Here is a 57,671-nt window from a genome sequence, read left to right on the forward strand (position 1 = left end):
ATTTTAGTCCCGCAGCATTAAATGAAAAATTACCAATCACAATTGGGGCAATCATTTTTATTCTGTTTGGTGAAGTAATTATTTACGTGAAAAAAATTAAGAAGGGAACGAAAGAAAATGGCTAAACGAATTGTAGGAAGTACCCCTAAACAAGATGGCTTTAGAATGCCAGGAGAATTTGAACCACAAGAGAAAGTTTGGATGATTTGGCCAGAAAGACCGGATAATTGGCGTGATGGTGGTAAACCTGTCCAAGAAGCGTTTACTAATGTGGCCAAAGCAATTAGTCAGTTTACACCGATGAATGTGGTGGTTTCTCAACAACAATTTCAAAATTGCCGTCGCCAATTGCCGCCAGAAATTACGGTTTACGAAATGTCAAACAATGATGCCTGGGTCCGTGATTGTGGACCATCATTTGTCATTAACGACCATGGAGAAATCCGTGGTGTGGATTGGACATTCAATGCTTGGGGGGGATTAGTAGATGGTTTATATTTCCCTTGGGACCAAGACGATTTGGTTGCACAAAAAATTTGTGAAATTGAGCATGTAGATTCTTATCGTACAGATGATTTTGTTTTAGAAGGCGGTTCATTCCACGTAGATGGACAAGGAACAGTCTTGACTACAGAAATGTGCTTATTAAGTGAAGGTCGAAATCCACAACTTTCAAAAGAAGCAATCGAACAAAAATTATGCGACTATTTAAATGTTGAAAAAGTTCTTTGGCTAGGTGATGGAATTGACCCAGAAGAAACTAATGGTCACGTGGATGATGTAGCTTGTTTTATTGCACCTGGTGAAGTGGCTTGTATTTACACCGAAGATCAAAATAGCCCATTTTATGAAGCGGCACAAGATGCGTATCAACGTTTGCTTAAAATGACTGATGCTAAAGGACGCCAATTAAAAGTCCACAAATTATGCTGTCCTGTCAAAAATGTAACCATTCAAGGCTCCTTCAAAATTGATTTCGTGGAAGGAACCATGCCACGAGAAGATGGCGATATTTGTATCGCATCCTATATGAACTTTTTAATTACAAATGATGGCGTGATTGTGCCACAGTATGGTGATGAAAATGATCGTTTGGCTTTAGAGCAAGTTCAAACGATGTTCCCAGATAAAAAAATTGTCGGCGTTAATACGGTAGAAGTTGTTTATGGGGGCGGCAATATTCACTGTATCACACAACAAGAACCAAAGCGCTAGGAGGGAAACAGATGTCAAAAATAGTGATTGCATTAGGTGGAAATGCGTTAGGAAATTCTTCGAAAGAACAATTGGCAAAAGCACAAACCGCTGCAAAATCCATTGTTGATTTAATTGAACAAGGCCATCAAGTGGTGATTGCTCATGGCAACGGGCCACAAGTTGGCAAAATTCGCTTAGCTTTTGAGGAAACGAGTCAATCTCCAGAAGATGTCGTGCCGTTTCCTGAATGCACAGCAATGAGCCAAGGCTATATTGGCTATCATTTACAACAAGCAATTGATGAAGAACTAGTAGCCAGAAATTTAGGGGAACAACCAGTTGTTACGTTAATTACACAAGTCGTGGTGGATCCAAAAGACCCAGCGTTTACAAAACCAACAAAACCAATTGGTGGTTATTATGACGAAGAAACAGCCAAACAATTGATGGCGGAAACTGGGAACGTCTATCAAGAAGATGCGGGTCGAGGCTGGCGACGGGTAGTTCCTTCGCCAAAACCAGTTGATATTTACGAAAAGGTTAGCTTGCGAACACTTGTTGATGCAGGACAGATCGTAATTGCTTGTGGTGGTGGCGGGGTTCCTATTGCCTATGATGGTCCAGTCTATCATGGTGTAGATGCAGTCATTGATAAAGACTTTGCGGCAGCTAAAATGGCTGAACTCATTGAAGCAGATGTTTTTGTGGTATTAACTGCAGTAGAACATGTTTTTGTTAACTTTGGTCAAGCAAATCAACAAGCTTTGACCGATGTTACGGTTACGGCAATGCAACAATATATAGAAGAAGATCAATTTGCGCCAGGTAGTATGTTACCTAAGGTGGAAGCGGCCATCAGTTTTGCAGAAAGTAAACCAAACCGCCAGGCGATTATCGGGCTTTTAGAATTAGCTTTGGAAGCAATCAAAGGAGAAAGTGGTACACGAATTACACAATAAATTCTCAGTATTTAACTTTCACAAAAGACTAAAACATACGCATTTAGCGGACTAACTTAATCGTTAGAGAGTAGGACATCGGTCGTTTTGACGGATGTCCTACTCTCTATTTTGTCTTTTTAACGAACAAAACTGTTAGTTGTCATGCAAAAATAAACATAGTAAGATAATCTTTAAATGGTATAGGAGGATAAAAATGTCTAAATTTTTAAAAGTAATCGGAATAATTGCTGTTTTGTTAGTCATAATAGGCGCTGCAGCGTATTGGTTTATACTCAAAAAGTTCACTCCTGAGGCAGAAACCCCAGCAATGTACAATCAAGAGAGAATCGTTAAAACGATTGAAGACCAATTAAAAGAAACAGATGTACAAAAAGCTCGTACCAAAGCACCGTTGATTATTGAAAAAAATATCACTGAATTACAGCAAGCGATTGCCAACGGAACATTGACCTATGAAGAACTTACGGCGTTTTATTTGGACCGTATTTTACAGTTCGATCAAATAGATAATGGTATGAACAGCATCTCTGAAATCAATCCGCAAGCAATTAAGGAAGCAAAGGCATTTGACCAGCAAGCCTCTCAAACACCGAAGAAGCCTTTGTATGGTATTCCTGTGACTTTGAAAGAAAATATAAATACGACCAACATGATTTCGAGTGCAGGAGCTTATGCCTTACGCACGTTCAAGCCTAAGGAAGATGCGGAAGTAGTTAAGAAGTTAACAGAGGCGCAAGCTTTGATTTTAGGAAAAGTAAACTTATCTGAACTAGCGAATTATATGTCAATGAAAGCACCAAGTGGCTATAGTTCCAAACATGGACAAACACTTAATCCTTATGGGCCACTCAAAATAACACCTTCAGGTTCAAGTTCTGGGAGTGCGGCTAGTGTGACGATGAATATCGGCGCCTTCTCTTTAGGCACTGAGACGATGGGATCGATTGTTTCCCCCGCTTCTCATCAATCAGTGGTTGGTTTTAAACCGACCCACAGTTCAGTAAGTGGCGAAGGTGTTTTGCCATTGGCACCGTCATTAGATACAGTTGGCCCGATTGCCCGAAGTGTCGTTGATGCTGCGCAAGGCTATAATTCGTTTAAGAAAGACACGGTTCCGAGCATTGATTCAACGAAATTTACTAAAAATAACTTACAAGGTCAACGCATTGGGTTGCTAGAAATGCCAAGTGCTGAAGAAGAATTTGCGACTGCTAAAAAGGCCCTCCAAAAAGCTGGAGCAGAAGTGATTCCGGTAACACCAGATATGGAAGGGATTGATGGCGGGAAAGTTATTTCCAATGAATTTAAGTTTGCATTGGAAGAATTTGCGAAACGTTATGATTTACCATTTAAAACACTGGAGGAACTAATTGCGTATAATCAACAAGATAAAAAGGTTCGTGCCAAGTATGGGCAAGATTTATTAGAAGCAGATGTTAAAAAGAAACAACCAGATAAAGAAGTCATTCAAGCAACCATTAAAAAAGCACAGCAAACGTTTGATGCGTTGCTAAAAAAACAACAATTAGACGGATATGCTTTTATTGATTCTGAAGGTACGGGTTTAAGTGCCGTGGCAGGATATCCTGAATTGACTGTTCCTTTGGCGAAAAACAGTGAAGGACAACCTTATGGGCTGACTTTTACACAAACTGCCAATAAAGAGCAAACGTTATTTGAGCAAGCTTACAGCTTTGAACAAAGTACCAAAGGACGGATAGTGCTTTCAGACAACGAGCTATTGGCAAACAGTAAAAAAATAAGTAGAGATGAGCAGTAAAGGGAAACTAGGAATGGCGAAACATCCGTATCAAACCTAATAAAGATAATCGACCTACAAATGAAAGAAAATTATTTGTAGGTCGATTATTTAGGTGAGTCGTTTTTTTTTGCTTTTTTAGGCGAATGTTTTCATGTAATAAGTTAATAAGTGGCCAGATTCGAGAAATAAGGCCGTCAATTTTTAAGCATTTCAATAAAAAGAGTGAACGATGGCTGTGTTTGAAGCATAAATATGTGCGGTTGCTTCCGCTTTCGCAACATTAATTTGGAGCGCTACCGTCGTAAAGGGTTCTGCAGCAGGAATTATTAGATGGAAACAAATCCATGACTACATAGAAGATTAAAACAAGATGAAGAAAATATTGTGGCAATAAAGGATATCAGAAAGCTTACGAAATAACTATATGTAGTGTCTTTTTTATTTTTTTAATCAATATATAGTATTAAAATCTTCTTTTTATTCCGAAATCTGATTGACTTGTTTTTTAAAACGGAGTACTCTTATTGAGACGTCAACAGAGAAAAGTTTGGTTTTAGGAAGGTCGGAAATTTGTCGTGAATAAGAATTTTTTGGTGAATGATTTTAAAGGTTGGGAAACGAGAAGTTACTTGTTTTTAGCTTTGATGGCGGGGGTACAGTTGATTGCATTTGCTATCAATCCGTCGAATTGGATTACGTTAGTAGGTGGTTTAGCCGGCATCATTTGTGTGAATTTAATTGCCCAAGGAAAAGTCAGCAATTACATTTTTGGGTTAATCAGTGCAGTGATTATTGGCTATTTTGGGTTAGTGACACGGGTATATGCCGAAGTTCTTTTACAAAGCTTCTATATTATTATGGACATTACAGGGCTTTATGCTTGGCTTCGGGCTAGCGAAGATGGCTCGGGTCAAGTAACCGAAGTAAAAGTTTTAAAAGGTATTCAGTGGTTGTATGCCTTTTTCACGTGGCTGCTCATTGGCGTAGCTGCATATATTTTGTTAGGCTTTGTAAATGATGCGCAACAAACATTAGATGCAATCACGTTCAGTGTTTCAGCGACAGGGATGTTATTGATGATTAAACGTTATCAATCGCAATTCGTGTTTTGGTTACTAGGAAATATTTTTTCAATTTTGTTATGGTTCCGAGCAGGGACGCACGCTGGTGGTGATTATGCGATATTTGTTATGTATTGTATGTATACTTTTAACTCAATTTTTGGTATGTTTAATTGGTTGAAGATAAAAAATAAAATGGAAAAAAATAGGTAGGGAGTTCGATGGCAGTGATTGTTTTAGCAGGTACGATTGGCGCTGGTAAATCTAGTTTAACAGCTTTAATTGCAAACCGTTTAGGTTCAGAAGCCTTTTACGAATCAGTTGATGATAATGAGGTATTACCTTTATTTTATGCGGAACCGGAAAAGTACGCATTTTTATTACAAATTTATTTTTTAAATAAACGTTTTGATAGTATTAAACAAGCATTAACGCATGAAAATAATGTATTGGATCGCTCGATTTATGAAGATTCATTACTTTTTCATTTAAATGCAGATTTAGGTCGTGCCAACGAAACAGAGGTCAAAGTGTACGATGACTTATTACAAAACATGCTCCAAGAATTGCCTTATGCTGCGCATAAAAAAAGACCTGATTTGTTAGTTCACATTCGTATTTCATTTCCCAAAATGTTAGAACGCATCAAAAAACGTGGCCGTCCTTATGAACAAATTGAGACAGATTCAACGTTGTATGATTACTATCAAATGTTGAACGAGCGTTATGATCAATGGTACGAAGACTATGATGAAAGTCCTAAAATTCAAATTGATGGCGATAAATATGATTTTGTCGAAGATCCTGAAGCGTGTCAATATGTCTTGGCGTTAATTGAGAAGAAAATTGAAGAATTAGAAAGATAAATAAAAAGAAGCAAGTCCGGACTTGCTTCTTTTTGACTTAAAATGTGGATAGATAGGCTAAAGTTGCTACTAAATAAAGGAGTGTAGTGCTAAATTATAGAATCGGATTTTAACCTTCCCCTAAGTTAAAATCGGATAATCTATCCATCGACAGTTTAAGTTTGTATAAAATAGCGGTAGCTATTATCAACGAAGTCATTCATCGGTTGACCTGACTTCTCTAGAAGTATACCATCGAAAATAACCAACAGTTGTTCAAAATTTGGACTTAGTAAGTGTAAATTTTGATTGAAAGTTTCTGTAAATCAATCATTTATTCAAAAAATAATGCTCGAAAGAAGGAAGATAAATGGGCCAAATTTGGTTTGAACGCATTCTACGTTGGCGCAAAAAAGCGCAACGATTTTTACAAGGACGTTATGCCCGGTTTGATGAATTGAATCGAACGCTGTTGCTAACAAGTGTTGTGCTGGCGCTCATCAATATTTTTACTGGCTATCTTTGGGTTCGATTATTGATTTTAATCACAGTCGCCTACGTGTATTATCGCTTTTTTTCAAAACATATTCACCCGCGATTGAATGAAAATCAACGGTTTATTCTTCGAAAACAACGCCTAATGCAAAAGGTTCATGCTTTTCGCAAGCGACACATGACTCAGAAAGAGTATCGTTATTTTAAATGTCCAAAATGTCAGCAGTCATTACGTGCGCCGAAAGGACGAGGAACAATCAAAGTCACTTGTTCAAACTGCCAAAATCAATTTATCAAAAAAGTCTGACCTTCTGTGTTTTTTGGTCTAGGCAACTTTCGGACTTGTGGTATACTTGAGAAAAGAAACCATTGGATATTCTAAAAGGGGAATATCTTGTTAAAAAAGGAGAGAAAAAACAATGGAAATTAAACGCCAACAAGAAATTGTTGAAGCGTATCACTATGATATGCGAGTACCTGATTCAGAAGTAGAGACAGATTTACGTGTCAGTTTTTCACCAATTGAAGTAGAAGAAGAAAATTATCCAGAAAATAGCTCAGCACTTGTTGCTCGCTTAGAATTTCGAATTGTCTTTGACGAATTTGTTTTATCAGGGGCGATTAGCCAAATTAATCACATTATTGATCGTAAAATTGAAAAACAAGAAGATATTTCGCAAGAAGAAGTCGATGAACTTGTGCGTCCTTTATTTAGCATCGTCGAACGTTTATCTTATGAAGTAACTGAAATTGCTCTGGATCGTCCAGGTGTTCAATTGAATTTTCAACAATCAGAAGAAGCTTAACTTTTAAAAACAGCGTTTGTAACGGATTCCGTTACAAACGCTGTTTTTATTCTTGTGAAGATTTAGCAACCAAAGCTTTTTTAAACTGTTCATAATTTTTTGTAGCGATATCCACATAAGCAATCGGCTGACCAACTTTGGTGATTTTTTCGGGAAGATAGGGAGCGAGCATTTCATTGTACAAAATGAACGCAGCTTCTGGTACTTTCTCTGAAAGAACATCATAACTGATAAAGTCAATTTCATAGGTTGGTTGAAAAAAGGCTTTGATGTTTTGCTGCTCTTTATTTGAAAAGAGCCAAGGACCTCCATTTGCAGGGCTCCCAACATACAACATTGCTCCATCACGGTTGACAGAAAGGATCCAACAAATTTTTTGCATACGCTTACACCTCCTAGAACTAAGTATACCACGTCAGCTTAAAAGAAAGAGGACAAAAAACAAATTATTTTTACAGTGACTAGTAAAACAACGCTTGGTGATAGTTTTAAACTATCACAACGGTTATTTTCTATCAAAAAGTAAGCAAATTATCCCACTATTTGCTATAAAATAAGGTACAATAGAACTATCACTGGAAACAGTTTGCTGTTTTCAGGGTATTTACTGGAGAGTGAGTACCGGGAACCTTTACTTCCTTTGATGTACTTGTCATTAAAAACATAGGGAGGAACTAAAATGACAACATTCATCACTGTATTAGTGATCCTTGCATTTATTGCTGCGTTATTCGGTTTCTACCAAATGCAAAAGAAACATTTAAAATTCTCAACACGTGTCTTTTCAGCATTGGGCGTGGGGATTGTTTTAGGTGCAATTATTCAATTTGCTTTTGGTACAGACAGTAAAATTACTACGCAATCAATGGAATGGATCGGGATTGTAGGTAATGGTTATGTAGCGTTTCTACAAATGCTCGTAATTCCGTTAGTATTTGTATCTATCGTAGGTGCATTTACAAAAATGAAAGAATCCAATAAATTAGGAAAAATTAGCTTTAATGTGTTAGCCACCTTACTAGGAACAACAGCAGTAGCTGCCTTGGTGGGGATTGGAACAACCTTAGCGTTTGGTCTTCAAGGGGCAAAATTCACGCAAGGTGCTGCAGAAACGTCAAGAATTGCCGAGTTAGCGACGCGTCAAGATGCGATTCAAGATTTGACGATTCCCCAACAAATTGTTTCATTCATTCCTAAAAATGTCTTTGCTGACTTTGCGGGAACACGACCAATGAGTACCATTGGGGTGGTAATCTTTGCTGCGTTTGTTGGTGTCGCTTATTTAGGCGTTCGTCGTAAAGCGCCAAAAGAAGCTGAATTTTTTGCAAATTTAATTGATAGTTTATATAAAATTACCATGCGAATTGTTACCTTAGTTTTACGCTTGACCCCTTATGGCGTGTTAGCGTTAATGATTAATGTTGTAGCAACAAGTGATTTTGTTGCGATTATTAACTTAGGTAAATTTGTGTTGGCATCGTATGTGGCCTTAATTATTGTTTTTGCCATTCACATGTTGATTTTAATTACTTTAAAAGTCAATCCAGTTACGTATCTAAAAAAAGTTTTTCCAGTCTTGAGCTTTGCTTTTACTTCTCGTTCAAGTGCAGGAGCTTTACCATTAAATATTGAAACACAAACCAAAGCATTAGGTGTTGATGATGCCACAGCAAACTTTGCTGGTAGTTTCGGTTTATCTATTGGACAAAATGGTTGTGCCGGCGTTTATCCAGCTATGTTAGCAACCATCGTTGCACCAACTGTTGGAATTGATGTCTTTAGTTTACAATTTATTTTAATGTTAGTAGCAGTTGTCACAATCAGTTCATTTGGCGTAGCCGGTGTCGGCGGCGGAGCAACCTTTGCTTCTCTAATCGTTTTAGGCGCAATGAACTTGCCAGTTGCAATTGTTGGTTTAGTAATTTCGGTTGAACCACTTATTGACATGGCGCGGACAGCTGTTAACGTTAACGATAGTATGGTTGCAGGTGTGTTAACAAGTGCTCGTATTCATGAATTAGATCGTGATGTCTTAAATGATCGCGACGTTGTCTTAGATGCAAATATCTAAATCAATAAAACGAAAAGTGTTTGAGCAATGTCTTGCTCAAACACTTTTTTTGATTTTAAGCGAAAGTGCAGTAATTATTTAAAAGAACGTATATAATAAGTTGTTAACTAAATTCAAAAGGACGTGAAGGAATGTTTTCAAACCAAGTAAAGATTATGTTATATGTGAATAATGTTGAGGAATCTAGTCAATTTTGGCAAACGTTTGGCTTTGTTGAAAAGGAAAGGGAGGAAGTTGACGGCACATTGGTGGTAGAGATTGCGCCAAGTGAATCAGCAGAGACGATTATTGTTTTATATGATTTGGCCTTTATTCAAAAACATTCACCAGAAGTGGCGGGGAATACCCCTTCTCTAATGTTTGCTAGCGATGATATCATTGGTCTCTATAAAAAAATGCAAGAGGCTGGCGTTACTGTCGGTGAAATGGTTCAATTGCCAACAGGCTTAGTTTTTAATTTTGCAGATAATGATGATAATTACTTTGCTGTGATGGGGCAAGAAAGTAAATAAAACAACAGCTTGGCACCGGAATCTAAATTGATTCTGGTGCCAAGCTGTTTTTTATAAAAGTTGAAAGTTTTATAAATTTTACTAAAATCTGTAATTTTCATGAAAATATAGCGTATGATAATGCTGTTAATAGAATAGGCGGAGGTAAGCGGTATGCGTAAACGACATGCAAAGAAAAGACATGGAGGAGTGAATTGGCTTTTTATAGTATGTTTGTTGGTGGTGATTGGTGGTAGTGGTTATTTAATAAAAACGTTCTTTTTCACTAGAGATTCACAAGTTAGTCAAGAATCGAAAGTGGTCTTGGAAGAAGATCGCCGAAGTGATAATTATGCGAATTTAACGAAAGAAATAGTTGCACCAGATAGTGGCGAACTTGATCAAAAAATTCAAGAAACAAATTATATTGGTTCGGCTTTGATCATTAAAGATGATCAGGTTTTAGTAAATAAAGGATATGGCTTTGCCAATTTTGAAAAGCAACAAGCCAACACGCCAAACACAAGGTTTCAGATTGGTTCAATTCAAAAATCTTTTACCACAACCTTGATCTTAAAAGCGATTGAAGAAGGTAAACTTACATTAGATACAAAACTCGCTACGTTTTATCCGCAAATTCAAGGTGCTGAGGACATTACGATTAGCGATATGTTGAATATGACAAGCGGTTTAAAGTTATCAGCAATGCCTAATAATATCGTTACCGATGAAGAAATTATTCAATTTGTTAAACAAAATACCATTCAAGTCAATAAAGGAAAATACAATTATTCCCCAGTAAATTTTGTCCTTTTAGCAGGAATGTTAGAGAAAATGTATCAACGTACCTATCAAGAATTATTTAATAATTTTTATCATAAAACAGCTGGTTTAAAGAATTTTGGCTTCTTTGAAACCTTATTGGAACAACCCAATAATTCAACAAGCTATAAATGGACAGAAGACAATTCGTATAATCAAGTGCTCTCAATTCCCGCAGCTAGTTTTGCCCATGAATTTGGGACTGGTAATGTGGATATGACGACAGGTGATTTGTATTGGTACTTACATCAATTAACGAGTGGACATTTAGTTTCCACCGCACTTTTGCAAAAATTATGGACGTCTTCTCAGCAAAGTTCTTATCATGGGGGCATCTATGTTCATGATAATTATTTACGCTTACACGGCGTTGAAGCGGGTCAACAAGCCCTAGCTTTATTTTCAAAAGATATGAAAACCGGGGTCATATTGCTAACTAATTGTGTGAATCCAGCGAAATACAAAGAATTAATTGGTTCGTTGTTCCATGATGTAACCAATTTAACTGTTAAATTTTAAAGCAGAAGCAACGACGATCACTCCAAAGCCTTTTTAGGTTTCTTCTGAGAGACTTTATATTAAAATAAAGGGAAGAACAATCAAAGGGAGTGACGAAGATGAAGCAATCAAAAAATAAACAAGTTGTTATTGGTGAATCAACGAAAAAAAACATTTATCTTCAAGATATAGAACAGGAAACGCAAGCTTTTATTCTCCAAAACAATCCACAATTGACAGCTGAATCGATGATTACATTGGCGGAGTTACTTAATTATCGTTTGGATTACATGAAACAATTAGTCGCAAATGATTCTGAAAAAATCCAACAACTGAATGAGTTGGTGGTTCAACATATCAAAGAAGATAAGCTGATTTCCAATAATATGAATGAAAAGATGGAAAAGAAATTAACCTTTGGCCAACGAGCAGCGGATACCATTGCTAAATTTGGCGGTAGCTGGGTGTTTATTGGCTTCTTTTGTTTCGTGTTGATCGCTTGGATCGTGATTAACTCTACCACTTTATTGGGACAACCATTTGACAAATATCCTTATATTTTGCTAAATCTCGCCTTATCTTGTTTAGCAGCTATCCAAGCACCAATTATTATGATGAGTCAAAACAGACAAGAAGCCCGTGACAGAGAACAAGCGAATAATGATTATAAAATTAACTTAAAAGCAGAAGTAGAAATTAATTTATTACATGAGAAAATGGATTATATTATCAATAATCAACTAGAAAATTTGGTAAAAATCCAAAATATTCAAATTGAACTTTTAGGTGAGTTGCAAGAACAACTCGCTGCGACTTCTGAAAAGGAGTAGTATATAGAAGTAGCTCGTTGTTGCGTAATAATTATTACGCAACAACGAGCTACTTTTTTTATTGTGTGTAAATACACAAGCAAAATAATCGCTTTCCCTTTTTTATTCACCGTATAATGGGATAGAATGACTTTATACAAAAGGGGAAAACAAGATGAAATACCAAGTATTACTTTATTACAAATATACAACAATTGAAGATCCAGAAGCTTTTGCGAAAGAGCATCTAGCTTTTTGCAAATCATTAAATTTAAAAGGCCGTATTTTAGTAGCGACAGAAGGGATTAACGGAACGTTATCTGGTACTGTCGAAGAAACAGAAAAGTATATGGAAGCAATGCAAGCAGATGAGCGCTTTAAGGATACATTCTTTAAAATTGATCCAGCAGAAGAAATGGCGTTCCGCAAAATGTTTGTTCGCCCACGTTCTGAATTAGTGGCGTTGAACTTAGAAGAAGACGTTGATCCATTGGAAACGACGGGGAAATATTTGGAACCTGCAGAATTTAAAGAAGCCTTATTAGACGAAGACACTGTTGTAATCGATGCTCGTAACGATTATGAATATGATTTAGGCCATTTCCGTGGTGCCGTGCGCCCAGATATCCGTAGCTTCCGTGAATTACCACAATGGATTCGCGAGAACAAAGAACAATTTATGGATAAAAAAATTGTTACCTATTGTACTGGCGGGATTCGCTGTGAAAAATTTTCTGGCTGGTTATTAAAAGAAGGATTTGAAGATGTTGCTCAATTGCATGGCGGTATCGCCAACTATGGAAAAAATCCAGAAACACGTGGCGAACTTTGGGACGGCAAAATGTATGTCTTTGATGACCGAATCAGTGTCGAAATTAATCACGTTGATAAAAAAGTTATTGGGAAAGATTGGTTTGATGGAACACCTTGCGAACGCTACATTAACTGTGCAAACCCAGAATGTAATCGTCAAATCTTAACTTCAGAAGAAAATGAACATAAGCATTTAGGTGGCTGCTCATTAGAGTGTAGCCAGCATCCTGCCAACCGTTATGTAAAAAAACATAATTTAACAGAAGCAGAAGTTGCTGAACGTTTGGCTTTGTTAGAAGCGGTTGAAGTATAAAAATAATAAAAAAATAAACAAAAAACTTCGAAAATTATTTTTTGAAGTTTTTTTTGTTTATTTTTTTGTCTTTAAAAGTGTTGATTTTAAAGCTTTCTTAGCTAAAACCATTTTATTTTTTAAAAGCGTTTGAAAAAAATAAAAAAATCTAATAAATATTTCTTTTATATAATGTTTATTGGCTGGGCCAGTCAATGTTGAAAATGGGGAAGGAGGAATTCAGATGAAAATCATAAGAGGGTTTAGTTTGGTATGTTTAGGGCTATTGATCATTGGGTTGCAAACAAAAAGCGTTATGGCTGAAGAAAATAATTATGAATCAAATGGTCAAGCGAGCTTCTATGGCACCTACGTTTATGAGAATGAAAAAGAGTCAAATGACGTAGCGTATACCCAACAATCAGAAGAACAGGGAAGAAACAATTTAGCTGCTTCTGGACAAGCAGTTTTACCTAAAACAGGCGAGTCTGAAAATCCGCTGTATTCCTTGATAGGAGTTAGTTTGTTGGGGGTAGTCATTTATTTAATTAATAAAATGAAACGAGAGAAGGAGCTTATTTAATGAAAAAAACTATTTTACTTACATCGGCAACCATACTTTTAGGCGTAGGGTTTCAAGCAATAAACGCATCAGCAGCAGAAACTTTTCCGAAAGAATACAATACGGAAGGCACAATTACTTTTGAAGCAGGCGATAACGAAATCACACCGCCTGTTGATCCAGAAAATCCCGATCCTACTGATCCAGTAGACCCAATTGATCCTCCAGGGCCAGGAACGGGTGGTGCCTTATCAATTGATTATGGTTCAAAATTTAAATTTGGCACACAAAAGATTTCTACGGCAGATCAAACGTATTATGCTGCGCCAGATGAAATGAAAGATGGTTCAAAAAAACCAACCTATGTACAAGTAACTGATAAAAGAGGAACGTTAGCAGGATGGAAACTAACGCTTTCCCAACCTGAACAATTTAAAACAGCTACTGGAGAGGAACTAGTCGGCGCTCAATTAACGTTTACAAAGGCAGAAGCTGCCTCAATGGTGGATGAAAAATATAAACCTACTGAAGTCAGTAGTACTATTTCCTTAACACCTGGTGTAAATAATAATCTAGCGATGAACGCTAAAAAAGAAACAGGTGTTGGGACTTGGGTTTATCGCTTTGGTTCAAATGAAGCAACAAATAAAGAAGCTGTCCAACTATTCGTTCCCGGAAAATCTGTAAAGCTTGCACAACAATATTCAACGAAGTTAGTTTGGGCATTAGAAGATACTCCCGCTAATAATTAAATAAAGGAGAAAAGCAATGAAAAAACAATTCACAGGAATCGTTCTATGCAGTACATTTGCAGTTGCTGGTTGGTCCTTACAAGCGAAGGCAGAAGAGCCAAAAGAGTATCGTTCGAATGGTTTAGTAGAATTTATTCCGAACGTAGATCCGACAGAGCCAGTTGATCCAGAAAATCCCGATCCAGAAAAGCCAGTCAAACCAATTGATCCAACAGACCCAGAAGGTCCCAATCCTGGTACCCAAGGACCGCTGTCTATTGATTATGCTTCAAGTTTTGACTTTGGGAAAAATCGTATTTCGAATAAAGACCAAGTATATTTTGCAAGAGCACAGCAATATCAAGAAAATCAAAAAGATACACCAAATTTTGTGCAAATTTCTGATAATAGAGGAACCAATAGTGGTTGGTCTTTAACGGTTACGCAAAAGGAGCAATTTAAAGCAACAAAGGCGACTTTAAATAGTCAGTTGACAGGTGCGCAAATTTCTTTAGCTAACCCGACTGTTAATAGTAATGCGCAAAATGTTGTGAAACCAGAGGCAACAAATAAGATTGCCCTTGTTCCAGGGACCGCATCGCTAGTGGCAGCTGCGAAGCAAGGAACTGGTGCGGGAACTTGGGCTACTTATTGGGGAAAAGTAGAAGTGGTTGCAGAACGCGATGAAACCAATACGGTACACAATGTTAATGTTACAAAGGATGTCGCGCTATCAGTACCAGGGTCAACCCCTAAAGATGCCGTGAAATATCAAACAAAATTATTGTGGACGTTGACGGATGTACCAGGAATTTAAAAAGTAGAGGTGAAGAGAGATGCGAAACAAACAAAGCCTAGTCTTTTTGGCAAGTAGTTTATTCTTACTACTCCTTGCGCCTATTACTAGCGAAGCGATTAGTAATCCTTCGACAAATATCAACGAAGTCAATCGGGAAATAGTGGAGGAATCGGCCAATGATCAGGCAACTAGCGCTCCTTCTCACTCGGAAACATTAGAGCAAGAACCTTCCCTAGAAACGACAACAACAACCGATAATCATCCAGCAGAAACAGACCAATCAACGGCTACTTTAGAACCTAGCAAACAACAAAAGGATGACGATAACAGTGCAACGGAATCGGCGATAGTTGAACCACAGCCGCGCATGTTGGCTGCGCCATACGCTACTTCATTGCCTGATGATCCTAATATCATTCCAATCGACAAGGTATTTCAAGAGCCAATTGGAAATGCAACAAGTATTTTAGAAGGTGGGAAGTTATTACAACTAAACCCAGCTGTTAAATCACAAAAAGGCGCTATTTGGTCAAAAAAACCAATCAGTTTATTGTCGGATTTTACCTTTAAAAGTTATTTGTATTTAGGAAACGAGTATGCAAATGCTGGTGATGGTATGACCTTTACCTTAACGAATGATCCTAGAATGTCCACAACGCCTCAAGAAGTCATTGGTTCACCTGGGATGGGAATCGGCGCATACTCCACGAAAGCGGGTCAACCCTACGTTAGAAATGCCTTATCGATTGAGTTTGATACCTATAAAAATACTGGTAGTTCTAACCGAATGGACCGAGAAATTTCACAAGATAAGGGAAATGGACATTTAGCTTTTGTCACTCCGAAAGCTAATAACAACAACTATACAGGGGAGCATTCAGGCGTCACTGTTGCGCCAACCTATCTATCTAATGGAACCTGGCGCATGTTGACTGTTCATTGGAATGCCGCAGCCAAAGCATTAACATATGATTTAGAAGGTGTGGGCACGAATACGTATGTAGTTTCAGATTTAAATGCACAATTTGGCGCAACAACGGTTTATTGGGGCTTTACATCATCCACAGGTGGCAAATACCAAGAGAATGCTTTAGCAATGACACAAATTCCTACTAACGTTACGTCACAAGCAGCCCTTAGCGTGAATGGTCAGGAGTTTAGTTCAGCTGTTGAAGCAGTGAAAAATGATCAGGTGATACTACGGAATACGTTGAATATTGACAATGACTTTATCGAAGATCGTCAACCGCAAGTAAGCATTGACTTACCTGATGAATTAGCATATGAAGAAAATTCATTAACGATTGATGGTAAAAAGGTAGCAGCCAAAGATCTGACACAAACAGGGAATCACTTAACAATTGCTTTAAATGACTACCTAGTTTTAAAGAAGGACATGATGATTGAATTAAAAACAACCCTTCAAGATAATACGCCCGAAAAAGTTTTAACTATGAACTTTGACTATTATGAAGAAGGAACCTTACTGCAAAAGTCAAATAATGTAACGATTACTATTCCTAAACCAACAGAAAAAACAGTAACCGTTTTTTATAAAGACGCGGAAGGTAAAGATATTGCTCCACCTAAAAGTGTAACAGGGAAAATTGGTGCACCCTATCAAGAAAAACCCCTAGATATTTCTGGCTATGTTTTTACAAAAGACTCAGGCAATGCGGAAGGAACAATGACAGAGGAAACAAAAGATATTTATTTTTACTATCGTTTAGGGGAACTATATTTTAAAGAGGCACCAAAACAGATTACTTTTGGTACGGAAAAGATACGTAATCAACCACTAATTAAACTTGGGCATCCCACCGAAGGACTCAAAGTCGTGGATGAACGTAACGCAAATAATTGGCGCTTGCAACTAAAGCAAACGCAACCGTTAACAAATGATTCAATTGTAATGCCAGATGTTTTTTCTTTCGTTTCAACTGCTGGAAGCTCTCAGATTACAAATGAGGCAATTACGCTTTTAGAAAGTAATCAGAAAGGTGAAACAGATTTAACAGCATTACTTGATGAATCAAAACAACAAGGAATTCAAATCAATGTTCCTGTAGCTTATCAAAGAGTTGGAACATTTAAAGCTCGTTTATCTTGGGCGTTAGAAGACGTACCAGGAAATTAAAGAAAAGAATGGAGAAAAGAAAATGAAAAAAGTAACAACAGTATGTTTATCCACATTTATTTTAGGGAGCTTAGGCATGACTTCTCAAGCCTTTGCAGAAGATGGCGGTAATTATACATCTAATGGTATCGTAGAATTTACACCAAGTGAAGATCCAACTAATCCGGTTGACCCAACGAATCCAACTAATCCAGTTGATCCTATTGACCCAACAGATCCTGAAGGTCCTAATCCAGGAACAAACGGTCCGTTGTCAATTGATTATGCGTCAAGTCTAGACTTCGGTGTTCAAAAAATCACGTCGAAGGATCAGACTTATTTTGCTGCTACCCAAAAATACAAGACGGTAGACGCAACCGATGAAGTCAAAGAAGGGCCTAACTATGTCCAAGTAACAGATAACCGTGGAACCGAAGCTGGCTGGTCATTAAAAGTGAAACAAGAAGGACAATTTAAATCAACTTCTGGTAAAGAATTGACTGGGGCAGCTATCACGTTTAAAAACGGAAATGTAGTGACTGCTTCAGATTCAGGCAAACCAACAGGCCCAGCCACAATCACGTTGAACTCAGATGGTAGTCAATCAGATGTAATGAGTGCAGCGAAAGGAAACGGTGCAGGAACTTATTTATTTGATTGGGGAACCGATGCAACTACAGCCGCTAAAAGTATTGAGTTAACTGTTCCAGGTTCTACAACCAAATACGCTGAAAAATACGCCACAAAATTAACATGGACGTTGACAGACGCTCCAGGAAATTAAACGAATTTTAAAAAGAAGAATAGCGGGGAACATGGTTACCTGCTATTCACTACATATAGAAAAGGAGTAAATAATTTGAACAGAAAAAAACAACGATTTCTTTTTTTTCCGATACTACTAATTCTTTTAGCGTTAGTACCTAGCAATGGTTTTGCCAGTGAATTTAATTTTGCGGTTACGCCTATTCCATCAGAAAAACAAGTAGATAAAGAAAAAACTTACTTTGATTTATTACTAGAACCAAATGAAGAAACTGAGTTGAAAGTGAACTTACGCAATGATACAGATAAAGAAGTAAAGGTAGGTATTTCCATCAATAGTGCCATTACCAATTCAAATGTAATCGTGGAGTATGGTGAAAATAAGGGGGAAAAAGATCAAAGTTTAGCGTTTGATATAAAAGACTATGTTCAATATCCTAGCTCAGTTCGTTTAAAACCGAAAAGTGAACAAACGGTTTCTATTAACGTCAAAATGCCTAATACACCCTTTGATGGAGTGTTAGCTAGTGGTATCACTTTTAAAGAAGAAACGTCGGATGAAGGTAAACGCCAAGACGATAAGAGTCAGGGGTTATCCATTAAAAATGAATATTCGTATGTCGTTGCATTATTGATGCAACAAAATAAAAAAAAGGTTGAGCCGAATTTACTTTTGAAAAAAGTCTCACCAGGACAGATTAATGCTAGAAATGTGATTTTAGTCAATCTACAAAATGATCAAAAAACATATATTAACCAAGTTGCCTTTTCGGCAGAGATTACCAAAAAGGGGCATGAAGAAGTTTTATATAAAGAGGAAAAAGCAAACATGCAAATTGCACCAAATACCAATTTTTCTGTTCCCATTGCGCTAAAAGGGCAACCGCTTAAGCCAGGAGATTACCATTTGTCTATGACCGTTGTTGGGAATAAAGATGCTGCAGGCTCATTTAAAAAATCAATAAACAATGAATCGATATCTTTTAGAAATCAATGGCAATTTGAAAAAGACTTTACAATTAATGGTGAAGTTGCCAAAGAATTAAATGAAAAAGATGTGACCTTAAAAGAAAATCATTCAAATTTATATTTGCTGATTGGCTTACTACTATTATTGATAGTGATTTTAATCATTGCCTGGTTGATTTGGCGAAAAAAGAAACAGGAACAAAACGAAAGAGAAATATAAAGAGTAGTTAATTTTTGATTTGATTATCGGCAACGTTTTTGTTTGTTTTTACTTATCAAACATGCAGTTTATTCAACAAACCTAACTCAAAAAAAGAAATAATAAGAAGGAGTATTGTTAAATATCGTCTGATACCACTTTACTAGTTATATTTTTTGTTTTGTTATGTAGCTAAAGTATTTGGCAATATATGTGAGAAAAATGGATAAATACAAACATTTACTATTATGGAGTACATTGTTACTCTCGTTTTTTCAAGTAACCAATGTGCAAGCAGCAGAAGAACGGAATCCAATTTATAATCCGACCAATCCAACAGAAGAAATTTATCCGATTGAGAATACTGGCACACCAGAAAAAATGGAAGAAACAAATGAAAGTACCATTACTAGCGAAACGCAAGCGGAAGAAAGTAACGAAGACGTTAGTAAAAAAGAAGTGAAAACCAATAATCCAAAAACAAATGAAGAAAGGCCTTCTTCCAAGAAAAGTCAGCATCAAGTATTTTTCACGGATGAATTATTTGATGCTAGCCATATCACCATTGTACCAAATAGCACAGGCGGTGCTGGAACGGAGGGGCAAAACACTTTTTACTTGAATTTCATACGGGAATTAGTAGGAACGGCTATTTATGGGAGAAAGAACTGATAAATGATGAATTATGAAATTTTTTTAAATAAAGAAGATCAACGAAGTTATTCCTTGCTAAGGCATTTAGAAGAAAGTCCCACGCTATCAGGTACTTTTATTGCACTTCGCGAAGAATTATCAATGTCGAATTTTTTAGTCAAAAAAACATTAGAAAAATTAAAAGCAGATATTGACAATCTAAAGTTAAGCGACAGCTTAACTTTAGTCGTTTCTGATGTAGATGTTACACTTGAAATTGATGGAAACTATTCAAGTAAACTTTTGCTCACGAAATACTTAACAGAATCGCTCTCTTTTAAATTAGTGTTGTCTTACTTTAGAGGAAATTATAGTTTGACAAAGTTTGCTGAATGTAATCATGTCAGCACCTCTGTGGCGTATAGTACCTTACAGCGGCTAAAAAAAGCCTTAAAGGAGTATCAGATCTATTTTAGTAAACGGGAAATTGTCGGCAATCAAAAAGCAATTTCATTTTTTTTGTATAAATTGTTCACGCTTTCCAATCAACCAATTTCCGAACTATATTCGGTAAAAGTCTATAATGAAGCGAAACGTGTATTACAGTCTGTTGAGTTAAACTATACTTTCACCACCTATGAGCGACGCAATTTTTTCCATTATTTAGCTATTATGATTAACAACGAAGGACGTGCGGTGGAAGGGATCGATACACGTGCACTAAATACATTTTCAGAAGAATTAATAAAAAAATCGCAAGTGGCATGGGCATTGTCCTCAAAATCATTAACGTATACGATTGTTTTTTTCTTGTATTTGCATGGCAAACTAGAGAAAAAATATGTCATTCATGAAGATCCTACGATTGAAAGCCTAACTCGTGTTTTCATTGGAAGTTTTGAAAAAGCATTTAATTGTTTAGAGGAGTCAACAAGGAATACTCTAGAAGAAGGGTTAGCAATTATTCATTTCAATGTTATTTACTTTCCGATTAATATGTTTGACGATTTTGAAATGGATTTACAGTTTTTTAAGCAAACATATCCGGAATTTTATTTTTATTTAATTGAATATATTCGTTGGTTAACAGCAAAACATAAAAAAATTGCGAAAGCCAATCACTGTTTGTTTTTTAACTATCTATTGTTGCTAATTAATCATGTTCCGGTTCATTTAATTGCAGAGCCAGCCAAGGTCCTAATTGATTTTTCTTATGGAAAAGAGTATAACCAATTCATCAAAAAAAATTTATCCGTCTATGTGAATTTAAATGTAGAAATTATTGACCCGTTATCAGATACCTTACCAGATGTGGTGATTACCAATTTAAATAACTTGTATCAAGAAGAACAGAGTAAAGTTATGGTTTGGCTGGATCCACCTCGTTCGATTGATTGGGTCAATTTAACGCAATCATTATTGACTATTCAAGAAGAAAAATATCAACAACAAAAAGAATCAACAAAGACAAGCGGTGATCCTATCGAATAGAATCATCGCTTGTCTTTGTGTTTAAGTCTTTACAAAACCACCCAAGTGTTTTATAATATGAATATACATTCATATGAATAGAAAAACATTAATGAGGAGGCGCATAACAATGTCAAAACAAACAGGTGCACACACACATGAAGAAAAAGGTAAAAACGTTCCAGTTATTCTCTTTTTTACAGGATTGGCTCTTTTCTTTATCGGTTTATTTTTAGGGAACATGCTCTTAGTGAAAAATATTCTTTTCTCGTTAGCTGCTATTTTAGCTGGTTATCATATTATTGGGGAAGGCTTTGGAGATACGTATCGGGATACGAAAAACAATCGAAAGTTTTCACCTAATATTCATTTGTTAATGACCTTAGCTGCAGTTGGTTCAGCATTAATGGGAAGTTTTGAAGAATCAGCATTGTTGATTTTGATTTTTGCGGCGGCGCATTTCCTTGAAGATTATGCCCAAGGCAAAAGCCAACGTGAAATTACAAAACTATTAAATTTAAATCCAACAGAAGCTCGCTTGATAACAGACGACGGCTCAATTCAAACTGTGTCAGTTGAACAATTGAAGATTGGTGACCGCGTGCAAGTCCTCAATGGTGCGCAAATCCCGACAGATGGCGTCGTGATTGAAGGAAGTACCGCTGTGGATGAATCATCTATTAATGGGGAAAGTATTCCCAAAGAAAAAAATAGTGGGGACCCAGTTTTTGGTAGTACCATGAACGGTTCAGGCACAATTGTTGTTGAAGTAACGAAAGATAGTTCAGAAACAGTTTTTGCAAAAATCGTACAGCTCGTGAACCAATCACAAGAAAATCAATCAGAAATTGCAAGCAAAATTAAACGATTTGAACCAAAATATGTCACACTAGTTTTAGCAGTTTTTCCACTAATTGTTTTAGGTGGCGCATTACTTTTCCAATTGACTTGGGCTGAAAGTTTTTACAGAGGCTTGGTCTTCTTAATTGCTGCCTCACCTTGTGCTTTAGCAGCGAGTGCCGTTCCGGCAACTTTATCAGGAATTTCCAATTTAGCGAAACAAGGCGTTTTGTTTAAAGGTGGCTCATTCTTATCAAATTTAGCTGAAGTGAAAGCACTCGCTTTTGATAAAACAGGCACGCTAACAAAAGGCAAACCTGAGGTAACAGATTATCTTTTTGTTGATGGCTTAGAAGATCGCCAAGACGAATTAGTAGCTGTTTTAACAAATATGGAGAAAAAATCCAATCATCCATTGGCGACGGCGATTGTTAATCGCTTTGAAGCAGAAACAACGGCTTTAAATTTAGAAGTAGAAAATATTGTTGGGGTGGGTTTAGTAACGACCATTGCAGACACAACTTTTAGAATTGGTAAACCATCTAGTTTCGAACAAGTGCCAACAATCATTGAGAAGCAAACAACGAAATTAGCGAGTGAAGGCAAAACGGTAGTGTACTTTGCCGAAAATGAACAAGTGATTGGTTTAGTGGCATTGATGGATGTTCCTAATGAAGAAGCAATGAACGCCATTCACTATTTCAAGTCACAGAATATTGAAACAACAATGATTACAGGAGATGCAAAACTTACGGGTGAAGCAGTTGGCCGCTTAGTAGGCGTGGACCAAGTTTATGCAAATGTTTTGCCTGAGGAAAAATCAGCGATTGTTGATCAATTAAAACGCGAAGTAGGAATGACAGGGATGGTTGGTGATGGCATTAATGATGCACCGGCTTTAGTGAATGCTGATATCGGAGTGGCAATGGGGGATGGTACAGACATTGCTATCGATGTTGCAGACGTGGTAGTGATGAAAAATGATCTTTCTAAATTAGGCTATGCTCACCGTGTCTCAAAACGCTTGAATAAAATTGTGCAGCAAAATATTATTTTTTCAATGTTAGTGGTAGCAACGTTAATTATCTTGAACTTTTTAGGTATTGCGAATATCGCATTTAGCGTACTTATTCATGAAGGAAGTACCTTAGTGGTCATTTTTAATGGCTTGCGTTTATTAGTTAATACAAAATAAGCCAAATAGTCACTTGCAAGAAAGGAGAGAAAGCGATGAATTCTTTAAAAATGATTGAACTTTCTCTCACAGACGTTGTCATTCGGATGGCTCTAGCCGTGGTTTTTGGAGCTTTGATTGGGTTAGAAAGAAGTATTAAAAGAAAAGGCTTCGGTATTAGTAGTAATGCCATTTTATGTTTGGCCTCCTGTACGATTTCCATTTTACAGATTCAATCGGTGGATATTTTAGTCGATGTGGTGAAACAAAATAGCGCCTTGGCGTCCATTATTTCTATGGATATTACACGATATGGCGCCCAAGTGATTAGTGGTGTAGGCTTTCTCGGTGCGGGGATTATCGTTTTTAGAGAAAGGAAAGTCTCTGGGTTAACGACAGCAGTAATGATGTGGAATGTTACTATTATTGGTTTAGTCATTGGGATGGGCTTTTTAACCATTGCGTTTATCAATCTCGTGGCGACTTTGCTAGTATTAGCTCTGGCCCATTTTAAACGAAAAACTCCTTTAAAACGATTGCAGCTTATCGTAAAAATGAAGGAACCCATGATTAAAGAAAGCCGCCTGCATGAACAACTTCAAGCTTCTTTAGAAAAAGGGGAGCGCTTAGTAGAATTGACTTTGGAATCCGAACAAGAGGCAGTGACAGCAAAGATTTCTTATGTAGGCAAAGAAGATTTCTGGCATTCCAACTTGCACCATCTCTTAAAAGAAAAAGGGCACGTTCAATCTGTCTCTGTCACAGAAACAATTTAACCATAAAATAAAGCACTTGGGCGCTAGCGCGCGCCAAGTGCTTTTGTTTAAATATTTAATACTTTATCTAAGAAATCTTTTGTTCGAGGGTTTTGAGGATTTTCAAAGACTTGCTCTGGCGAACCATCTTCTAGGAAGTTACCGCCATCAATGAACATTACTCGGTTAGCCACTTCTTTTGCAAAGCCCATTTCGTGAGTAACTATGACCATTGTCATTCCTTGTTTTGCTAAATCTTTCATTACACCAAGAACATCGCCAACCATTTCTGGATCAAGAGCTGATGTTGGCTCATCGAAAAGCATAATATCAGGATTCATCGCTAACGCACGTGCAATTGCGACACGTTGTTTTTGACCACCAGATAAAGAATCTGGATAGGCATCTTTTTTATCTGCCAATCCAACACGTTCTAAAAGTTCTAACGCTTTTTTCTCCGCTTCGTCTTTTGACAAGCGACCTAAATCGGTTGGTGCTAAAACAATATTTTCTAAAATAGATAAATGTGGAAACAAATTGAAATGTTGGAAAACCATGCCGATATGTTGACGGACTTGGTTGATGTCCGTATTTTTATCTGTCAAGTTCGCACCATCAATAATAATGTCTCCGCTAGAAGCTTCTTCTAATTGATTCAAGCAACGTAAAAAAGTACTTTTACCAGAACCAGAAGGACCGATGACGCAGACTACGTCGCCTTCGTTAATAGAAACATTAATGTCGTTTAAGACCGTGTTGTCACCATATTTTTTTACTAAATGTTCAACTAAGATTTTTTCAGTCATATTAGTTCACCTTCTTTTCAAGGTTTTTCGCTAATTTAGTTAAACTAGTAATTAAAATTAAGTAGATTAACGCAATAACGAAGTAAACCATTGTACTTTGTAATGTCCGAGCAACAATAATTTTTCCTGTTTGTAGTAGTTCGATTAAGCCAATTGCTGAAAGGATAGTTGTATCTTTCAATGAAATAACAAATTGGTTAATGAATGAAGGAATCATAATGCGAATCGCTTGTGGTAAAATAATTTTTTGCATTGTCCGATTATAGGAAAGACCTAAACTTCTTGAAGCTTCCATTTGGCCAACTGGAACAGCTTTGATTCCGCCGCGCACAATTTCAGAGATATAGGCACTGGCATTTAAAGTTAATGTGATAATTCCAGCAATGAAGACCGGGATATTAAAGCCAAGCACACCAGGTAATCCGAAATAGATGAAGAACGCTAAGACCATCAAAGGAATTCCGCGAATTAAATCAACATAAATGGTTGAAAGTACACGTAATGCTTTGATTGGTGAAACGCTGAATAATCCGAAAATAACGCCGACAATTAAAGCAAGTACGAAGGAAATCAACGTTAATAGAATCGTCATCCATAAACCGTGTAACAATTGTTTCCAGTTGTTTTGCATGAAGCCAACAAACGTAGATTCGTCAGCTGTTTCTTCTTTGGCTTCGTTGCCATCTTTTACGTAAGTGCCGATAATTTTATCGTATTCACCTGTACGTTTCATTTCTTTTAAGCCTTCGTTAAACATTTCAAGTAGTTCAGGATTTTGCCCTTTTTTGACAGCAAAACCGTAAGAACCACCTTTTTCACGAGGAATTGGTGTCGCTAGTGGTTGATTTTGCGCAACCCCATAGCCAATGACAGGATAATCATCCATCATGGCATCAACTTCGCCAATTTCTAATGCACTGTATAATGCATCAGTTGTGTCTAAATACTTAATTGAGTAATCATATTTCTTTTTATTTTTTTCTAAGAAATCAGCACTTTCAGTACCAATTTTTACGCCGACTTTTTTGCCTTTTAAATCATCATACGATTTAATTTTGTCATTGCCTTTTTTGACCGCAATTTGAATGCCGCTATCAAAGTAAGGAACAGAGAAGTCGAAGGCTTTTTTACGATCATCCGTAATCGTCATGCCTGCAACCATCCCATCTGCTTGACCAGATTCAACAGCTTGGACAGCAGAACTAAAACCAATAAATTTAAATTCAACAGTAAAACCTTGCAATTCAGCTGCACGTTTGACTAAATCAACATCAATTCCGACATAATCGCCTTGAGCATTTTGGAACTCAAACGGAGCAAACGTAGAATCACTGGCAATCACATATTTCTCTTTTTTAGGAGTGATTTTTTTCATCTGTTCGCCAGCGTCTTGTGTATTTGTTTCATCGCCTGTCGCTAAGTAGTTGTTTAAAATTTTATCATAAGTACCATTGTCTTTAAGATTTTTCAAACCAGCGTTGAACTTTTTGATTAATTCAGGGTTTTGGCCTTTTTTCACTGCGAAACCATAAGAACTGCCTGTTTCTTTATCGCCAACTAATTGTAATTTTTGACCATTTTTAACTGCGTAGCCCAATACAGGATAATCATCAACGATTGCATCCGCTTCGCCGTTTTCTAAGGCTTTATAAAGACCCGTTGCATCGTCAAAATTTTTGATGGTGTAGTCATATTTCTCTTTATTTTTTTCAAGGAAATTGGCACTTTCAGTTCCAACTTTAGCCGCAACCGTTTTGCCTTTTAAATCATCATATGATTTAATTTTGTCAGTTCCTTTTTTAACCGCTAATTGTAAACCACTATCGAAGTATGGATCTGAAAAATCAAAGGATTTTTTTCGCTCATCCGTAATACTCATTCCAGCAATCATGCCATCAATTTGTTTAGATTGAATCGCTTGGACTGCACTATCGAAGCCTAATGGTTTTAAATCCACTTCAAAACCTTGATCTTTGGCAATCGCATCTAATAAATCAACGTCAATACCAATGTATTTTCCTTTTGAGTCTTGGAATTCAAAAGGGGCGAATGTTAAATCCGTTCCGATTGTATATTTCTTTCCTTCTGCATGTGCTGAAGTGCCACTAATGAATGTTAGCAGAGTTACCATCATCACAAAGAAAGAAAGTAAAAAGTGTTTCCTTTTCATAAAATACCTCCTAGTTTTGCATATTGAACAATTATATAGTAAGAAATAGGAAGCTGACAAGTATTTGAACGCTAAAAAGAGAAAAAAACTCTAATTTCCTTACATTCCATGTTATAAAATGTAACATAGGAATTAAGAACAAAAGATTAAAATCAGTTGAAGTCCGAAACAGCAAAAGTGGCGAAAATATGTTCGGTATGTTAAACTAATAAGTGGACATTCTGCCAGAATGGGCCGATAATTTAAGAGAAATTAGACACTTTGAGGGGGAGTTATAAATGATCGAAAGAGAAACTTCCAATACCTTTCATTTGGCTTCTAAATATGAGCCTGCCGGAGATCAGCCAGCCGCTATTGCTGAACTAGTTGACGGTGTCAAAGGTGGAGAAAAAGCTCAAATTTTACTTGGAGCGACCGGAACAGGTAAAACATTTACAATCTCTAATGTGATTCAAGAAGTGAACAAACCAACATTAGTGATTGCACATAATAAAACACTAGCTGGACAATTATACGGGGAATTTAAAGAATTTTTCCCAGATAATGCGGTCGAGTATTTTGTCAGTTACTATGATTATTATCAACCAGAAGCATATGTACCCTCAAGTGATACATATATTGAAAAAGATTCCAGTATTAATGATGAAATTGATAAACTACGCCATTCAGCGACAAGTTCTTTATTGGAACGAAACGATGTCATCGTGGTAGCGTCAGTTTCTTGTATTTTTGGTTTAGGGGATCCGCGGGAATACAGTCAACAAGTTGTTTCATTACGTGTGGGAATGGAAATGGATCGTAATGAGTTACTAAAAAGTTTAGTCGATATTCAATTTGAACGAAATGATATTGATTTTCAACGGGGGCGTTTTCGTGTCCGCGGTGATGTGGTTGAGATATTCCCAGCTTCACGGGATGAGCATGCGCTACGTGTTGAATTTTTCGGAGACGAAATTGATCGAATTCGTGAAGTAGATGCGTTAACTGGTGAAATTGTCGGCGAAACAGAGCATGTCGCTATTTTTCCAGCAACACACTTTGTGACGAACGAAGAACATATGGAACACGCCATTTCGCAGATCCAAGAAGAATTAGAGGCACGTTTGAAAGTGCTTCGCAGTGAAAACAAATTATTGGAAGCCCAACGTTTGGAACAGCGAACCAACTATGATATTGAGATGATGAGAGAGATGGGCTACACGTCAGGGATTGAAAATTACTCTCGACATATGGATGGTCGCCAAGAAGGGGAGCCGCCATATACGCTGTTGGACTTTTTCCCAGATGACTTCTTACTTGTAATCGATGAGTCTCATGTAACAATGCCGCAAATTAGAGGGATGTATAATGGCGACCGAGCACGGAAACAAATGTTAGTGGACTATGGTTTCCGTTTACCAAGTGCACTTGATAACCGACCGCTTCGTTTAGAAGAATTTGAACAACATGTAAACCAAATTGTTTATGTATCGGCAACACCAGGACCTTATGAAATGGAACAAACAGAGACTGTTGTTCAACAAATCATTCGACCAACAGGTTTACTAGATCCAGAAGTAGAAATTCGCCCAATTATGGGTCAAATTGATGACTTGGTGGGCGAAATTCATGAACGGATCGAAAAAGATCAGCGGGTGTTTGTCACAACCTTAACGAAGAAAATGGCCGAAGATTTAACCGACTATTTCAAAGAATTAGGCTTAAAAGTTAAATATTTGCATAGTGATATAAAAACACTGGAAAGAACGGAGATCATTCGCGATTTACGATTAGGCGAATTTGATATTCTAATAGGTATTAACTTATTACGTGAAGGAATCGATGTGCCAGAAGTTTCCTTAATTGCGATTCTAGATGCGGATAAAGAAGGCTTCTTACGTAGTGAACGCTCGTTAGTGCAAACGATGGGACGGGCTGCCCGGAACGCCGAAGGAAAAGTCATTATGTATGCAGATAAAATCACCGATTCGATGCAACGAGCTATGGATGAAACGGCACGACGTCGGGCAATCCAAGAAGCATATAATGAAGAACATGGCATTGAACCAAAAACAATTATTAAAGAAATTCGTGATTTGATTTCTATTTCCAAAACAGCTGATAAAGATGAAACAGTGGTTCAATTGGATAAATCATATGAAGATTTATCAAGACAAGAAAAAGCTGATTTATTAATGAAACTTGAAAGAGAAATGAAAGATGCAGCCAAAGCATTAGACTTCGAAACTGCAGCCACATTACGAGATACCATTCTTGAATTGAAAGCTGCCAAATAAGTCAACCAACGGATTAAGTAAAAGATACGATGAACCATCGTATCTTTTACTAATCTTTTCTCTATAGAATGACTTGAAATGATTTGACGTAAGAGATTTAGTAAAAGGAGAACATATATGGCAAATGATAAAATTGTGATTCATGGTGCACGCGCCCATAATTTAAAAAATATTGATGTTACGATTCCTCGTGACAAAATGGTTGTTGTAACTGGACTATCTGGTTCTGGTAAAAGTTCATTAGCATTTGATACTCTTTACGCAGAAGGGCAACGACGTTATGTAGAGAGTCTCTCTGCTTATGCGCGACAATTTTTGGGACAGATGGATAAACCAGATGTTGACAGCATCGATGGTTTAAGTCCAGCTATTTCAATTGATCAAAAGACGACAAGTAAAAACCCACGCTCAACAGTAGGGACGGTCACAGAAATCAATGATTATTTACGATTGTTATTTGCTCGGGTAGGTCATCCAATTTGTCCTAACGATCATATTGAAATTACCAGTCAGTCTGTTGAACAGATGGTTGATAAAGTCTTAGAGCTACCAGAGCGAACAAAAATTCAAATTTTGGCGCCTGTTGTGGTCAAGAAAAAAGGCCAACATAAAAAAGTGTTTGAAATGATCCAACGTGAAGGGTATGTCAGAATGCGGGTGGATGGTGAAACCTATGATGTTAGTGAGGCACCAGAACTTGAAAAAAATAAAAAACATGATATTGCGATTGTGATTGACCGTATCGTTGTGAAAGAAGGCATTCGCTCTCGCTTGTTTGATTCGTTTGAAGCGGCTTTGCGTTTAGCTGAAGGTTACGCAATTGTTGATGTGATTGGTCAAGAAGAAATGTTGTTTAGTGAACATTATGCTTGTCCTTATTGTGGGTTCACAGTCGGTGAATTGGAGCCGCGCTTGTTTTCATTTAATGCACCATTTGGCGCTTGTCCCGATTGTGATGGTTTAGGTGTTAAATTAGAAGTGGACAAAGACTTAGTGATTCCAGATCCCACTAAAACCTTGAGAGAAGGAGCCATTGTTCCGTGGAACCCTATTAGTTCCCAATATTATCCACAAATGTTGGAGCAAGCAGCCACCAGTTTTGGGATTGATATGGATACGCCGTTTGAAGAATTACCTGCAGAGCAACAAGAAATTATTTTAAATGGTTCTGGCGAGAAAAACTTTCATTTTCATTATGAAAATGACTTTGGTGGTGTTCGTGATGTGGAAGTGCCATTTGAAGGGATTTTAAAAAATATTAAACGACGTTACCATGAAACAAATAGCGATTTTACACGAGATCAAATGCGGTTATACATGACAGAATTGACTTGTCGAAGCTGTCATGGATATCGTTTGAATCCGCAAGCTTTAGCTGTAAAAATCAATGGCACGCACATTGGTGAAGTCAGTGAATTAGCAATAAAAAATGCGGTCCAATTTTTTGAAGGTGTATCTTTATCTGAACAAGAAACAACGATTGCTCGGCCAATTTTAAAAGAAGTCGAAGATCGGTTAACCTTCTTAAAAAATGTCGGTTTAGATTACTTAACCTTAAGTCGAGCTGCTGGTACACTTTCTGGCGGAGAAGCACAAAGAATTCGCTTAGCAACACAAATTGGCTCAAACTTATCAGGCGTCCTTTACATTTTAGATGAACCATCAATTGGTTTGCATCAACGAGATAACGATCGCTTGATTGACTCATTGAAAAAAATGCGGGACTTAGGCAATACATTAATTGTGGTGGAACACGATGAAGATACAATGATGGCTTCGGATTACTTGATTGATGTGGGACCTGGCGCTGGACATCTGGGCGGTGAAATTGTAGCCGCTGGTACGCCGGAAGAGGTTGCTAAAAATCCGCATTCATTGACCGGACAATATCTTTCTGGGAAAAAAGTGATTCCTGTACCAAAAGAACGTCGCAAAGGTAATGGCAAAGCGATCAAAGTCACTGGTGCCAGTGAAAATAATTTAAAAAATGTCAGTGTTGAATTTCCGCTCGGTGAATTTGTTGCTGTCACAGGTGTTTCAGGTTCAGGGAAAAGTACTTTAGTCAATCAAATTTTGAAAAAAGCACTGGCCCAAAAATTAAATCGTAATTCCAATAAACCTGGGAAACACAAAAGTATCACTGGTTATGAAGCCATTGAAAAGATTGTTGACATTGATCAAAGTCCGATTGGCCGAACACCAAGAAGTAATCCAGCGACTTATACTAGTGTTTTTGATGACATTCGCGATTTGTTTGCCCAAACAAATGAAGCCAAGGTTCGTGGCTATAAAAAAGGTCGCTTTAGTTTTAACGTCAAAGGTGGCCGTTGTGAAGCTTGTCGCGGGGATGGTATCATCAAAATTGAAATGCACTTTTTACCTGATGTCTATGTGCCTTGCGAAGTTTGTCATGGCAAACGTTATAATTCTGAGACGTTAGAAGTTCATTATAAAGGCAAAAACATTTCTGATATTTTAGATATGACGGTGGAAGATGCCGTAGAATTTTTCAAACATATCCCTAAAATTCATCGTAAATTGCAAACAATTGTGGATGTAGGCTTAGGCTATGTGACATTGGGGCAGCCAGCAACTACTTTATCTGGTGGGGAAGCACAGCGGATGAAGCTAGCGAGTGAACTTCATAAAAATTCTAATGGGAAAAACTTTTATATTCTGGATGAGCCAACAACAGGCTTGCATACCGATGATATTGCGCGGTTGCTTCTAGTATTAGAGCGTTTAGTGGAAGCGGGCAATACCGTTTTAGTGATTGAACATAACTTGGATGTCATCAAATCTGCGGATCATGTGATTGATCTAGGGCCAGAAGGTGGCGACGGTGGTGGGACGATCGTGGCGACAGGAACACCAGAAGAAGTTGCTAAAGTCAAAGACAGTTACACAGGATATTATTTAAAACGTGTTCTGAAATAAACATTAATGATTAAATAAAGAACCTTGTTTTTATGGGAAACAAGGTTCTTTTATTATAAAATAACAAATATTTTTTAATAAAAATTAAAAATAAATGTTGACTTAATGTGTAATTAAAAGATATACTATGTTTGTTAACAAAATAACAATGAACACGAAGGAAAGTCTTAAATGAAAAACAAAAAAATAACAACAAGTTTATTAACAGCAGGAATGGTCTTAGCTATCGGAATCACACCTTTTGTACATAGTAACACAATGGAAGCAGCGACTTTAATTTCACAATCAGACCATGAAAAAGTAATGAGTTTTACCAAGAAAGACTTAAAAGAAGCAACGGGCATTCAATTGGAGCCGGCGACAGTACAAGCCGTTCATCAGGAATTAAAGCAACAAATCACCTGGGAAACATTAGGCTATTCCACAATTGATGCGCAAAATATTGCGACACGTTTTACACAAAATACATATCAGGCTCTGGGGATTTTAACAGATATCGCCAACCATTCAGACCTTCAATTGAAAGTCATTACCATTAATAATCCCTATCTAGCAACAGCTAAAATTGGTACCTTTAAGTGGGAAACCGTAACTCCTGAAGTTGGTGAGGACCATGAAACAGCAGACAATGAACTAACCACACCGACACCAACTGTTGCCAGTCTTCAAGAGATTGACGTAGAAATCGAATACGATGAAAATGAAATTGAGTTCACCTATGAAATAAAATCGAACGGAACAATTGAAGCAACATATGAAGATGAATTTGCTGATTTAGAATTAGAAGGTAAGGCAGCACAAGACAAAATCATGACTCTTTTAGATGGATTGTCAATCAAAACAGCTACAAATGAACAAATTAAAGAACACATTACGAAAAAGTTAGCCGTGAATGAACAAGTAAAACAATTTGAGTTTGAAGCTAATTTTACTGATGAAACAGAAATTGAGTTTGTATTAAAATAACACAGAGTTATATAGTATAATTCAGCAATTAAAACAGCATTGACATTTTTGTCAATGCTGTTTTTCTATGAAAGAATAGAAATCTTTATAAGAATGATTGAAAAGCTTTCTTTGATACGCCCGGGGTGTTATAATATAGTGATGCAAGTGAAGGGAGTGTTGAATATGCCAGAAAATTTACAACTGGTTATTATTACAGGAATGAGTGGCGCTGGAAAAACAGTCGCTGTTCAAAGCTTTGAAGACATGGGCTATTTCTGTATCGACAATTTACCACCAAGCTTAATCCCAAAATTTTGGGAATTAATTAAAGAATCTGGAAAAGTTACCAAGATTGCGTTAGTGATTGATTTACGTTCACGGACCTTCTTTAGAGAAATTCAGGATATGTTAGTCGAACTTGAAAATACTAATTTTATTGATACAACGATTTTATTTTTAGATGCCACCGATGAAGAGTTGGTTTCTCGTTATAAAGAGACACGGCGTGCGCATCCAATGGCGATGGATGGTTTAGTGACAGAAGGTATTCGTAAAGAACGTGCAATGCTGGAAGAAATCAAGGCGGATGCTCAGTTGGTCATTGACACTACGGACTTGTCCCCTCGTCAATTGCGGGAACGTTTGAATAAAGAACTAGCAACGAGAGAGACACACGAATTTCGAGTGGAAATGGTGTCCTTCGGCTTTAAATATGGGTTGCCGATTGATGCAGATATCGTTATGGATGTTCGCTTTTTACCTAACCCCCATTATATTGATGAACTACGACCGTTAACTGGAATGGATCAACCTGTTTATGATTATGTGATGGGCTTCCCAGAAACAGATGAATTTTATACAAAATTTATCGATTTACTGCGAACAGTCTTACCTGGATATAAAAAAGAAGGTAAAAGTAGCGTCACCATTGCAATTGGCTGTACTGGCGGACAACATCGCTCTGTTGCATTGACAGAACGTGTTGGCGCTGAATTAAAAGAGGAAGATTACCATGTAAATATTACCCACCGCGACCGCTTAAAAAGAAAAGAAACGGTTAATCGCTCTTAATGAAAACCTATCGAATTCGTAAACCGAAGATCGTGGTTGTTGGTGGTGGAACAGGCTTGCCAGTAATTTTGAAAAGTTTAAGAAATCAAAGTGTTGATATTACTGCCGTCGTAACGGTCGCTGATGATGGCGGTAGTAGTGGCGAGCTTCGGTCCTCTATTAATAACATGACACCTCCGGGAGATTTAAGAAATGTTTTAGTGGCATTGTCAGATATGCCACAATTATATGAAGATATTTTTCAATATCGTTTTGATAAATCAGATAGTCATTTTGCCAATCATGCAATCGGTAATTTAATCATTGCTGCTGTCTCAGAAATGAGAGGAAGTACGTATGAAGCGATTCAATTGCTTTCAAAAATGATGCATGTTGATGGACGGATTTATCCATCATCAGAACGGCCATTAACGTTACATGCTGTATTTAAAGATGGCTCAGTGGCGGTGGGAGAATCAAAAATTGCACTGGATCGCAAGACGATTGACCATGTGTTTGTAACAAATACACACGGAGAAGAGCAGCCAAGAGCTGCGCGTAAAGTCGTCAAAGCAATTGAAGAAGCAGACATGGTCGTGTTAGGGCCAGGGAGTCTTTTTACAAGTATTTTGCCTAATTTAGTTATTACAGAAATTGGTGAAGCCATCAAACAAACGGCAGCCGAAGTAGTCTATATTTGTAACATCATGACCCAAAAAGGGGAAACGGAACATTTTACGGATGCAGATCATGTTCGTGTCTTAAACGAGCATCTACAAGCGCAGTTTGTTGATACAGTGCTGGTTAACACAGAAAAAGTACCAGAAAATTACATGGATCCTGAAATTTATGATGAATATTTGGTTCAAGTAAAGCATGATTTTCAAGGATTACGTGAAGAAGGATGCCGAGTTATTTCGACAGACTTTTTAGAATTAAGAGATGGCGGAGTTTTTCATGATGGGGAAAAAGTTGTTGAAGAACTTTTCCGTATCGTATTTGGAACGAAATATTAATTAATCAAAAGAATCAAGAGAGGAGGAGCTTAGATGTCTTTTGCCTCGGATGTCAAAAAAGAGTTGACTGGTTTAGAAGTCCATCGAGAACACGCGAAAGCAGAATTAGCAGCATTAATTCGGATGAACGGCTCACTTAGCTTAGTTAATCAACAGTTTGTCTTGAATGTACAAACGGAAAATGCTGCAATTGCTCGTCGAATGTATTCATTGCTGAAAGATCATTACCATGCACAAGCAGAATTATTAGTTCGTAAAAAAATGAAACTAAAGAAAAATAATGTTTACATTGTGCGTCTAAAACAAGATACACAAAAAATTCTAGCTGATTTGGATATTATGGATGGGGTCGTTTTTAATGGCAATGTGTCAAATGAAATCATGGGTAACGCACAAAAAATGCGTTCCTATTTACGCGGGGCCTTTATGGCTTCTGGCTCAGTTAATAATCCGGAAACAAGTCGCTATCATTTAGAAATTTTTTCAATTTATGAAGAACACAATAATGATATTTGTAAGATGTTGAATTACTATGACTTAAACGCTCGAACATTGGGACGCCGAAACGGGTATATTTGTTATTTAAAAGGTGCTGAAAAAATTGCCGACTTTTTAACGTTAATTGGTGCCACGAACTCTATGTTGAAATTTGAAGATGTCCGGATTGTCCGTGATATGCGGAATTCAGTAAATCGTTTAGTGAATTGCGAAACAGCGAATTTAAATAAAACCATTGATGCGGCTTCAAAACAAATTGAAAATATTCAATTTATTGAAAGTACAGTAGGGCTGACGTCATTACCGGAGAAACTTCAGGAAATCGCAGAATTACGGTTAGAGTATCCGGAAGTTAGTCTCAAAGAACTAGGGGAAATGATTCCTTCAGGAGCTATTTCTAAGTCAGGTATTAATCATCGTATTCGAAAAATTAATGAATTTGCAGAAAAATTACGAGAAAAAAGTGCGTAACTTTTCTGCTCCAGAAGTGAAGAATAACATTTCCGTTTGAAGTGCTATCCTTCACTTTTTCTTTAAGCGTGTAAAAAAAATTAAAGTGTGCAAAAAGTGTGTAGCGCTGAAATGTAGTGTTGACCTGTGTTTTAAAGAAACGATGTTGGCACGAATGTTGCATGTAATGAAATGCAAGCGATTACTTATTGCTGTTTTTAACTAAAACATTAAAAACTATTGGAGGGGTCAAAATGGTTCAACGATTAATTAGTGCAAATGCATCAGAAATCAAACGGATGTCAAAAGAAGAGCTGTTTCAGAGTATTAAAGCGAGCGAAGGGCGCGTAATTTTATCGGAAAATGTGGTAGTTCATCCATCCGTAGCAGGTGATATCACTTGTGCGGAAATGTCAAAAGCATATGGCGCAGACATGATTTTATTGAATGTTTTCGATGTTAATCAACCGATTGTAGTAGCCGCTTATGAAGGGCAATATACTGCGGAAACATGTGTCCCTAATGATGAGGTTGTTCATCGTTTGAAAGAACTAGTCGGTTTACCGATTGGCATGAATGTCGAACCTGTTGATGAAAATTTAGACTTAGCTTCAACGAGAGTTTCGATCGAACCAGGTAGAAAAGCATCAGCAGCTACTTTCAAAAAAGCCAATGAACTGGGTTTGGATTTTATCTTATTGACAGGTAATCCTGGAACTGGTGTGACCAACGACTTGATTGCTAAGAACGTGGCCTTAGCCAAAAAACATTTTGACGGCATCATTATTGCCGGAAAAATGCACAGTTCAGGCGTAGATGAACCAGTGGTCAGTTTAAAATCAGCTGAACAATTTATTGAAGCGGGCGCTGATATTGTCTTAGTCCCAGCAGTTGGCACGGTTTGGGGCATCGATGATCAACAAGTCAAAGAAGTTGTGGATTTTGCACATTCAAAAGGAAAATTAGTTATGAGTGCCATTGGAACTTCACAAGAAAGTGCTCAACCTGAAGTTATCCAAACTATCGGCATTAGAAATAAAATTTTAGGCGTAGATATTCAACATATTGGCGATGCCAATATGGGCTTAGTTGGTATTGAAAATATTAAAGAGCTTTCTGATGCGATACGTGGGAAAAGACATACTGTTGCTAGAATGGCTCGTTCGATTAATCGTTAAAAAAGTGAACAGAGGCACGAATTCAGAAAATTTGAATTCGTGTCTTATGATTTTTTTATTGAAAAACGGTATACTAAAAGAGAAATAAAGGTTTGAAAGGATGAGGTTTTTTATGGATATTTCAGTAATTGATTCAACAAAAGTTAACACAGAAACAGGGCTTCACATTGGTGAGCGCAATGCCCCTGTCAAAATGATAGAATTTATCAATGTTCGCTGTCCTTATTGCAGAAAATGGTTTGAAGAGTCTGAGGAACTGTTAGCACAATTTGTCAAAAGTGGTAAAGTTGAACGTATCATTAAGCTGTTTGATAAAGAAAAAGAAAGTTTACAACGCGGCAATGTGATGCATCACTACATTGACTATTCAGCGCCTGAACAAGCACTGTCAGCATTGCATAAAATGTTTGCTACGCAAGATGAATGGGGAAACTTAACCTTAGAAGAAGTAGCGACGTATGCTGAAAAAAATCTTGGCTTAAAAGAACAAACAGATGCAACGCTTGTTTCCGCCGTGATTGCTGAAGCCAATGCGGCGCACATTCAATTTGTACCAACGATCATCATTGGTGAGCATATCTTTGACGAAAGTGTCACTGAAGAAGAATTACGAGGATACATTGAAAAATAAAAAAATGGAAACAGCGACCGTCGCTGTTTCCATTTTTTTTATTTTTAATTTAAGGCGCTACTATTTTCCATTACTTCATCGATTAAACCATATTCTTTTGCTTGTTCGGCAGTCATATAGTTATCACGATCGGTATCACGTTCAATCACTTCAATTGGTTGGCCAGTTCGTTCAGCTAAAATTGAATTTAAACGTTGACGAGTGTCTAAAATGTGACGAGCAGCAATTTCAATTTCTGTTGCTTGCCCTTGAGCACCACCAAGTGGTTGGTGAATCATGATTTCCGCATTTGGTAAAGCGAAACGTTTGCCTTTTTGACCAGCTGTTAATAAGAAGCTACCCATTGAAGCCGCCATTCCTAATACGATCGTTTGGACATCCGCTTTAACGAAATTCATGGTATCGAAAATCGCTAAGCCTGCAGAAACGCTGCCACCAGGAGAGTTAATGTACAAGTAAATATCTTTTTCTGAATCTTGGGCATCTAAGAATAATAACTGTGCAATCACTGAGTTTGCCACATTATCATCGATAGGGCCGCTTAGCATAATGATGCGGTCTTTTAATAAACGAGAGTAAATGTCATAAGCACGTTCACCGCGAGATGATTGTTCAATAACTGTTGGAATTAAATTCATAAGTAAATCCTCCTATATAAAGAAACTTTTAAAGTCATTCTATCACAAAGCACTTTGAATGCCTATGAAAAGTATACCTCTTTGGTCAATAAAGGTCAACGAAGTCGCTTGAAAAATTTTGTGTCATTTTTTATCCGAAACTTTTGGATTATGTTATACTAAAATGGAAAATTAGAAAAGAGCGAGGGGAAAAATATGTTTGTTTTTATCGCCGGAATGGTCGGTGTAATCATCGGTGCGCTAATAGTCACAGCAAGTGCCGCCTTACATTCATCTTACAAAGAGCGAAAAGAAGTACGTTATCGTGAACTAGAACATTTGGTTAAAGAAATTGAATCATTGAATTTATTAAATAAAAAAGTCAAAGAAATTTTACAAAAGCGTGAATTATATATAGACAGATCAATTGAATACTTATCGATGGATGATTGTTTCATCAGCATCGATGATTTTATTTATTTGGAATCATTTTCTGCTCAAAATAATTTTTACTTACCGACGTACTTAATTGAAGAATTTTTCAAAAAAATTGCGCATCGTAAAGTCATTTTGACGGCCAGCGAAGTTGCTGAAATGGGTGGGCACACCTATAAAGGCGGCCGTGTTATTTTGGAAAATTTTTCAGACGAGATTTTAGCAATTATTGAAGATAAAAAACGTAAAATGCAGCGTTTGTCTAACGAACCACTTCATTATTTTAAAGCGATTAAATAAAAAAAGAACCAGCGTACCCGCTAATTTTTGGGGGTATCTGGTTCTTTTTCTTGTTGTTCCATATCGGTCATAGTGTCTTCAATTTCTTTATGTAAGAAATAAGAAATAACTGTACGAATGATCACCAAGGTTGCCAATTTCAAAATATCTTGAAAAGTTGGTTTAACAATAGATTCAATAATATCAGCAGCAATTAAAATTTCTAAACTTAACAGAATGTAGCTACCAAGGAAGTTTTTGATGAACGTATTCATTTTGGTTAAGGTAAAGCGGCTTTGATTTTGTCGTTCACTTTTAATGAAATCTTTTCCTGCTAAACAAACACCCCAAACTAAAACAATAATTGAAAAAACATTCAGTCCTAAAATACATAGCTCAAAAAGTGGGGTTAAAAGCGTCATTAACTGATGGGGCCACTCATTCATCGTATTCACTCCTACCAAAAAGCCTTTTCTTTAACTATAACGAAACGGTTGACTAACGTCAAATATTGTTGAAATAAACGGGCTAAACTATTCAGCTTATAGAACAAAACTAAGAAAATTATGAATAGCATCTAACAATTAAGTAAAAGGATTGTAAAGGTTCTTTTACTTTTTTTGTGTAAAAAAAGACTTTTAAAAGGAATCAGGTGTCAAAAAGTAAGTGAAAACCAACTTTGTCAGTGGATAGTCTTTTCATTAATTTTTAAAAGACAAATTTTACGTTTTCAAGAGCCGAATACTGCCAAGTTTTAGCCTTTAAAGGTGATAGAATCAGAAATTGAGTAAGAGATGTGTCACAAAAGCAAGGAGACACATCGACTTGATGAAAGATTTAAGGAGCTGTAGTTGAAGTAAAGAGAAGCAAGTGTCCCAAACACTAGCGAAAGAAAATAGGGAGGATTAAAATGTTTAAGAAAGCAACGAAATTATTATCGACAATGGTGATTGTCGCTGGAACAGTTGTGGGAAATTTCAGTCCCACATTGGCTTTAGCTGAAGGAGCGGTTAAAGCAGGAGATATAGAAGGAATGACCAATACGGTGAAAGTAAAAGACGACAGTCTGGCTGATTGTAAACGGATATTGGAAGGACAAGCTGCTTTCCCAGTTCAAGCGGGTGAAACGGAACCGGTTGATTTAGTGGTTGTTGAAGATGCCAGTGGTAGTTTTTCAGATAATTTTCCACATGTAAGACAAGCGATTGATGAAGTTGTTAAAGGCTTGTCTGACCAAGACCGCGTGATGCTTGCTTCATATCGCGGCGGAAAACAATTTATGTTTCCTGATGGAAAGACAAAAATTAATTCAGCTGATTATGACATGAATGTGCGTGTTGATACTCAATTAACCCATGATAAAAGCAAGTTTGTCTCTGGTTTTGGAGACGTTCGGACGTATGGTGGTACGCCAACCGCCCCAGGATTGAAACTCGCTTTAGATACGTACAATCAAACACACGGAGATTTAACGAATCGAAAAACGTATTTCCTATTAGTGACAGATGGGGTCGCTAATACACGTTTAGATGGTTACTTGCATAAAACCAATACCAATGATTCAATCAATGAATATCCAGATCCAAGACATCCTCTTCAAGTCTCAGTGGAATATAGTAATGACTACCAAGGTGCTGCAGCAGAAGTTTTAGCGTTAAACCAAGAAATTACTAACCAAGGCTATGAAATGATTAATGCGTATTGGGAAAGTGTCGAATCTTTAAGTTCAGTGAATTCATACTTTGATAAGTATAAAACAGAAGTGGGTCCTTTTGTAAAACAAGAGTTGCAACAAGGATCTAGCACACCAGAAGATTTTATTACAAGCCAATCTATTGATGATTTTACAACCCAATTAAAACAAATTGTCAAAGATCGTCTGGCGCAATCGACACCAGCAACAGCTTCATTAACGATTGCCAATCAATTTGATATTCAATCGGCGACCGCTACGGACGATGCTGGAAATGATGTGCCTGTTCAAATTAACGGACAAACCATTTCAGCAACTAGTACAGAAGGTTACGTAGGAAACATCACCATTCACTACGAAGTCAAAGAAAATACAGCGATTGATGCAGCAACCCTTGTAAGTAGTGGGACAATGAATCAAGGAACAATTGCTAAGGAATTTCCAGAAGCGACGATTCCTAAAAATGACAATGCGCATGCGTGTGACGTGACGCCAGAAGATCCAACGATTACAAAAGATATCGAAAATCAAGATCACTTAGATTTAACCAATCGTGAAGATAGTTTCGATTGGCATGTCAAAACAGCTTTCGGTAACGAAACCAGCACATGGACCCAAGCTAGCATGGTAGATGACATTAATAAAGTGTTAGACATTGCAGACGTGAAAGTCACTGATGAAAATGGCAAAGATGTTACAGCCAATGGCACAGTAACACAAGAAAATAACAAAGTAACTTTTGCAATGAATAAAAAAGACGACAGTTATACCTACTTATCTGGTCACACATACACAATGACCATTACCACTAAAATTAAAGCAGACGCAACGGACGAAGAATTAGCGCCTTATATTGAACAAGGCGGGATTCCCAACCAAGCCGACTTAAACTTTGGCAACGAAGGGGACGTGTTACATTCCAACAAACCAACTGTAACACCGCCGCCAGTAGATCCAAATATTACTAAAGACGTAGAAGGTCAAGATCACTTAGATTTAACCAACCGTGACCAAGAATTTAAATGGAATGTCAAAACAGCTTTTGGTAACGAAACAAGCACTTGGACCCAAGCCAGCATGGTAGATGACATTAATAAAGTGTTAGACATCATTGATGTGAAAGTCACAGATGAAAATGGCAAAGATGTTACAGCTAACGGCACAGTAACACAAGAAAATAACAAAGTAACTTTTGAAATGAATAAAAAAGATGACAGCTATTCCTACTTAGCTGGTCACACATACACAATGACTATTACCACTAAAATTAAAGCCGGCGCAACGGACGAAGAATTAGCACCTTATATTGAACAAGGCGGGATTCCCAACCAAGCCGACTTAAACTTTGGCAACGAAGGTGACGTGTTGCATTCCAACAAGCCAACCGTAACACCGCCTGCACCAACGCCAGAAGATCCAACGATTACAAAAGATATCGAAGGCCAAGAGCATTTAGATTTAACCAACCGCGACCAAGAATTTAAATGGAATGTCAAAACAGCCTTTGGCAACGAAACCAGCACGTGGACCCAAGCCAGCATGGTGGATGATATTAACCAATTATTAGACATCACAGACGTGAAAGTTACTGATGAAAATGGCAAAGATGTTACAGCTAACGGCACAGTAACACAAGAAAATAACAAAGTAACTTTTGAAATGAATAAAAAAGATGACAGCTACTCCTACTTAGCTGGTCACACATACACAATGACTATTACCACTAAAATTAAAGCCGGCGCAACGGACGAAGAATTAGCACCTTATATTGAACAAGGCGGGATTCCCAACCAAGCCGACTTAAACTTTGGCAACGAAGGTGACGTGTTGCATTCCAACAAGCCAACCGTAACACCGCCTGCACCAACGCCAGAAGATCCAACGATTACAAAAGATATCGAAGGTCAAGAGCATTTAGATTTAACCAACCGCGACCAAGAATTTAAATGGAATGTCAAAACAGCCTTTGGCAACGAAACCAGCACGTGGACCCAAGCCAGCATGGTGGATGATATTAACCAATTATTAGACATCACAGACGTGAAAGTTACTGATGAAAATGGCAAAGATGTTACAGCTAATGGCAAAGTAACACAAGAAAATAACAAAGTAACTTTTGAAATGAATAAAAAAGATGACAGCTACTCATACTTAGCTGGACATACGTACACAATGACTATCACCACTAAAATTAAAGCTGATGCAACGGACGAAGAATTAGCGCCTTATATTGAACAAGGCGGGATTCCTAACCAAGCGGACTTAAACTTTGGCAACGAAGGTGACGTGTTACATTCCAACAAACCAACTGTAACACCACCTGCACCAACACCAGAAGATCCAAAAAAACCTGAACCTAAACAACCGCTAAAACCGAAAAAACCGTTGACGCCTACAAATCATCAAGCACCAACGAACCCAGTCAATTTTGGGAAATCAGCAAGTAAAGGAATTCATTTACCAATGACTAATACAACAGTAAATCCACTTTACATGATCGCAGGTTTAATTGTCCTTATAGTGGCTATTAGCTTTGGCATAACAAAAAATAAAAAAAGAAAAAATTAGACAAACTAAAAAGGAAGAAAAAACATGAATAAAAAAATTTCGTTCAGTCTGTTAATTTTGTTACTTAGTTTGTTGGTAGGTTTTACATTTATTCCGCATAAAAAGGAATTAAGTTTTAATGAGTATCAAGAAAAAAAACACTCTGGCGAAACATTTTATGTTGTTTTAAAAAAGAAAAACTGTTCAGATTGTCAGGATTTCGAGAAACTACTGCAAGCACCTAAACAGGTTTACTATGTAGAATTAACCAACAAAGAGACCATGAAAGAATGGTCAACATTTATCCGAGAAAATAAAGTTTTACATGTGCCATCTATGTTTAAAATAGATAACGGCCATCTCAAGAAAATTGATGGAGAAGGAGATGCGAATCAATTATTCGCAAACTATCAAAAAATAACGAAGTAAAAAGAATAAAAAGATAAGGCAAGTTTCCTTTATAGGAAACTTGTCTTTTTTCTAGTAATAGTCGTTTATTAAATAACATGTGAAATGTTTTACAAATTCATTTTGGTTTGATAAAATAAATTTGAACATATGAATTTATTTTCATTTGTTTTGGAAGGAGGAACGAATGATTGAATTGATTTTACTTTTGTCGGTGATTCTTTTAGGTTTATTGATTGGAAATAAAAGAATGGATAAGTGGCTTTTTCTTAAAGCATTGCTTTTGTTTTCTGTTATGCTAAGTGTGAGCATCTTAATTTCGGTAGCTATGTATTTATTATTAACAATAGGCGTTGCAAACGTAATAGGGGAGCAGTTAGAGTCGTTATTTCTTTTAGGGATAGTCGTTATCATCAGTACGAGTCTTTTATTATATTTTTTATTGAATTTAACGACGAAAAAAATTGTTTTACCCATCGCTTTAATGAAAATAATTGAATATTATATTCAATGGGTATTGATTTATGTTACTATTTATCAAGTGATTTTTGATCAGTTTATTGTTTCTTCAGAAGTAAAAAATACGTTAAAAGGAACTATTAATGAGCCAGTCGCAATCATTATTGTTATTTTGCCATCATTTATTTCAATTTGGATTGCCGTTGTTTTATTTAGGATTCGTATGGAAGAACTTTAATCAGATACTTTTAGAATGGAGGAGTTTGTATGTCTGCTTGGCAAACATTTAAAAATGGAACAAGGCAATTTTTTAAAGACATCTTGCAGTACTTATGGTTATTTTTTACTTTAAATGTTTTATTATTGGTGGGTGGGGCTTTTAGTTGGGCTACTTCCAACGCACTAAAAACTCAAGGTATTCCTTATCTTTCGTTTAATAACCTGAATTTACTGTTAGAAAAGCCGCTTGCTCTGGTGTTATTAATTCTCTTGTTGTTACTTTTTTTAGGTGCAGTTTTTTATCAGTTTACCTTTTTATTATTAGGGATTTTTCAAATACGGCAAGACCATCGCTTTCATTTTAAAGGAGTTACCAAGGCATCTTTTAAAGTTCTTAAAAAGCAAGGTGCCCGTTCGTGGTTATTCTTTTTCGGTTATTTTGTTGTCATTGTCCCTTTTGGTAACCTAATTTTCCAAAGTAATCTATTGACGAAATTCGTGATTCCAGATTTTATTGTTGAATTTTTGTCCCAACGAATTCCTTACTTGGTGGGGCTACTGGCTTTTGGGTTATTAGTCTGGTATTTAGCTATTCGTTTCATTTACACGCTTCCATTAATGATTTTGGAGAGAAAAAAAGCAGGCGAGGCAGTTAAGGCTAGTTGGTCAATGACAAACAAACGATTATGGTTCATTATTCGTAATATTGCATTTGTGACGATCGCGGTATTTGTTTCAACGTATGTTATTTATGTGTTACTTTATCTTCTACAGTTGAAGTTAGATACCTTGAGCGACACCATTAGCTTGCTAGGTGGTATTTTAAATTTAACGGTTGTCCAATTTTTACAGTTTGTCTCTAATGCTTGGCTTTCAGTATTACTGATTAATTTCTTATATACACAATTAAATGTTCAAGCAGAAACGACGACAAAAGTTGCCTTTGACAAAGAAACGAAACGTAATAAATTAGTGACTATCGGAATGGGCCTAGGACTATTCACCATTTTTGGCGGCTATATAATTTTCAACGCTGTTTACTTAACAGGGTTATTAGAATCAAAACCTTTGATTATTTCGCATCGAGGGGTCACCAATAGTAATGGCGTACAAAATACCATTCCTGCTATGGAAAGAACCATTAAATTTAAACCAGATTATATTGAAATTGATGTTCAAGAAACCAAAGACCATCAATTTGTTGTGATGCATGATGCAAACCTTAAAGAACTCGCCGGCGTTGATGGCACGCCACAAGAATTTACGTTGGCTGAATTAACAAAAATGATCGTTAAAGAAAATGGCCAAGAAGCACCAATTGCCAGTTTTGATGATTATTTAGCGAAAGCAAACCAAGCCAAACAAAAATTACTAGTAGAAATTAAAACGTCTAAACAAGATAGTCAAGGTGCGCTTTCTAACTTTATTGAAAAATATGAACGTCCTTTGATAAAGAATAACCATCAGGTTCAATCTCTCGACTACAATGTGATCAAAGCGTTTAAAAAAGCCAAATCAAAAGTAAAAGTTAGTTTTATTTTGCCCTATAATTTCACTTTTCCAGAAACACAAGCTGATTTGTATACAATGGAAGCTACTACGTTGAATGATACCTTCATTTTAAAAGCTGACCAACAGAAAAAAGCAGTTTATGCTTGGACAGTTAATGACTCAGAGGTACTAAGTAAAATGCTCTTTATGGACGTTGCTGGAGTGATTACCGATGATTTGGAGTTAGTTAATGAAGAAGTCAATGACTTTGAAAAAAATCCATCGTATGCGGATCGTATTTTGCATTATATTTTTATGCTGCCAAGTGTGGCTTCTCAATAAAAAATGAAGAAGAGGGTTAAACGAAATGAAAAAAGAATTTTCGCGAGTACTTCTTAAAAATCAATCAGATGAAATTCTTATTTTAAAAGATCGGCCAGACACTTGGAATTTCCCTGGCGGAAAACAAGAACTTGGCGAATCAGCGCTGGAATGTGCGATTCGTGAAATGAAAGAAGAATTAGCAGTGGAAATTACTGAACTTGAAGAAATTTTTACTGGACCACTCGTTTTTGATTCAATCGTTTGGCAAGGACATTTTTATTTTGCTAAACAAGCCCAAGGAAAAGTTACGCTGAACGAACCAAATAAAATTAAAGGCGTACAATTTATTAAGCGGTTTGAGGAAGTAAATTTTTCACCAGGATTAGCTCCGCTATTTGATTATTTAGCGCATAGTGATTATTTAAAGTTAAATAAAACTAACTGGAAATAGAGAGAATAGGAGTGTTTTTTGCTAGGGCTTTGTCAGAAAATTTGAAGAAGACATAGTTATTTGTTTTATCTTTTTACAAATAAAATTTTTCAGATATATTAGCATCAGAAAGTACAGAATCTAAAAAAGTTGCCATTGTTCCATAAACGTTGGAATGATGGCAACTTTTTATTAATAATTTGTTTGAATTAAGTAGTGGTGGTTAACCATTTAGAGTAGTAACTGGCAATTTCTTCTAATTGAGCATTTGTGGGAAATAAAGAGCAACAGATGATGTTTCGTTCTACCACATCTGGAATTGGAATATTCGTTAATAGTAAATCATAGGACGCTACAACTTCTTTTAAATCAACAGAAGAATCTAAAGTGAATAAGTTGTCAATTGCTAAGATATCCCTAAAACGCTCAGTAAAAAATTTTTTCATAAATAAATTATGTTCAATATCTGTAAAAAAATAGATACCCGTTTTCATTTTCGGAGGCAGTTTATTTAAAGAGGCTTGTAATTCATCCCAACGAATAATTAAGTGATAGATAAATTCATAAAATCTATCAATAGATTTATCATTAAGTATTTTTTTTAGAAAAGGAACACATTTGTCGTAAAAATAAGGATAATGATGAGTTAAATTTTCTAAGAAAAATTTATATTTTGGGAAAAGAATAAAAGCCTCTCCATAATCGGAAACAGAAAGATTATACAAATAAAGAACTATTGCATGGTAATTAGGATTACTGATTGCTAATGCTGTGGCTAGATAATCCAGTAGTTGCTCGATCTGTCTCTTTCTTGTAAGTACTTGTTGATTTTCTTTAGATAAGAAAACTAACTCTTTATAAGATTTCAGATAATGACCATTAAAGAAAATAGATTCTAAGCTATGAAAGAAAGAGGTATCCGTTTTGATAGAAAAGTAGCGGTCGAATAAATGAGAATAATCAGCAAGATTGGAATAAAGTTGTCTATTTTCAGGAAAGAATGCTAAACTACCTGCTTGTTTAAATCTAAGCACGATTGAATAGACATAAAAACTAAATTTATCGATATCAATGTTTCCAGCAAATTTGAGAATAGGTAAAGACTCCTCAAATAGTTGATTAAAAAAAATATTCTGTTCTTTTGAAAGAAGTTGAGTAGATGTCACATAGGATTCTTTCAAGAATGCTATAAAAAAATTTATTATTTTCGTTTCATCGCCACTGAAAGTAAGTGGTGACGTTTGAATTTTAAAGCTAAACTTTTCTAAAAGTATCTGATTGATACGAGTAATCATTCGCTTAACTGTTGAATTGCTGACGTATAGTGCTTCTGCTAACGCCTCAGTCGAAGGATAGGTGTTGAAAATTAGTTGCTGTAGGAGCCTAAATTCAGGGGCCACTTGTAGAAAACAACTATATACATATTCTATGTTTGTATTGTTAGGAAAATGTAAAAAATATTCTAGGTTTGCAGTTTTAATAATTTCACAGGGAGAAATAATGCTGTTCAAATCAGCTAAATCATTAAGCAAGGTTGTATGATTATATTGGAAGTACTCTTGGATGGTTGTTAATTTTTGATAAGGATTGTCGTACAAAAAATCAATTACTGTTAATTTTCTTTGGAAAGAATCAGATAATAAAGCTCTCATAAATATTATCCTCCATGTTTTCCGCTCAAAATTTATAATTTTTCTTCTATTTTTTGAGCCAAAAGTTTTATGCGAATAGAATATACTGTATAAAGTAAAACTATTTGTGGAAAAGATAGTAATTTAATTAAAAAATTTTTTTATATGAATTGGAGTTTTAAGATGAGTAAAAATTTTATTACATATGAAAAATTTGAACAATTTTTAGAAAAACAGGATAAAAATGTTTATGATATTTTAAAATTCATTGCGAGCAGTGAAAAAGTATCGCTTACATATGAAGAATTATATGAAATAACAAATTTATCGGTTCAGACACTGTATGAATTACTTCGTAAATTTATAGAAATACTTCCGGTGATAGATAAGAATCAATCTTTAAGTGTTCACATAGAAAGTTATAATTGTTATTCATTTCATAAAAAACCAAGTTTTACTTTGGATTATTATTTTGCCGTTTTTCTCAGAAGAAGTCAATATTATCGTATCCTTATAGATTTATTGTATGGGAAGCAACGGACGATTGAACAGTACACTGAAAAATTATTTATTAGTGAGTCTTCAGTCAAGCGAACGATGAAGCAGTTAAGAGGAATTTTGGATGGATTTTATCTGAAAATCATTAAAAAAAATAAAAAGTATCTCTTAGTAGGTGATGAAGAAAAAATTCGCTATTTTTATTTCATTTTATTTAAAATTAGTAGCAATGCACCGGATGATCTATATTCTGAAGAATCAATAAAACGAATACAAACAGATTTTCAAAAAATCTATCCTAATATTACCCAGAATACGTTAGAAAACTTTTTATATTTTTTACATGTTACTAAAATCCGAATGGCGCATGACTTTCGTTTGCAAGCAAAAGAAAATCACTTTGAAGTAATTAATCGATTATTTACGCTGAAAGATTTTGAAACCCAGTTAGGGAAATATATTTTTTTTAATGATGCGATGAATAATCAAGTTGAATTAGAATGTTTATACTTTTTTATCAGTACTGATGAATTGTTAACAATTGAAACAATTTTAAGTGTTTCCGCTTATCTTTCTCCAGCTATCTTATCGGAAGAAGCTTTTTTGATTGGGAATACAATTCTTTATCAGCTTTCTCAATTTTTTGACATAAAGTTTAGTCCAGAAGAATATTTCTATCTCGGTGCAAATTTTTATTTAAAAATAAAAAAGAGTGAAATTTTTTATTACTATCACTTTGAAAAAAAGTATTTAGATAAAACTATTGAGAAATACATCAATAAGTTATTTTCCGATTTTTCAAAATACTTTGAACGAAATACTGGAGAAAAGCTGCCTTTACCAGTTGACTATCTTCAATTAATTCTCTTAGAAATACTTTTAGAAAAAGATAAAAAAATTAGCGTGTTAGTTTACAGTGCGCTTGGAGATAGGGACAAAGTTCGGATTGAGAAGAAACTACAAAAGTTTATTACAATTCCTATACGTTTTGTTAATCGTTTAGAAGAAAACCCACAATTGATTATCTCTAATCGTTATCTGAAAAGTAATCAGAAGATTCCGATTTTTTATATTAGAAATTACTTTATGAACACTGAATTAAACAATATCTCAAAGTTTGTAGAAGAATTGTATTTTTTAGAGAAAGGATATAACCAATGAAAGTGAATATAATTTGTATCGGTAATAATTTGAATAGTATTTATAAAGATGAAATAGAAGAATATTTTGCGGAAAGTAACCATTATTCAGAGAAGGAATTAAAAAATATCAAGCCAAATAAAGAGGAGATTTATCTTATCTATCACTCGAATGAAGTAGAGAATGATTTGAAATATGAAGTGATTATAGCATTGTGTAAGAATTTTAAAGTACCTATCTTTGTTTTGTCGGATTGTCTGTCCTGTTCCGAGCAAATCATCTATTTGAATTTAGGGGTCATGGGTTTTCTGACAACAAAATTTACACCAGCAAATATCAAAACAATTTTAGCGAATAATTATTCTTTTTTCCAAGAATTGAATCAACAAACTGAGGCGATAGAGGCTCCCTTAAATTTTCAAATAAATTCACAAGAAAGAAGTCTGCGCATAGGTGATTCAAAACAAGTTCAATTAACAAGGTTAGAATTTAAATTTTTTAATTCTTTGTACCATAAAAAAGGCCATGTTGTGAATTATGAAGAAATCGCAAAAAATATATGGGAAAAAGAAACGTTTGAGAAAAAAGATACAGTTCGTTTGTCAATTATTGCTAAGCACGTCAGAGAAAAACTACGAGAAATTGCTGGGAATTCAGACTATATTTATACGGTGCGCTCGATTGGTTATAAGTTTAAAGAAAGTTGTTAAGGAGGAGTTCTTATGGTAAAAAAAATTAGTTTATTCATGATGATTTTTATGACAATTGCTGGTTATGGTCTTTCGGTCTGTGCTGAAGAAGATCAAGCAATTCCATATAGTGCCACAGCAATCATTCCTGAGAACCAACTAAATAAAAATGTCAGTTATTTTGATTTACTTGTTTCAAAAGGAGAAAAACAAATAGTAACTATTCAAATAAACAACAGTAGCGACAAAAAAATAAAAATAAAAATCACACCCAATACAGCTAAAACAACTAGGAATGGAACGATTGACTATTCTGGTATGGATTTAAAGAATACGGATAATCTAAAGTATCAGTTTGATAAACTCGTATCAAAAGAGCAAGTGGTCTCGATTGAACCTCATACAAAGAAAAACGTTGATTTTGTATTATCTATACCAAGGGAGGAGTTTCCAGGGATTATTTTAGGTGGATTTTATATTCGAGAAGAAAAAGATGAACAACAGGTACAGTCTTTAAATAAGACTGTTCAAATTACTAACGAGTTTTCTATGGTTATTGGCTGTCAATTAAGAATGAATGAGGAAAAAGTGCCCAAAGATTTTCAATTAAACAAAGTTAAACTAGGTACGTATGGTGGCTATTTTTCAATTATTTCTTCTATTTCTAATGTTTCTCCGTCGTTAGTTTCATTCTATTCTGTTGAAAAAACGATTCAAGATATGAATAGAAAAGAAATAGCAAAGTTTAAAAAAGAAGGGATTTCCATCGCACCTAATAGTATTTATGAAGCGCCAGACAAAATTGAGGAAAACAAGCTTAAACCAGGTAAATATAAGATGCTACTGACGATAGAATCGAGAGATAAAAAAAACAAGTGGCGTTTATCTGAGGATTTTGAAATTACATCTAAAGAGAAAAAAGGTGTCCAAAATGAAGCAATACCGAGTACCAAAATCAGTAATCGAAAAATTATTTATTTAGTCACCTGTATCTGGTTTGGGCTAGTTATTTTATTACTTATGATATTACTTTTAAGAAAGAGAAGAAATAGGGATAGATAAGAACGAGTTGTTCTTATTTATATATATATTATTTAGGAGGAAGAAAGATGAAGAAAACGATTTTATTTTCAATGTTAGTAGGATCAACATTATTTTTAGGTAAGGAGGCTTTGGCAGTTACACCTGCAATTTCAGAAGGAACTGCGACATTACAAGCACTTACGGAAGAGGAGGCTGGCCCAGTTACGCCGCAAATTACAGATCCAGAAAACCCCAACGGAACGGGTCAAACTGGCCTTCTAACATTGGACGCTGTTCCTAGTTTTGATTTTAAGGGGGAAGGATTATCCGGTCAATTTATGGACACATTAACACCAACCCAAATTGAAAATGGGTATGAAAAAAATGCTCAAATTACAGATCGAAGAGGAACTGGAGCAGGTTGGAATTTAAGTTTAAATATCTCAAGCTTTAAAAGCGCGGATGTCGCACTCAAGGGAGTTAACATCACAATTCCCGTTAGTCTTGAAGCGGGAACAGATAATACCTCTGTAGCCCCGTCAATTGTTAAATCAATTTCTGGTATCGTAGATCCGGTTTCAGGATTTGATGTGGGAACGGTTATGTCAGCCAATGTCGGTGAAGGATACGGGACTTGGATTTCTAAATTTTCTGGTGCATCTTTGAATATTGCAGACGGGAATTCAGCTGGTAGTTACAAAAGCACTTTTACTTGGACAATCGCGCAAGTTCCAATTGGTGAATAGCAAACAGACGCATCCAACTTACTATAGTAGATTTACTTGGACGTTGTCACTCATTCCACAATAGGAAAGTGAAGAAACCATTAGGAGGGATTATTAATTGAAGTGTAATTTAATAAAAGGATTTAGTTTGTTGTGTTTACTCGCTTATTTTTTAATATTTTCAAGTAGTGTTCAAGCAGATGAGACAATACCAAACAGAGTCTCACTAGATGGAATTTTTACAACAAATTTGGGAGTATCTAATAATTCCTCCGAAGTGGTTGATGATGTCGGCGTTATTACGAATGGTCTGCCAAATCAAGTAGGAGCACTCTGGAGTACAGAAGATAATTTATTGGATTTTAAAAAAGATTTTAATATGGTTGCTTATGTTAAACAGACTGGGGTTGCTGGTGCTGCCGGTGATGGTATGGTTTTTCTCTTACAAGGGGCCACGCCAGAATTAAAATGGTATACCTATTCGGGGGCTTCAATGGGAGCGCTTGGGGAAAATAAGTATAAAGGCACCTTAGGTATTCCTAATTCTATTGGGATAGAGTTTGATTTATATGGCAATCGAAGTTCACAGGACGGTTTTTTTGATAATGGCATTTCTGGCGTATATAAAAATAGTCATATTGCAGTCATTTATCCAGGAATGGAAGCAGGTTATCAAGATAATTATGTACTTTTAGGCACGTCAACAAGATATGTAAAGCATGATAATTTGATTACAGATGTTGACTTAGCTAACGGAAATTGGAATAGGTTAGATTTACATTGGCAAACAAACGAGCCGGATTTTACGAAGGGCGTTTTGGCGTATCAAATTAATGGAGGTACGCCAATCATCATAAACTCTGAAATATTGAACGCGCAAGTTTTTTTAAATGGCAGTGTATCAACGGCTTATTGGGGATTTACTGGATCAACAGGACCTACATATAAAGCTGTTCAAAATGTTGTTTTTCAAAGAGTACCAGGTTTGGTGGACGCAAAAGTAAAGATGAACGTAGTAAACAAAGACGGTCAAGAATTACCAAACGGTGCAGTGCTAGAAGGCAATACAACCTATACAGTAAATGTTACAGCAGACTGGTTGGACGGCAAGCAGAACTGGCAAAATATTTTACTAGAAACAACTTTACCTGAAGGAATAGAAATAGTTCCTGATACGACGACCATTGATGGAAATAACATATCAGATACTTTAATTTGGTCAGCGAATACGTTAAAGACGAGCGACAATCAAATTCCGCCATTAGGTAATAAACAAGAGAACACACAAACTTCTTCTACCATAAGTTTTAAAGTGAAAACTAAAAATGATAATTTTACCAATCAGAATATTACAAATCGTTTTTCTGGAAGAAATGCGATTTATAATTTAGAACCTTATACGTTTACTATCAAGCCTGTAACGCTAAGTGCTACAATTACATCACCTAAAGATCAAGCGGTTATTGTAGATAATAATTTAACTGAATTATCGATTGAAACCAGTTGGATAGCGAAAGGTACCGCTTCTATTACGCAAGCGATTGGTTATGCGCAAGGCGGAGAACTTCAGCTTGTTACATTAAACCAAGAAACGATCACGAATGAAGAAGGTAATTTTTCTTATGATATGATCGAAGCATTCAAAAAATTGTCATATGGTGAATTTTCGGTTGAGTATTTATTGAAAAATGAAAATAATTTATCCACTTCTTCTAAAATCACATTGTTTAAACAGAATGCTCCATCAGTTTCGTTAAAAGAAACTGAGCAAAGTAATACTTTTTACAAGGGCAGTCCAATAAAAATACCTGTTTTAGTAGAAGATAAAGATAGTTCTTACTTAGATATTATAATGGAGGTAGAAGGGCAAAGTGAACCATATCGACAAACAATTGAACATATTCCTGGTGAGACACAAGAAGTAGAATTGAACTATGATACCTCACTTTTAACACCAGGAATCTATACGTTGAAGATATATTGCATGGATTCAGAAAAAAACAAATCTGAAATTCTCTCTTTAGATGATATATATCTAGAAGGATTTTTAGCATTTGAAAAAGTGCCACAAGCATTTAGTAGCGATGCATTGAAAATTGGTGGAAATCCTGAAAAAGTTACTAATATAGGAGAAATAGCGATAACTGATAGTCGTGTAAAACGTGACAATTGGCTATTGGAAGCCCATTTAGTAGATTCAAATTTCGTCAATACAGCAAGCGGAACGTCAAAAGCGTTAACTGCATCTAATAATTTTTTCTATTATCAGTTAGATGGACAAATTACATCCATTAGTACGGAACCAGTGACTATTTTACGGAGTAATCCTACTGATACAGCAACTAGAATCACAGTCAATCAAGAACAAGCGAATGGTTTTTATTTTAATCCCAATAATGCAATGGGAATCGGAACGTATCAAGGGAAAATCCAGTGGAATCTAATCTCAGCCCCAACATAAGTTGAAAATAAGTAATTTTTCTTGTTTAGAAAGTCCAAGGAAAAGTCGTGGGCATTGTTTATTCCTAATAAATATGTTATAGTAATTAAGTAATCAATTTTGATAAGTAATTTGAGTTATATATTTAAAAACTATACTTCTCCTTTTGCCACTCAACATTTTTTGCAATAACTTGCATATTTTTATGCACTAGGAGGAAATATATATGAACAACGGTACAGTAAAATGGTTTAACGCAGACAAAGGTTTTGGATTTATTACAGGTGAAGATGGCAATGATGTATTTGCACATTTTTCAGCTATTCAATCAGATGGATTTAAAACTTTAGACGAAGGCCAAGCAGTAACTTTTGATACTGAAGAAGGTCCACGCGGCTTACAAGCAACGAACATCGTAAAAGCTTAATAATGAATGAAAACGGACCACGTGTTGGTCCGTTTTTTTGATAGCTGTTGTCTGATCTCGCCATTAATTACATAGCAAAACAAAGCAGAGGCCATTTAAAGGAGGAGAATCTGAAGATGACCTTAACTGAGCTGTTACTTGTAAGTGGATTATTTTGGCTAGTAATCATAATTGCTGTGATTGCTGGTAGCATATTTCTAATTAAGTATTTTAGAGGTCGGAGCTGAACGGTTCTGTTCCCGCCAATTATCAGGTTTTAAGCCTGGGACAAAAATCCAAAGTGATTTTTGCCCCAGGTTCTTTATTTAATTAGGGTATTAAGTTTTAGGTAAAATAATTAACAAATTAAAAGCAATTTACTATATAATCAGAAAGGGATCTTTAAGAGAGAAGCAGGTGTTTGCTTGTCGTAATACTTTGTTTAGCAGATAGAAAAAGGAAACGTTATGCGTTACAATAGGAACGGAGGAATTTTAACCTTATTGGATTTGTAGCTGAAGCAGAACAAATGTTGTCGCGTTAAGTGCGATTGAGCTTGCCACAAGCAACATTTGAAAAAACTACGGATAGAAAAATCATTCCTAAACAAGAAAAAACACTCTTTAGATGAATAAAGAGTGTCCAGAAACGTTGATAAATCAACATATTTAAATAACGCGCCCTGAGGGAATCGAACCCCCGTCTCAAGAACCGGAATCTTACGTGATATCCACTACACTAAGGGCGCGGCACGAATACTAGTTTAGCTGATATTGACAAAAATTACAAGAGGGAGGACGAAAATAATGAAATTTGAGCAACGAATGTCCCAACAACAAAAACAAGTCCAGAAGTTGGCCATGACTCAACAGCTTCAACAATCCATTCAAATTTTACAATTTAATACGGAAGAACTCGCTGCCTTTGTTGAAGCGAAAGCACTAGAGAATCCATTAATTGATTTACAAGTAGACACGCAGTACACCACAGATTTTCCGATAACTAGTCGTTCTTACACCAACCAAGACGAAGAAAATAATTATATGAATCAAATTCCAGACTATCATTTATCATTATTTGAGTCTTTAATTGATCAAATTCATTTGAATTACCGCGATACATACTTGCGAACATTGGTATTGTTTTTAGTAGAATATATAGACGTGAATGGTTATTTAACGATTTCGTTAGAAGAAGCGGCAGAGAAAACCGAAGCAAGCGCCATTCAAATGCTAGATGCATTAACTTTGTTACAACAGCTAGATCCAGCAGGTGTGGGGGCACGCAATTTACAAGAATGTTTGATGCTACAAACAGAACGAGACGATACCGCGCCTAATTTGGCGTATATTTTATTGGAGGAAGAATTTGATGCCTTAGTGAGTCGTAAATGGGGCCCGTTAGCTAAAAAATTCGGGATTGAATTAGCAGAAATTCAATTGATTTTTGATTATATACAAACGTTATCGCCAGCGCCAGGGAATATTTTTGATGCGACCGAGGAATTGTATATTCGACCAGATTTAACTGTCCGAATCAAGGAAGATCGAATAGTGGTGATTTCCAACAAAGCCGGTCGACCGACATTAAATTTTCAAGAAAATTATTTCAAACGAATGCAAGAGACTGACGACAAAGAAGTCCAAGAATATATTAAGGATAAGAAAAACGAATTTGAATGGTTAGAGCGCGCAGTGAATCAGCGGGGGGATACAATTTTACGTGTAGGGCAAGAAATTGTGCGCCGTCAAGAAGCCTTCTTTTTAGAAGCAGATCGGCCATTAAAACCAATGACTTTAAAAGAAATTGCGGATGCTTTGTCTATTCATGAATCGACAGTTAGTCGTGCGGTCAATGGAAAATATCTAGAAACCACGTTTGGCGTCTTTGAATTGCGCTCATTCTTCTCCACAAGTATTCTTTCATCAGAAGAAGATGGCGAGGATGTCTCAACAACAATGGTTAAAAAGCAACTACAAAAATTAATTGATGAAGAAGTAAAAAGTAAACCGTTATCTGATCAAAAATTAGTCGAGCGATTAAAAGATTCAGGCATGGAAATATCCCGTCGAACGGTGGCAAAGTATCGTGAAGCCTTAGGGATTCCATCTTCATCTAAACGAAAACGATATGAGTAAACAACCAAAGCTTATGAGTGATTTTCATAAGCTTTGGTTGTTTTTTTTTAATTTAAAAAATGTTGGTTTTTTGAATTGTAAAAAAAGCCTAAAGGAGGCAAAGTTTGCTTGCCATTTCCTAGGAAAAAACGTATATTAAAGTTACTTGCTTCTTTAAATAAAGGAAAAGAATAATTTTATAG

50 protein-coding genes and 1 tRNA gene (1 of these 51 running past the window's edge) are annotated in these 57,671 nt (G+C 36.1%); 44 read left to right on the top strand and 7 right to left on the bottom strand.

The window, feature by feature from the left end; genetic code table 11:
* The 8 genes from IGM13_RS03070 to IGM13_RS03105 all read left to right on the top strand — a co-directional run.
* On the top strand, positions 1–125 hold the final stretch of the coding sequence (locus tag IGM13_RS03070) for an APC family permease (protein WP_002355588.1). 1,252 nt of this gene lie to the left of the window's left edge; 125 of the gene's 1,377 nt are visible here — the last part of the coding sequence; the start codon falls outside the window, past its left edge; the stop codon is at positions 123–125.
* The gene (aguA, locus tag IGM13_RS03075) at positions 118–1,215 is read left to right on the top strand and encodes an agmatine deiminase (protein WP_002383005.1); all 1,098 of its coding nucleotides are present in this window, start codon (positions 118–120) and stop codon (positions 1,213–1,215) included. Before IGM13_RS03070 ends, aguA begins: the two co-directional genes overlap by 8 nt.
* Positions 1,216–1,226: 11 nt before the next feature.
* Positions 1,227–2,156, top strand: a complete 930-nt coding sequence (arcC, locus tag IGM13_RS03080) for a carbamate kinase (RefSeq protein ID WP_002419994.1) — start codon at positions 1,227–1,229, stop codon at positions 2,154–2,156.
* A 196-nt stretch (positions 2,157–2,352) separates the two neighbouring features.
* Positions 2,353–3,939, top strand: coding sequence for an amidase family protein (locus IGM13_RS03085; RefSeq protein ID WP_002419995.1), 1,587 nt, complete (start codon positions 2,353–2,355; stop codon positions 3,937–3,939).
* Positions 3,940–4,496: 557 nt separating this feature from the next.
* Positions 4,497–5,195 carry a nicotinamide riboside transporter PnuC gene (gene pnuC / locus IGM13_RS03090; protein WP_002396960.1) on the top strand — a complete coding sequence of 233 codons (699 nt, stop codon included), beginning with the start codon at positions 4,497–4,499 and terminating at the stop codon, positions 5,193–5,195.
* Positions 5,196–5,203: 8 nt separating this feature from the next.
* The gene (locus IGM13_RS03095) at positions 5,204–5,848 is read left to right on the top strand and encodes a deoxynucleoside kinase (protein WP_002419996.1); all 645 of its coding nucleotides are present in this window, start codon (positions 5,204–5,206) and stop codon (positions 5,846–5,848) included.
* Positions 5,849–6,197: 349 nt separating this feature from the next.
* Positions 6,198–6,629, top strand: coding sequence for a hypothetical protein (locus IGM13_RS03100; RefSeq protein WP_002355595.1), 432 nt, complete (start codon positions 6,198–6,200; stop codon positions 6,627–6,629).
* A 112-nt stretch (positions 6,630–6,741) separates the two neighbouring features.
* Entirely contained in the window at positions 6,742–7,128 is a 387-nt protein-coding gene (locus IGM13_RS03105) for a DUF1149 family protein (protein ID WP_002358717.1), read from the top strand.
* Positions 7,129–7,174: 46 nt separating this feature from the next.
* Here the strand turns inward: IGM13_RS03105 and IGM13_RS03110 are convergent, their stop codons facing one another.
* The gene (locus IGM13_RS03110; RefSeq protein ID WP_002419997.1) at positions 7,175–7,510 is read right to left on the bottom strand and encodes a hypothetical protein; all 336 of its coding nucleotides are present in this window, start codon (positions 7,508–7,510) and stop codon (positions 7,175–7,177) included.
* Positions 7,511–7,807: 297 nt separating this feature from the next.
* Here IGM13_RS03110 and IGM13_RS03115 point away from each other — a divergent pair, with 297 nt between their 5' ends.
* The 15 genes from IGM13_RS03115 (at position 7,808) to IGM13_RS03185 (ending at position 23,958) form a co-directional block, all read left to right on the top strand.
* Positions 7,808–9,199 carry an L-cystine transporter gene (locus IGM13_RS03115; RefSeq protein ID WP_002419998.1) on the top strand — a complete coding sequence of 464 codons (1,392 nt, stop codon included), beginning with the start codon at positions 7,808–7,810 and terminating at the stop codon, positions 9,197–9,199.
* A gap of 131 nt (positions 9,200–9,330) precedes the next feature.
* Positions 9,331–9,711 carry a VOC family protein gene (locus IGM13_RS03120; protein WP_002363195.1) on the top strand — a complete coding sequence of 127 codons (381 nt, stop codon included), beginning with the start codon at positions 9,331–9,333 and terminating at the stop codon, positions 9,709–9,711.
* A gap of 153 nt (positions 9,712–9,864) precedes the next feature.
* Positions 9,865–11,031 (top strand): serine hydrolase domain-containing protein, encoded by a 1,167-nt coding sequence (locus IGM13_RS03125; RefSeq protein ID WP_002419999.1) that lies wholly within the window; start codon positions 9,865–9,867, stop codon positions 11,029–11,031.
* Positions 11,032–11,129: 98 nt separating this feature from the next.
* On the top strand, positions 11,130–11,840 hold the full coding sequence (locus IGM13_RS03130; RefSeq protein ID WP_002355601.1) for a DUF1003 domain-containing protein: 711 nt from the start codon (positions 11,130–11,132) through the stop codon (positions 11,838–11,840).
* A gap of 154 nt (positions 11,841–11,994) precedes the next feature.
* Complete coding sequence (locus IGM13_RS03135; RefSeq protein WP_002355603.1) at positions 11,995–12,945, top strand: rhodanese-related sulfurtransferase; 951 nt, start codon at positions 11,995–11,997, stop codon at positions 12,943–12,945.
* 178 nt (positions 12,946–13,123) lie between these two features.
* The gene (locus tag IGM13_RS03140) at positions 13,124–13,507 is read left to right on the top strand and encodes an LPXTG cell wall anchor domain-containing protein (RefSeq protein ID WP_002420002.1); all 384 of its coding nucleotides are present in this window, start codon (positions 13,124–13,126) and stop codon (positions 13,505–13,507) included.
* A complete protein-coding gene (locus IGM13_RS03145) occupies positions 13,507–14,238 on the top strand; it encodes a WxL domain-containing protein (RefSeq protein WP_002383012.1) in 732 nt (243 codons plus the stop codon). The genes IGM13_RS03140 and IGM13_RS03145 overlap by 1 nt, the downstream gene beginning before the upstream one ends.
* A 16-nt stretch (positions 14,239–14,254) precedes the next feature.
* Entirely contained in the window at positions 14,255–15,034 is a 780-nt protein-coding gene (locus IGM13_RS03150; protein ID WP_002420004.1) for a WxL domain-containing protein, read from the top strand.
* Positions 15,035–15,053: 19 nt separating this feature from the next.
* Positions 15,054–17,153: a lectin-like domain-containing protein gene (locus tag IGM13_RS03155; RefSeq protein WP_002420005.1), complete on the top strand. Its 2,100-nt coding sequence runs from the start codon at positions 15,054–15,056 to the stop codon at positions 17,151–17,153.
* Between the two features lie 22 nt (positions 17,154–17,175).
* Complete coding sequence (locus IGM13_RS03160) at positions 17,176–17,916, top strand: WxL domain-containing protein (RefSeq protein ID WP_002420006.1); 741 nt, start codon at positions 17,176–17,178, stop codon at positions 17,914–17,916.
* Between the two features lie 75 nt (positions 17,917–17,991).
* Positions 17,992–19,086, top strand: coding sequence for a DUF916 and DUF3324 domain-containing protein (locus IGM13_RS03165; RefSeq protein ID WP_002383015.1), 1,095 nt, complete (start codon positions 17,992–17,994; stop codon positions 19,084–19,086).
* Positions 19,087–19,287: 201 nt separating this feature from the next.
* Positions 19,288–19,737: a hypothetical protein gene (locus IGM13_RS03170; RefSeq protein ID WP_002420007.1), complete on the top strand. Its 450-nt coding sequence runs from the start codon at positions 19,288–19,290 to the stop codon at positions 19,735–19,737.
* Between the two features lie 3 nt (positions 19,738–19,740).
* Complete coding sequence (locus IGM13_RS03175) at positions 19,741–21,189, top strand: helix-turn-helix domain-containing protein (RefSeq protein ID WP_002383018.1); 1,449 nt, start codon at positions 19,741–19,743, stop codon at positions 21,187–21,189.
* Between the two features lie 109 nt (positions 21,190–21,298).
* A complete protein-coding gene (locus IGM13_RS03180) occupies positions 21,299–23,203 on the top strand; it encodes a heavy metal translocating P-type ATPase (protein ID WP_002391769.1) in 1,905 nt (634 codons plus the stop codon).
* A 35-nt stretch (positions 23,204–23,238) separates the two neighbouring features.
* Positions 23,239–23,958 (top strand): MgtC/SapB family protein, encoded by a 720-nt coding sequence (locus IGM13_RS03185; protein WP_002361276.1) that lies wholly within the window; start codon positions 23,239–23,241, stop codon positions 23,956–23,958.
* A gap of 47 nt (positions 23,959–24,005) precedes the next feature.
* On the opposite strand, the gene IGM13_RS03190 is transcribed toward IGM13_RS03185, so the two are convergent.
* Positions 24,006–24,743 (bottom strand): amino acid ABC transporter ATP-binding protein, encoded by a 738-nt coding sequence (locus IGM13_RS03190; protein ID WP_002355616.1) that lies wholly within the window; start codon positions 24,741–24,743, stop codon positions 24,006–24,008.
* 1 nt (position 24,744) lies between these two features.
* On the bottom strand, positions 24,745–26,913 hold the full coding sequence (locus IGM13_RS03195) for an amino acid ABC transporter substrate-binding protein/permease (RefSeq protein WP_002420008.1): 2,169 nt from the start codon (positions 26,911–26,913) through the stop codon (positions 24,745–24,747).
* Between the two features lie 278 nt (positions 26,914–27,191).
* Here IGM13_RS03195 and uvrB point away from each other — a divergent pair, with 278 nt between their 5' ends.
* The 8 genes from uvrB (at position 27,192) to IGM13_RS03235 (ending at position 37,897) form a co-directional block, all read left to right on the top strand.
* Positions 27,192–29,189, top strand: a complete 1,998-nt coding sequence (gene uvrB / locus IGM13_RS03200) for an excinuclease ABC subunit UvrB (protein WP_002355618.1) — start codon at positions 27,192–27,194, stop codon at positions 29,187–29,189.
* A gap of 117 nt (positions 29,190–29,306) precedes the next feature.
* Positions 29,307–32,126 (top strand): excinuclease ABC subunit UvrA, encoded by a 2,820-nt coding sequence (gene uvrA, locus IGM13_RS03205; RefSeq protein ID WP_002366198.1) that lies wholly within the window; start codon positions 29,307–29,309, stop codon positions 32,124–32,126.
* A gap of 171 nt (positions 32,127–32,297) precedes the next feature.
* Positions 32,298–33,092, top strand: coding sequence for a YusW family protein (locus IGM13_RS03210; RefSeq protein WP_002420009.1), 795 nt, complete (start codon positions 32,298–32,300; stop codon positions 33,090–33,092).
* 165 nt (positions 33,093–33,257) lie between these two features.
* Positions 33,258–34,145, top strand: coding sequence for an RNase adapter RapZ (rapZ, locus tag IGM13_RS03215; RefSeq protein ID WP_002355625.1), 888 nt, complete (start codon positions 33,258–33,260; stop codon positions 34,143–34,145).
* Positions 34,145–35,140, top strand: coding sequence for a gluconeogenesis factor YvcK family protein (locus IGM13_RS03220; RefSeq protein WP_002355627.1), 996 nt, complete (start codon positions 34,145–34,147; stop codon positions 35,138–35,140). The genes rapZ and IGM13_RS03220 overlap by 1 nt, the downstream gene beginning before the upstream one ends.
* A 33-nt stretch (positions 35,141–35,173) precedes the next feature.
* Positions 35,174–36,109 carry a DNA-binding protein WhiA gene (gene whiA, locus IGM13_RS03225; protein WP_002358736.1) on the top strand — a complete coding sequence of 312 codons (936 nt, stop codon included), beginning with the start codon at positions 35,174–35,176 and terminating at the stop codon, positions 36,107–36,109.
* Between the two features lie 233 nt (positions 36,110–36,342).
* Positions 36,343–37,266, top strand: a complete 924-nt coding sequence (locus IGM13_RS03230; RefSeq protein ID WP_010827179.1) for a hypothetical protein — start codon at positions 36,343–36,345, stop codon at positions 37,264–37,266.
* A gap of 112 nt (positions 37,267–37,378) precedes the next feature.
* Positions 37,379–37,897: a DsbA family protein gene (locus IGM13_RS03235; protein ID WP_025188659.1), complete on the top strand. Its 519-nt coding sequence runs from the start codon at positions 37,379–37,381 to the stop codon at positions 37,895–37,897.
* Between the two features lie 44 nt (positions 37,898–37,941).
* Here IGM13_RS03235 and clpP read toward each other — a convergent pair whose 3' ends face one another.
* Positions 37,942–38,535, bottom strand: coding sequence for an ATP-dependent Clp endopeptidase proteolytic subunit ClpP (clpP, locus tag IGM13_RS03240; protein ID WP_002355633.1), 594 nt, complete (start codon positions 38,533–38,535; stop codon positions 37,942–37,944).
* A gap of 195 nt (positions 38,536–38,730) precedes the next feature.
* Between clpP and IGM13_RS03245 the strand changes: the two genes are divergently transcribed.
* Entirely contained in the window at positions 38,731–39,249 is a 519-nt protein-coding gene (locus IGM13_RS03245; RefSeq protein WP_002420012.1) for a hypothetical protein, read from the top strand.
* A 20-nt stretch (positions 39,250–39,269) separates the two neighbouring features.
* Here the strand turns inward: IGM13_RS03245 and IGM13_RS03250 are convergent, their stop codons facing one another.
* On the bottom strand, positions 39,270–39,674 hold the full coding sequence (locus tag IGM13_RS03250; protein ID WP_002383026.1) for a DUF1622 domain-containing protein: 405 nt from the start codon (positions 39,672–39,674) through the stop codon (positions 39,270–39,272).
* A gap of 464 nt (positions 39,675–40,138) precedes the next feature.
* Between IGM13_RS03250 and IGM13_RS03255 the strand changes: the two genes are divergently transcribed.
* From IGM13_RS03255 to IGM13_RS03275, 5 genes are all read left to right on the top strand, one after another.
* Positions 40,139–43,489, top strand: coding sequence for an isopeptide-forming domain-containing fimbrial protein (locus tag IGM13_RS03255; RefSeq protein ID WP_267580288.1), 3,351 nt, complete (start codon positions 40,139–40,141; stop codon positions 43,487–43,489).
* A gap of 24 nt (positions 43,490–43,513) precedes the next feature.
* On the top strand, positions 43,514–43,897 hold the full coding sequence (locus tag IGM13_RS03260) for a bacteriocin (protein WP_002358745.1): 384 nt from the start codon (positions 43,514–43,516) through the stop codon (positions 43,895–43,897).
* A 166-nt stretch (positions 43,898–44,063) separates the two neighbouring features.
* Positions 44,064–44,573, top strand: a complete 510-nt coding sequence (locus IGM13_RS03265) for an SA1002 family membrane protein (protein WP_002420070.1) — start codon at positions 44,064–44,066, stop codon at positions 44,571–44,573.
* 29 nt (positions 44,574–44,602) lie between these two features.
* Positions 44,603–46,387, top strand: coding sequence for a glycerophosphoryl diester phosphodiesterase membrane domain-containing protein (locus tag IGM13_RS03270; protein ID WP_048945178.1), 1,785 nt, complete (start codon positions 44,603–44,605; stop codon positions 46,385–46,387).
* Between the two features lie 25 nt (positions 46,388–46,412).
* On the top strand, positions 46,413–46,820 hold the full coding sequence (locus IGM13_RS03275; RefSeq protein WP_002420072.1) for an NUDIX hydrolase: 408 nt from the start codon (positions 46,413–46,415) through the stop codon (positions 46,818–46,820).
* A 188-nt stretch (positions 46,821–47,008) separates the two neighbouring features.
* Here the strand turns inward: IGM13_RS03275 and IGM13_RS03280 are convergent, their stop codons facing one another.
* On the bottom strand, positions 47,009–48,451 hold the full coding sequence (locus IGM13_RS03280) for a helix-turn-helix domain-containing protein (RefSeq protein WP_002383031.1): 1,443 nt from the start codon (positions 48,449–48,451) through the stop codon (positions 47,009–47,011).
* Between the two features lie 162 nt (positions 48,452–48,613).
* Between IGM13_RS03280 and IGM13_RS03285 the strand changes: the two genes are divergently transcribed.
* From IGM13_RS03285 to IGM13_RS03310, 6 genes are all read left to right on the top strand, one after another.
* Positions 48,614–50,089, top strand: coding sequence for a helix-turn-helix domain-containing protein (locus IGM13_RS03285; protein ID WP_228067377.1), 1,476 nt, complete (start codon positions 48,614–48,616; stop codon positions 50,087–50,089).
* Positions 50,086–50,778, top strand: a complete 693-nt coding sequence (locus IGM13_RS03290; RefSeq protein WP_002383033.1) for a winged helix-turn-helix domain-containing protein — start codon at positions 50,086–50,088, stop codon at positions 50,776–50,778. The genes IGM13_RS03285 and IGM13_RS03290 overlap by 4 nt, the downstream gene beginning before the upstream one ends.
* Positions 50,779–50,790: 12 nt before the next feature.
* Positions 50,791–51,819, top strand: a complete 1,029-nt coding sequence (locus IGM13_RS03295) for a DUF916 domain-containing protein (protein ID WP_002420075.1) — start codon at positions 50,791–50,793, stop codon at positions 51,817–51,819.
* Positions 51,820–51,866: 47 nt separating this feature from the next.
* Positions 51,867–52,526: a WxL domain-containing protein gene (locus IGM13_RS03300; protein WP_002383036.1), complete on the top strand. Its 660-nt coding sequence runs from the start codon at positions 51,867–51,869 to the stop codon at positions 52,524–52,526.
* Positions 52,527–52,653: 127 nt separating this feature from the next.
* Positions 52,654–54,966 carry a lectin-like domain-containing protein gene (locus IGM13_RS03305; protein WP_430598723.1) on the top strand — a complete coding sequence of 771 codons (2,313 nt, stop codon included), beginning with the start codon at positions 52,654–52,656 and terminating at the stop codon, positions 54,964–54,966.
* A 205-nt stretch (positions 54,967–55,171) separates the two neighbouring features.
* Entirely contained in the window at positions 55,172–55,372 is a 201-nt protein-coding gene (locus IGM13_RS03310; protein WP_002355647.1) for a cold-shock protein, read from the top strand.
* A 655-nt stretch (positions 55,373–56,027) separates the two neighbouring features.
* On the opposite strand, the gene IGM13_RS03315 is transcribed toward IGM13_RS03310, so the two are convergent.
* A tRNA-Arg gene (locus tag IGM13_RS03315) sits at positions 56,028–56,099 on the bottom strand.
* Positions 56,100–56,157: 58 nt separating this feature from the next.
* On the opposite strand from IGM13_RS03315, the gene rpoN reads away from it, so the two are divergent.
* Complete coding sequence (rpoN, locus tag IGM13_RS03320) at positions 56,158–57,489, top strand: RNA polymerase factor sigma-54 (protein WP_002366210.1); 1,332 nt, start codon at positions 56,158–56,160, stop codon at positions 57,487–57,489.
* The last annotated feature ends 182 nt before the right edge of the window (positions 57,490–57,671 follow it).

Origin of the sequence: Enterococcus sp. DIV0561, assembly GCF_050539875.1 — a bacterium.
Taxonomy (GTDB): Bacteria; Bacillota; Bacilli; order Lactobacillales; family Enterococcaceae; genus Enterococcus; species Enterococcus faecalis.

What these genes read in the sequence shown, in the direction of transcription:
- IGM13_RS03135 (WP_002355603.1), top strand. Translation starts at nt 11,995, where the DNA reads ATGAAATACCAAGTATTACTTTATTACAAATATACAACAATTGAAGAT.
- IGM13_RS03170 (WP_002420007.1), top strand. Translation starts at nt 19,288, where the DNA reads ATGGATAAATACAAACATTTACTATTATGGAGTACATTGTTACTCTCG.
- IGM13_RS03220 (WP_002355627.1), top strand. Translation starts at nt 34,145, where the DNA reads ATGAAAACCTATCGAATTCGTAAACCGAAGATCGTGGTTGTTGGTGGT.
- aguA (WP_002383005.1), top strand. Translation starts at nt 118, where the DNA reads ATGGCTAAACGAATTGTAGGAAGTACCCCTAAACAAGATGGCTTTAGA.
- IGM13_RS03180 (WP_002391769.1), top strand. Translation starts at nt 21,299, where the DNA reads ATGTCAAAACAAACAGGTGCACACACACATGAAGAAAAAGGTAAAAAC.
- IGM13_RS03110 (WP_002419997.1), bottom strand. Translation starts at nt 7,510, where the DNA reads ATGCAAAAAATTTGTTGGATCCTTTCTGTCAACCGTGATGGAGCAATG.
- IGM13_RS03125 (WP_002419999.1), top strand. Translation starts at nt 9,865, where the DNA reads ATGCGTAAACGACATGCAAAGAAAAGACATGGAGGAGTGAATTGGCTT.
- IGM13_RS03150 (WP_002420004.1), top strand. Translation starts at nt 14,255, where the DNA reads ATGAAAAAACAATTCACAGGAATCGTTCTATGCAGTACATTTGCAGTT.
- uvrA (WP_002366198.1), top strand. Translation starts at nt 29,307, where the DNA reads ATGGCAAATGATAAAATTGTGATTCATGGTGCACGCGCCCATAATTTA.
- IGM13_RS03155 (WP_002420005.1), top strand. Translation starts at nt 15,054, where the DNA reads ATGCGAAACAAACAAAGCCTAGTCTTTTTGGCAAGTAGTTTATTCTTA.
- IGM13_RS03295 (WP_002420075.1), top strand. Translation starts at nt 50,791, where the DNA reads ATGGTAAAAAAAATTAGTTTATTCATGATGATTTTTATGACAATTGCT.
- IGM13_RS03250 (WP_002383026.1), bottom strand. Translation starts at nt 39,674, where the DNA reads ATGAATGAGTGGCCCCATCAGTTAATGACGCTTTTAACCCCACTTTTT.
- uvrB (WP_002355618.1), top strand. Translation starts at nt 27,192, where the DNA reads ATGATCGAAAGAGAAACTTCCAATACCTTTCATTTGGCTTCTAAATAT.
- IGM13_RS03230 (WP_010827179.1), top strand. Translation starts at nt 36,343, where the DNA reads ATGGTTCAACGATTAATTAGTGCAAATGCATCAGAAATCAAACGGATG.
- IGM13_RS03130 (WP_002355601.1), top strand. Translation starts at nt 11,130, where the DNA reads ATGAAGCAATCAAAAAATAAACAAGTTGTTATTGGTGAATCAACGAAA.
- IGM13_RS03235 (WP_025188659.1), top strand. Translation starts at nt 37,379, where the DNA reads ATGGATATTTCAGTAATTGATTCAACAAAAGTTAACACAGAAACAGGG.
- IGM13_RS03210 (WP_002420009.1), top strand. Translation starts at nt 32,298, where the DNA reads ATGAAAAACAAAAAAATAACAACAAGTTTATTAACAGCAGGAATGGTC.
- IGM13_RS03265 (WP_002420070.1), top strand. Translation starts at nt 44,064, where the DNA reads ATGATTGAATTGATTTTACTTTTGTCGGTGATTCTTTTAGGTTTATTG.
- IGM13_RS03190 (WP_002355616.1), bottom strand. Translation starts at nt 24,743, where the DNA reads ATGACTGAAAAAATCTTAGTTGAACATTTAGTAAAAAAATATGGTGAC.
- IGM13_RS03255 (WP_267580288.1), top strand. Translation starts at nt 40,139, where the DNA reads ATGTTTAAGAAAGCAACGAAATTATTATCGACAATGGTGATTGTCGCT.
- arcC (WP_002419994.1), top strand. Translation starts at nt 1,227, where the DNA reads ATGTCAAAAATAGTGATTGCATTAGGTGGAAATGCGTTAGGAAATTCT.
- IGM13_RS03275 (WP_002420072.1), top strand. Translation starts at nt 46,413, where the DNA reads ATGAAAAAAGAATTTTCGCGAGTACTTCTTAAAAATCAATCAGATGAA.
- IGM13_RS03120 (WP_002363195.1), top strand. Translation starts at nt 9,331, where the DNA reads ATGTTTTCAAACCAAGTAAAGATTATGTTATATGTGAATAATGTTGAG.
- rapZ (WP_002355625.1), top strand. Translation starts at nt 33,258, where the DNA reads ATGCCAGAAAATTTACAACTGGTTATTATTACAGGAATGAGTGGCGCT.
- IGM13_RS03195 (WP_002420008.1), bottom strand. Translation starts at nt 26,913, where the DNA reads ATGAAAAGGAAACACTTTTTACTTTCTTTCTTTGTGATGATGGTAACT.
- IGM13_RS03285 (WP_228067377.1), top strand. Translation starts at nt 48,614, where the DNA reads ATGAGTAAAAATTTTATTACATATGAAAAATTTGAACAATTTTTAGAA.
- clpP (WP_002355633.1), bottom strand. Translation starts at nt 38,535, where the DNA reads ATGAATTTAATTCCAACAGTTATTGAACAATCATCTCGCGGTGAACGT.
- IGM13_RS03115 (WP_002419998.1), top strand. Translation starts at nt 7,808, where the DNA reads ATGACAACATTCATCACTGTATTAGTGATCCTTGCATTTATTGCTGCG.
- IGM13_RS03085 (WP_002419995.1), top strand. Translation starts at nt 2,353, where the DNA reads ATGTCTAAATTTTTAAAAGTAATCGGAATAATTGCTGTTTTGTTAGTC.
- IGM13_RS03185 (WP_002361276.1), top strand. Translation starts at nt 23,239, where the DNA reads ATGAATTCTTTAAAAATGATTGAACTTTCTCTCACAGACGTTGTCATT.
- IGM13_RS03300 (WP_002383036.1), top strand. Translation starts at nt 51,867, where the DNA reads ATGAAGAAAACGATTTTATTTTCAATGTTAGTAGGATCAACATTATTT.
- IGM13_RS03260 (WP_002358745.1), top strand. Translation starts at nt 43,514, where the DNA reads ATGAATAAAAAAATTTCGTTCAGTCTGTTAATTTTGTTACTTAGTTTG.
- IGM13_RS03270 (WP_048945178.1), top strand. Translation starts at nt 44,603, where the DNA reads ATGTCTGCTTGGCAAACATTTAAAAATGGAACAAGGCAATTTTTTAAA.
- whiA (WP_002358736.1), top strand. Translation starts at nt 35,174, where the DNA reads ATGTCTTTTGCCTCGGATGTCAAAAAAGAGTTGACTGGTTTAGAAGTC.
- rpoN (WP_002366210.1), top strand. Translation starts at nt 56,158, where the DNA reads ATGAAATTTGAGCAACGAATGTCCCAACAACAAAAACAAGTCCAGAAG.
- IGM13_RS03280 (WP_002383031.1), bottom strand. Translation starts at nt 48,451, where the DNA reads ATGAGAGCTTTATTATCTGATTCTTTCCAAAGAAAATTAACAGTAATT.
- IGM13_RS03105 (WP_002358717.1), top strand. Translation starts at nt 6,742, where the DNA reads ATGGAAATTAAACGCCAACAAGAAATTGTTGAAGCGTATCACTATGAT.
- IGM13_RS03095 (WP_002419996.1), top strand. Translation starts at nt 5,204, where the DNA reads ATGGCAGTGATTGTTTTAGCAGGTACGATTGGCGCTGGTAAATCTAGT.
- IGM13_RS03145 (WP_002383012.1), top strand. Translation starts at nt 13,507, where the DNA reads ATGAAAAAAACTATTTTACTTACATCGGCAACCATACTTTTAGGCGTA.
- IGM13_RS03175 (WP_002383018.1), top strand. Translation starts at nt 19,741, where the DNA reads ATGATGAATTATGAAATTTTTTTAAATAAAGAAGATCAACGAAGTTAT.
- IGM13_RS03290 (WP_002383033.1), top strand. Translation starts at nt 50,086, where the DNA reads ATGAAAGTGAATATAATTTGTATCGGTAATAATTTGAATAGTATTTAT.
- IGM13_RS03160 (WP_002420006.1), top strand. Translation starts at nt 17,176, where the DNA reads ATGAAAAAAGTAACAACAGTATGTTTATCCACATTTATTTTAGGGAGC.
- IGM13_RS03245 (WP_002420012.1), top strand. Translation starts at nt 38,731, where the DNA reads ATGTTTGTTTTTATCGCCGGAATGGTCGGTGTAATCATCGGTGCGCTA.
- IGM13_RS03310 (WP_002355647.1), top strand. Translation starts at nt 55,172, where the DNA reads ATGAACAACGGTACAGTAAAATGGTTTAACGCAGACAAAGGTTTTGGA.
- IGM13_RS03100 (WP_002355595.1), top strand. Translation starts at nt 6,198, where the DNA reads ATGGGCCAAATTTGGTTTGAACGCATTCTACGTTGGCGCAAAAAAGCG.